General features: G+C 71.2%; 46 protein-coding genes and 1 rRNA gene (1 of these 47 running past the window's edge). 23 read left to right on the plus strand and 24 right to left on the minus strand.

Features of this window, described 5'->3' with window-relative positions; genetic code table 11:
• Positions 1-106, plus strand: a 5S ribosomal RNA gene (rrf, locus tag MBA17_RS00005); the annotation flags it as partial.
• 341 nt (positions 107-447) lie between these two features.
• Here rrf and MBA17_RS00010 read toward each other — a convergent pair.
• The 5 genes from MBA17_RS00010 to MBA17_RS00030 form a co-directional block, all read right to left on the minus strand.
• Positions 448-1,035 (minus strand): TetR/AcrR family transcriptional regulator, encoded by a 588-nt coding sequence (locus tag MBA17_RS00010; RefSeq protein ID WP_238494093.1) that lies wholly within the window; start codon positions 1,033-1,035, stop codon positions 448-450.
• A 379-nt stretch (positions 1,036-1,414) separates the two neighbouring features.
• The gene (locus MBA17_RS00015; protein WP_238494094.1) at positions 1,415-2,884 is read right to left on the minus strand and encodes a phosphodiester glycosidase family protein; all 1,470 of its coding nucleotides are present in this window, start codon (positions 2,882-2,884) and stop codon (positions 1,415-1,417) included.
• 263 nt (positions 2,885-3,147) lie between these two features.
• Positions 3,148-4,758 carry a PucR family transcriptional regulator gene (locus tag MBA17_RS00020; protein ID WP_238494095.1) on the minus strand — a complete coding sequence of 537 codons (1,611 nt, stop codon included), beginning with the start codon at positions 4,756-4,758 and terminating at the stop codon, positions 3,148-3,150.
• 47 nt (positions 4,759-4,805) lie between these two features.
• Positions 4,806-6,452, minus strand: coding sequence for an AMP-binding protein (locus MBA17_RS00025; protein ID WP_238494096.1), 1,647 nt, complete (start codon positions 6,450-6,452; stop codon positions 4,806-4,808).
• 36 nt (positions 6,453-6,488) lie between these two features.
• The gene (locus MBA17_RS00030; protein ID WP_238495001.1) at positions 6,489-7,217 is read right to left on the minus strand and encodes a TetR/AcrR family transcriptional regulator C-terminal domain-containing protein; all 729 of its coding nucleotides are present in this window, start codon (positions 7,215-7,217) and stop codon (positions 6,489-6,491) included.
• Between the two features lie 56 nt (positions 7,218-7,273).
• Between MBA17_RS00030 and MBA17_RS00035 the strand changes: the two genes are divergently transcribed.
• A complete protein-coding gene (locus MBA17_RS00035) occupies positions 7,274-8,803 on the plus strand; it encodes an MFS transporter (protein WP_238494097.1) in 1,530 nt (509 codons plus the stop codon).
• Here MBA17_RS00035 and MBA17_RS00040 read toward each other — a convergent pair.
• Both MBA17_RS00040 and MBA17_RS00045 read right to left on the minus strand, forming a co-directional pair.
• Positions 8,763-9,473, minus strand: coding sequence for an alternative oxidase (locus MBA17_RS00040; protein ID WP_238494098.1), 711 nt, complete (start codon positions 9,471-9,473; stop codon positions 8,763-8,765). The genes MBA17_RS00035 and MBA17_RS00040 overlap by 41 nt on opposite strands.
• 271 nt (positions 9,474-9,744) lie before the next feature.
• A complete protein-coding gene (locus MBA17_RS00045; protein ID WP_238494099.1) occupies positions 9,745-10,113 on the minus strand; it encodes a WGxxGxxG family protein in 369 nt (122 codons plus the stop codon).
• Positions 10,114-10,245: 132 nt separating this feature from the next.
• On the opposite strand from MBA17_RS00045, the gene MBA17_RS00050 reads away from it, so the two are divergent.
• The 3 genes from MBA17_RS00050 to MBA17_RS00060 all read left to right on the plus strand — a co-directional run bounded on the left by MBA17_RS00050 (position 10,246) and on the right by MBA17_RS00060 (position 14,246).
• Complete coding sequence (locus tag MBA17_RS00050) at positions 10,246-11,544, plus strand: aspartate aminotransferase family protein (protein ID WP_238494100.1); 1,299 nt, start codon at positions 10,246-10,248, stop codon at positions 11,542-11,544.
• On the plus strand, positions 11,541-13,025 hold the full coding sequence (locus MBA17_RS00055; protein WP_238494101.1) for a CoA-acylating methylmalonate-semialdehyde dehydrogenase: 1,485 nt from the start codon (positions 11,541-11,543) through the stop codon (positions 13,023-13,025). Before MBA17_RS00050 ends, MBA17_RS00055 begins: the two co-directional genes overlap by 4 nt.
• A gap of 69 nt (positions 13,026-13,094) precedes the next feature.
• The gene (locus MBA17_RS00060; RefSeq protein WP_238494102.1) at positions 13,095-14,246 is read left to right on the plus strand and encodes an extracellular solute-binding protein; all 1,152 of its coding nucleotides are present in this window, start codon (positions 13,095-13,097) and stop codon (positions 14,244-14,246) included.
• Positions 14,247-14,342: 96 nt separating this feature from the next.
• On the opposite strand, the gene MBA17_RS00065 is transcribed toward MBA17_RS00060, so the two are convergent.
• Positions 14,343-14,600 carry a hypothetical protein gene (locus MBA17_RS00065; protein ID WP_238494103.1) on the minus strand — a complete coding sequence of 86 codons (258 nt, stop codon included), beginning with the start codon at positions 14,598-14,600 and terminating at the stop codon, positions 14,343-14,345.
• Between the two features lie 170 nt (positions 14,601-14,770).
• A complete protein-coding gene (gene gabT / locus MBA17_RS00070; RefSeq protein ID WP_238494104.1) occupies positions 14,771-16,123 on the minus strand; it encodes a 4-aminobutyrate--2-oxoglutarate transaminase in 1,353 nt (450 codons plus the stop codon).
• A gap of 109 nt (positions 16,124-16,232) precedes the next feature.
• Here gabT and MBA17_RS00075 point away from each other — a divergent pair, with 109 nt between their 5' ends.
• Complete coding sequence (locus MBA17_RS00075; protein WP_238494105.1) at positions 16,233-17,723, plus strand: PucR family transcriptional regulator; 1,491 nt, start codon at positions 16,233-16,235, stop codon at positions 17,721-17,723.
• Here the strand turns inward: MBA17_RS00075 and MBA17_RS00080 are convergent.
• Positions 17,695-18,321 (minus strand): TetR/AcrR family transcriptional regulator, encoded by a 627-nt coding sequence (locus MBA17_RS00080; protein ID WP_238494106.1) that lies wholly within the window; start codon positions 18,319-18,321, stop codon positions 17,695-17,697. The genes MBA17_RS00075 and MBA17_RS00080 overlap by 29 nt on opposite strands.
• Positions 18,322-18,538: 217 nt before the next feature.
• Between MBA17_RS00080 and MBA17_RS00085 the strand changes: the two genes are divergently transcribed.
• The gene (locus tag MBA17_RS00085; protein WP_238494107.1) at positions 18,539-19,966 is read left to right on the plus strand and encodes an aldehyde dehydrogenase family protein; all 1,428 of its coding nucleotides are present in this window, start codon (positions 18,539-18,541) and stop codon (positions 19,964-19,966) included.
• A 4-nt stretch (positions 19,967-19,970) separates the two neighbouring features.
• Here MBA17_RS00085 and MBA17_RS00090 read toward each other — a convergent pair whose 3' ends face one another.
• A complete protein-coding gene (locus tag MBA17_RS00090; RefSeq protein ID WP_238494108.1) occupies positions 19,971-20,966 on the minus strand; it encodes a trypsin-like serine peptidase in 996 nt (331 codons plus the stop codon).
• A 50-nt stretch (positions 20,967-21,016) separates the two neighbouring features.
• A complete protein-coding gene (locus MBA17_RS00095; RefSeq protein WP_238494109.1) occupies positions 21,017-22,021 on the minus strand; it encodes a trypsin-like serine peptidase in 1,005 nt (334 codons plus the stop codon).
• Between the two features lie 258 nt (positions 22,022-22,279).
• Here MBA17_RS00095 and dxr point away from each other — a divergent pair, with 258 nt between their 5' ends.
• The 4 genes from dxr (at position 22,280) to MBA17_RS00115 (ending at position 27,498) form a co-directional block, all read left to right on the plus strand.
• Entirely contained in the window at positions 22,280-23,461 is a 1,182-nt protein-coding gene (gene dxr, locus MBA17_RS00100) for a 1-deoxy-D-xylulose-5-phosphate reductoisomerase (RefSeq protein WP_238494110.1), read from the plus strand.
• 184 nt (positions 23,462-23,645) lie between these two features.
• Complete coding sequence (gene ispG / locus MBA17_RS00105; protein ID WP_238494111.1) at positions 23,646-24,806, plus strand: flavodoxin-dependent (E)-4-hydroxy-3-methylbut-2-enyl-diphosphate synthase; 1,161 nt, start codon at positions 23,646-23,648, stop codon at positions 24,804-24,806.
• 119 nt (positions 24,807-24,925) lie between these two features.
• The gene (locus MBA17_RS00110; protein ID WP_238494112.1) at positions 24,926-26,593 is read left to right on the plus strand and encodes an alpha/beta hydrolase; all 1,668 of its coding nucleotides are present in this window, start codon (positions 24,926-24,928) and stop codon (positions 26,591-26,593) included.
• A 62-nt stretch (positions 26,594-26,655) separates the two neighbouring features.
• Positions 26,656-27,498, plus strand: a complete 843-nt coding sequence (locus MBA17_RS00115) for a GNAT family N-acetyltransferase (protein ID WP_238495002.1) — start codon at positions 26,656-26,658, stop codon at positions 27,496-27,498.
• A gap of 45 nt (positions 27,499-27,543) precedes the next feature.
• Here MBA17_RS00115 and MBA17_RS00120 read toward each other — a convergent pair whose 3' ends face one another.
• From MBA17_RS00120 to MBA17_RS00140, 5 genes are all read right to left on the minus strand, one after another.
• Complete coding sequence (locus MBA17_RS00120) at positions 27,544-27,930, minus strand: DUF3037 domain-containing protein (protein ID WP_238494113.1); 387 nt, start codon at positions 27,928-27,930, stop codon at positions 27,544-27,546.
• Positions 27,927-28,751 carry a HipA family kinase gene (locus tag MBA17_RS00125; RefSeq protein ID WP_238494114.1) on the minus strand — a complete coding sequence of 275 codons (825 nt, stop codon included), beginning with the start codon at positions 28,749-28,751 and terminating at the stop codon, positions 27,927-27,929. The genes MBA17_RS00120 and MBA17_RS00125 overlap by 4 nt, the downstream gene beginning before the upstream one ends.
• A 286-nt stretch (positions 28,752-29,037) precedes the next feature.
• On the minus strand, positions 29,038-29,919 hold the full coding sequence (locus tag MBA17_RS00130) for a TIGR03619 family F420-dependent LLM class oxidoreductase (protein ID WP_238494115.1): 882 nt from the start codon (positions 29,917-29,919) through the stop codon (positions 29,038-29,040).
• Positions 29,919-31,169 (minus strand): LLM class flavin-dependent oxidoreductase, encoded by a 1,251-nt coding sequence (locus tag MBA17_RS00135; protein ID WP_238494116.1) that lies wholly within the window; start codon positions 31,167-31,169, stop codon positions 29,919-29,921. The genes MBA17_RS00130 and MBA17_RS00135 overlap by 1 nt, the downstream gene beginning before the upstream one ends.
• Positions 31,166-31,960 carry an alpha/beta fold hydrolase gene (locus tag MBA17_RS00140; protein ID WP_238494117.1) on the minus strand — a complete coding sequence of 265 codons (795 nt, stop codon included), beginning with the start codon at positions 31,958-31,960 and terminating at the stop codon, positions 31,166-31,168. Before MBA17_RS00140 ends, MBA17_RS00135 begins: the two co-directional genes overlap by 4 nt.
• A gap of 90 nt (positions 31,961-32,050) precedes the next feature.
• Here MBA17_RS00140 and MBA17_RS00145 point away from each other — a divergent pair, with 90 nt between their 5' ends.
• From MBA17_RS00145 to MBA17_RS00155, 3 genes are all read left to right on the plus strand, one after another.
• On the plus strand, positions 32,051-32,884 hold the full coding sequence (locus tag MBA17_RS00145; protein ID WP_238494118.1) for a TIGR03619 family F420-dependent LLM class oxidoreductase: 834 nt from the start codon (positions 32,051-32,053) through the stop codon (positions 32,882-32,884).
• Positions 32,885-32,966: 82 nt separating this feature from the next.
• Positions 32,967-35,165: a serine/threonine-protein kinase gene (locus MBA17_RS00150; RefSeq protein WP_238494119.1), complete on the plus strand. Its 2,199-nt coding sequence runs from the start codon at positions 32,967-32,969 to the stop codon at positions 35,163-35,165.
• A gap of 220 nt (positions 35,166-35,385) precedes the next feature.
• Positions 35,386-37,623 (plus strand): MMPL family transporter, encoded by a 2,238-nt coding sequence (locus MBA17_RS00155; protein WP_238494120.1) that lies wholly within the window; start codon positions 35,386-35,388, stop codon positions 37,621-37,623.
• Between the two features lie 10 nt (positions 37,624-37,633).
• Here the strand turns inward: MBA17_RS00155 and MBA17_RS00160 are convergent, their stop codons facing one another.
• On the minus strand, positions 37,634-38,737 hold the full coding sequence (locus MBA17_RS00160) for an alcohol dehydrogenase catalytic domain-containing protein (protein WP_238494121.1): 1,104 nt from the start codon (positions 38,735-38,737) through the stop codon (positions 37,634-37,636).
• Between the two features lie 145 nt (positions 38,738-38,882).
• Here MBA17_RS00160 and MBA17_RS00165 point away from each other — a divergent pair, with 145 nt between their 5' ends.
• Genes MBA17_RS00165 through MBA17_RS00175 form a run of 3 tightly spaced genes read left to right on the plus strand, consistent with a single transcriptional unit; the run spans position 38,883 to position 43,602 of the window.
• Positions 38,883-40,118 carry an ABC transporter substrate-binding protein gene (locus MBA17_RS00165; RefSeq protein WP_238494122.1) on the plus strand — a complete coding sequence of 412 codons (1,236 nt, stop codon included), beginning with the start codon at positions 38,883-38,885 and terminating at the stop codon, positions 40,116-40,118.
• 4 nt (positions 40,119-40,122) lie between these two features.
• A complete protein-coding gene (locus MBA17_RS00170) occupies positions 40,123-42,858 on the plus strand; it encodes an ABC transporter permease subunit (RefSeq protein WP_238494123.1) in 2,736 nt (911 codons plus the stop codon).
• A 3-nt stretch (positions 42,859-42,861) separates the two neighbouring features.
• Positions 42,862-43,602 carry an ABC transporter ATP-binding protein gene (locus MBA17_RS00175; protein ID WP_238494124.1) on the plus strand — a complete coding sequence of 247 codons (741 nt, stop codon included), beginning with the start codon at positions 42,862-42,864 and terminating at the stop codon, positions 43,600-43,602.
• Here MBA17_RS00175 and MBA17_RS00180 read toward each other — a convergent pair.
• Complete coding sequence (locus tag MBA17_RS00180; protein ID WP_238494125.1) at positions 43,590-44,207, minus strand: VOC family protein; 618 nt, start codon at positions 44,205-44,207, stop codon at positions 43,590-43,592. The genes MBA17_RS00175 and MBA17_RS00180 overlap by 13 nt on opposite strands.
• Positions 44,208-44,283: 76 nt before the next feature.
• Between MBA17_RS00180 and MBA17_RS00185 the strand changes: the two genes are divergently transcribed.
• From MBA17_RS00185 to MBA17_RS00195, 3 genes are all read left to right on the plus strand, one after another.
• A complete protein-coding gene (locus MBA17_RS00185; RefSeq protein WP_238494126.1) occupies positions 44,284-45,429 on the plus strand; it encodes an acyl-CoA dehydrogenase family protein in 1,146 nt (381 codons plus the stop codon).
• Positions 45,430-45,478: 49 nt separating this feature from the next.
• Positions 45,479-46,468 carry an acyl-CoA dehydrogenase family protein gene (locus MBA17_RS00190; RefSeq protein ID WP_238494127.1) on the plus strand — a complete coding sequence of 330 codons (990 nt, stop codon included), beginning with the start codon at positions 45,479-45,481 and terminating at the stop codon, positions 46,466-46,468.
• 244 nt (positions 46,469-46,712) lie between these two features.
• Complete coding sequence (locus MBA17_RS00195; RefSeq protein WP_238494128.1) at positions 46,713-47,534, plus strand: TIGR03619 family F420-dependent LLM class oxidoreductase; 822 nt, start codon at positions 46,713-46,715, stop codon at positions 47,532-47,534.
• A gap of 30 nt (positions 47,535-47,564) precedes the next feature.
• Here MBA17_RS00195 and MBA17_RS00200 read toward each other — a convergent pair whose 3' ends face one another.
• A complete protein-coding gene (locus tag MBA17_RS00200; protein ID WP_238494129.1) occupies positions 47,565-49,370 on the minus strand; it encodes a CHAP domain-containing protein in 1,806 nt (601 codons plus the stop codon).
• 422 nt (positions 49,371-49,792) lie between these two features.
• Between MBA17_RS00200 and MBA17_RS00205 the strand changes: the two genes are divergently transcribed.
• On the plus strand, positions 49,793-50,431 hold the full coding sequence (locus tag MBA17_RS00205; protein ID WP_238494130.1) for a PaaI family thioesterase: 639 nt from the start codon (positions 49,793-49,795) through the stop codon (positions 50,429-50,431).
• A 210-nt stretch (positions 50,432-50,641) separates the two neighbouring features.
• On the opposite strand, the gene clpX is transcribed toward MBA17_RS00205, so the two are convergent.
• The gene (clpX, locus tag MBA17_RS00210) at positions 50,642-51,940 is read right to left on the minus strand and encodes an ATP-dependent Clp protease ATP-binding subunit ClpX (RefSeq protein ID WP_238494131.1); all 1,299 of its coding nucleotides are present in this window, start codon (positions 51,938-51,940) and stop codon (positions 50,642-50,644) included.
• Between the two features lie 392 nt (positions 51,941-52,332).
• On the opposite strand from clpX, the gene MBA17_RS00215 reads away from it, so the two are divergent.
• Both MBA17_RS00215 and MBA17_RS00220 read left to right on the plus strand, forming a co-directional pair.
• Entirely contained in the window at positions 52,333-53,442 is a 1,110-nt protein-coding gene (locus MBA17_RS00215) for a TetR/AcrR family transcriptional regulator (RefSeq protein WP_238495003.1), read from the plus strand.
• Between the two features lie 67 nt (positions 53,443-53,509).
• Entirely contained in the window at positions 53,510-53,872 is a 363-nt protein-coding gene (locus tag MBA17_RS00220) for a cupin domain-containing protein (RefSeq protein ID WP_238494132.1), read from the plus strand.
• A 59-nt stretch (positions 53,873-53,931) separates the two neighbouring features.
• On the opposite strand, the gene MBA17_RS00225 is transcribed toward MBA17_RS00220, so the two are convergent.
• The 3 genes from MBA17_RS00225 to MBA17_RS00235 form a co-directional block, all read right to left on the minus strand.
• Positions 53,932-54,897, minus strand: coding sequence for an endo alpha-1,4 polygalactosaminidase (locus MBA17_RS00225; protein WP_238494133.1), 966 nt, complete (start codon positions 54,895-54,897; stop codon positions 53,932-53,934).
• 297 nt (positions 54,898-55,194) lie between these two features.
• Entirely contained in the window at positions 55,195-55,962 is a 768-nt protein-coding gene (locus tag MBA17_RS00230; protein WP_238494134.1) for a glucose 1-dehydrogenase, read from the minus strand.
• Positions 55,959-57,671: the 3' portion of an acetate--CoA ligase family protein gene (locus MBA17_RS00235; RefSeq protein ID WP_455432660.1), read on the minus strand. It continues 291 nt past the right edge of the window; 1,713 of the gene's 2,004 nt are visible here — the last part of the coding sequence; its start codon lies beyond the right edge, outside the window — the gene reads right to left on this strand; the stop codon is at positions 55,959-55,961. The genes MBA17_RS00230 and MBA17_RS00235 overlap by 4 nt, the downstream gene beginning before the upstream one ends.

Below are 57,671 nucleotides of genomic sequence, written 5' to 3' on the forward strand. Positions count from 1 at the left end.
TAGCGGTGGGGAAACACCCGGTTACATTCCGAACCCGGAAGTTAAGCCCTCCAGCGCCGATGGTACTGCACCGGGGACGGTGTGGGAGAGTAGGTCACCGCCGGACAAACATTTGATGTTTGTCGTTTAGTAGGAGTAGGCCTGTACGGTTTCCGTGCGGGCCTTCTTCTATTTCTGGGGTCTTTTCTGTTCAGTTTCCCCGGACCTTTCCCATGTTCCGGACTTGTTCCCATCTCGCTGTTCCGTCGGCTGCGCACAGCACCAGCCGCCAGTTGGCCGGCAGGCAAGTGAGCGGCAGACAAAGTGAGCGGATCGGGGCATGCGGGGTAGGCGGGTCGGGGCGTGCGAGGCGTGCGGGGCGTGCGAGGGAGGCGTGCGAGGCATGCGAGGCGTGCGGGGCGGGCACGGGCTGGCTCTTGGGCGAGCCAGAGCTCCTCGGCCGGCAGCTCAGCTGAGGGAATCCAGGTGAGCCGTCAGGACCCGGGTCGCCCAGCCGGTGCCAGCCGATAGAGGTTCGTAGAGGAGATGGGCGGCCAGGCCGTCCAGAAGAGCGTGTAGGCGCTGCGCTTCGAGTTCGGGGTCTCGCCCCGGCATCAGCGAGCCGGCCTGGTGGAGTCGGTCGATCATCCAGCGGCAGGCATCCCTCAGCGCCTGGTGTGCCTCTGCTCGCAGCGGCCTGAGGCATTCTTCGGCGTTGGCGGCGGTCAGCAGGGCCAGGAAGATTTCCATCTCCGCGCGACGTTCGGCGTCGAGCGGGAGCATCTCCCGGGCCACGGCTTCGACCGTCGCCCGGATGGTCGGCAGCGGGGAGAGGGCCGCGACCCGCTTCTGCACCCTGGTGAGCACGAGTTGCATGGCGAAAATCAGCAACTCGGACTGAGTGTTGAACACGTGGCGCAGCGAGCCGGTGGACACGCCCGCCTCCGCGGCGACGGAGCGTACGGACACGTGCCCCACCCCGTCTCGGAGGATGACGCGCCAGGCTGCTTCCGCGAGTTCCTCGCGACGCCGGGTGCGGTCGATGAGCTTGGGCACCACGCTATGTTAGCGCACGCGTACTAGCACAGCGGTCCTTATGGCAGTACGTCCGAACTGCCAAATGCCGGCGGTGCCCGCCTCCACCGGCGGTCTCTGTCCCGCGCTGGCGGTGCCCGCCCCTCCGCGCTGGCGCTGTCTGCCTCCGCCGGCGGTGCCCGCCTCCACTGGCGGTCTCTGTCCCGCGCTGGCGGTGCCCGCCCCGCCCTCGCCAGCGGTGTCTGCCTCCGCCGGTGGCGGCTCGCCGAGTTGGATCGCCCGCGAGCACCGCACCTGCTCGGTCTCTTCAGGGCACTCCGTTGCGCGGGGAAGGGCGAGCGTGCTGAGAACAAACCGGGTGCGGTGGTGGTCTGGCTACCAACCGCCGCGCCCGGCTACGTCAGCGAGTGATGAAGAGGGCGTCGCCCACGGTTCGCTCGCTGCCGTCCGAGGGACGGTTCACGACCTTGTGCTTGACGACCATGGCGCTGGAGCCGCCGCCGTCGAGGTTGATGGCGTTCTTGGCGCCGAGCCAGCGCATCAGCTGGGCGGCTTCGATCATGGAGGCGCCGACCGTGTTGCCCGGGTCGCGGCCGTCCACGGTCGCCATGATCAGACCACCGGACTTGGTGACGCCGACCAGGGTGCGGGGATGGCGGCGCAGGATCATGTTCACCGAGTCGTGTCCGTCAGCCTTTGCGGTGATTTTGACGGTGCCGTTCCTGACCAGGCCGACCGAGCCGCCCATGATGTGGGTGTCCGGCGTGAGGGGGATGGCATCGCCCGTACGGAGGTCGGTCACCTGGGTGTCCAGTGACAGCTTCCAGCCCTCCCAGACGTGTTCCCACATCCAGTCGGCGGCCGCCCCTCGGCCGTGCAGCACCCACGAGTCGCGCGGTACGGCGCCGCCGGCCGTACGGAGTCTGGTGACGGTGCCCGATGCGTCGACGACGGCCTCCGCGCCACCGTCGGCGGGTATCTTCTGGCCGAACTCGCCCGTGTAGGCGATGAGTTCGCCGCCCTTGGCCGCGCGGTTGACGCCCTGCACGGGCTGCTTGGTGCCGTCGCCGCCGGTGATGCTGAGGGTGGTCTCCAGCTCGGTGATGCGTGCCGAGCGGCCCTTGAGGATCAGTGCGCTGCGGCCGCGTACGGCTTCGCTGAGCAGCTTGCCGTTCACGACGGAGATGCCGACGGGGTCGCCCTGGAGGTTCTTGGCGGTGTGGATGTTGAAGAACCCGCCGTTGACGCCGGCGATGGCCTTGACCTGGCGTGACATCGACGAGGTGGTCTCCCGCTTGGCGACGCTCCGGCCGACGCTGGCCTGGAAGGAGCCGCGGAACAGCTTGGGGTCGACCATCAGGACGTTCATGTTCCAGGGGCCGGTGGTGTCCAGCCCGTCATCGCCGAGGTAGTCGGCCTTGGCGCTGATCTTGGCCTTCTTGAGCTTGGCGACCATCTTGTCGGCCTTGGCCCGCTGTTTGAGAGTCCACTCGCCGATCCTGACCGTGTAGTACTCCTCGGCGGGGTCGTCCGAGACGGCGGGCCGTACGAACTTCTCCAGTTTGGGGGTCAGTCCGGCGTCCTCGACTTCGATGGCCTTGATCTGGGCGTCCTCCAGGGTGCCGTGGTCGCGGCCGTTCGGCATGAGCACGGTGACGGTGTAGCCCTGGGTGGACTTGCCCTGCTTGACGCGGTAGAGGTCCACGCCCTGGGCGACGGCGCTGTGCGCGCGGGCCGGAAGTCCCCGGGTGCCGAGGGGGAATTTCGAGGAGGGGAAGGACAGGCTGGCCGGCGCCGCCGAGGCGGCCGGTACGGCGGCGACCACAAGAGTTGTGGCGACCGACAGGCCGACGATTAGTCGACGCGACATGGTGTTAGCTCCCCGCGATGGACCTGATTGTCGATGATCTATCGTGCCGATCATCAGGGCCGGAGGGGAGCGGAACACGCGAAAAACGTTGAGAAAGGTAGATCTGGTGGCGCGGTTGAGAGGAAAGAGGTACTAGCGGTTCTTAGGTGGCGAGGGTTTTCATCCTGTTTGGGTTATTTGTGCTATTTGGCGTAAGCGGGCCGATGAACCGGGCCGACACCTCGCCGCGACTGGTGATGGGACGCGGCTGGTGGTGGGAGAGGTCAGCGGTTGTCTCGCCGGAAGGATTCGAGGGCCAGCAGAGCGACGTGCAGGGAGAGGCAGGACTCCACGTCGTCCAGGTCGGTGTCGAGGACGCGTTCGAGGCGCCTGAGCCGGTCGTAGAAGGCGGGGCGGGAGAGGTGGGCCTTCTGGGCGGCGACCGCCTTGTTCCGGCCGGCGTCGAGATAGATGCGCAGGATTCTGCTGAGGTCGCCGCCGCGCTGGGCGTCGTGGGCGAGCAGGGCGGCCAGTTCGCGTTCGGCGAAGGTCTGCAGGCGGGCGTCGTCGCGGAGCAGGTGGAGCAGGCCGCGCAGCCGGAGATCGGGCAGCCGGTAGAAGACCCGGCCGTCGGGCTGGCGGACGGCCACGTCGGCGACCTGCTCGGCTTCCAGGAAGCTGCGCCGTACGTCCTTGATCGAATCGACCACGGAACCCGCGGCCAGTACGAAGGCGCGGGCGGAGGTCGTGCGGAGGCGGTCGGAGAGGGCGGTGAGGGCGGCTTCCGGGGAGGTGCGCGGGGGGAGGGGGAGCAGGACGGCGACGCGGTTCTGGTCGAGGGCGCCGACGAGGGCGGGCTGGCGGGCATCGCGGCAGGTGGCGGCGGTGGCCTCGGCGAGTTCGCCGAGCTGGGCCTGTCCGTCGAGCGCGGTGTCGACCGGCTCGGTGAGCCGCAGGACCAGGCTGATCAGTTTGCGCCCGGTGAGCGGCACGCCGACGGCCCTGGACCGCGCGGCGGCCTCGTCGGGGTCGGAGTAGGCGTGGGTGAGGATGCCGGTGATGATCGTTCCGTGGGCCTGGCGCTCCAGGCTCTGCTGGTGGCGTTCGAGGAGCCGGCCGAGCGCGAGGGTGGTGCCGGCCCGCTCGGCGAGCACGATCTCACGAGGGCTGGGCGGACCGTCGCAGAGCAAGATCAGTCTGCCCCAGTCCTGGCCCCGTGCGCCGACCATGGCCACCAGCCAGCCGGCCGCGGCGTCGTAGGCGGTGCGCTCGTTCGGGGCCACGGCCCGGGATCTGGTCTCCCAGCTCGCCAGCAGCGCCCCGGTGTCACGGCCCGCGCTCTCGCAGGCCAGCACCTGGTGCGCCAGGTTCTCCAGCAGCACCGGCCGGCCGGAGAGCCGGGCGACCTGGCTGAGCACCTCGGCCGGTGAGGCGCCCTCCACCGACAGCTCGGTGAACACCTCGTGCAGTTGCTCGGAGGCGCGCAACTCCTCCAGTTGGATGTCGATGATCCGCGCGTGCACCGATTCGGTGATCTGCACGAACGGGGTCTCCCTGGCCAGGGTGATCAACGGGAGCCCGTGTTTCTCCGCCGCGACGACCACCGCGGGCGGCAGTTCCGTGATGAACTTGCGGCCGAGCTCGACGATCAGTCCGGAGGCTCCCACGGCGGACAGGGCGCCGACGTAGTCGACCAGTTTGTCTGGCTCGTCGGGCAGTGCGATGCCGGTGGTGAGCACGAGTTCCCCGCCGCGCAACAACTCGGCGATGTCGGTCACCTCGCCGACGTGGACCCAGCGCACTCGGGAGTCGAGCCGGTCGGCGCCCGCCACGACACTGGGACTGCCCCTGCGGACGGCGTCCAGGGCCAGAACGTCGGCGATGGTGGGCAACACGTTGCCGACACTATCTGATCAGAATGTAAATCCGTATTCCGTATCCTTTACATACTGAGGTCGGGAAAATCGTCCTCGCGGAACTCCGCAGCGCCCGGCGCCTGCTCCCTGAGCTCCACCCGGCGGATCTTCCCGGAGATCGTTTTGGGCAGCTCGGCGAACTCCAGCCTTCTGATCCGCTTGTACCCGGCCAGGTTGTGGCGGGCGTGCGCGAGGATCGAGCGCGCGGTGGCCGCGTCGGGCGCGAAGCCGGGCGCCAGGGTCACGTACGCCTTGGGTACGGCGAGACGCAGCGGGTCGGGGGCGGGCACGACGGCCGCCTCGGCCACCGCCTCGTGTTCCAGCAGCACGCTCTCCAGTTCGAACGGTGAGATCCGGTAGTCGCTCGCCTTGAAGACGTCGTCGGTGCGGCCGACGTAGGTGATGTAGCCGTCGGCGTCGCGGGTGGCCATGTCGCCCGTGTGGTAGTAGCCGTCCCGCATGGCATCAGCATTTCCATCGATATATCCGCGCATGAGGCCCAATGGGCGGTTCGCCAGCGGCAGGCAGATCTCCCCGTCGTCGCCCGCCTCACCCGTCGCCGGATCGACCAGAGCCACATCGTAGCCGGGCAGCGGGCGTCCCATCGAGCCGGCCTTCACCGGCTCGCCCGGCGGGTTGCCGATCTGCGCGGTGGTCTCGGTCTGGCCGTAGCCGTCCCTGATCGTGATGCCCCACGCCTTGGCGACCTGGTCGATGATCTCCGGGTTGAGCGGCTCCCCGGCGGCGACGGCCGTACGCAGCGGCAGCGACCAGGCGGCGAGGTCCTCCTGGATCAGCATCCGCCACACGGTGGGCGGCGCGCAGAACGTCGTCACCCCGTGGTCGCGCATCACCCCGAGCAGCGCCGCGGCGGAGAACCGGGCGTAGTCGTAGACCAGCACGTTGGCCCCGGCGTTCCAGGGGGCGAACACGTTGCTCCAGGCGTGCTTGGCCCAGCCGGGGGAGGAGACGTTCAGGTGCACGTCGTCCGGCCCGACGCCGATCCAGAACATCGTCGACAGGTGGCCGATGGGATAGGACGCGTAGGTGTGCTCCACCAGCTTGGGCCTGGCCGTCGTGCCCGAGGTGAAGTAGAGCAGCAGCGTGTCGTCCGAACGGGTCACGCCGTCGGGGACGAAGACCTCGGAACGGTCGTCGGCCCCGGCGTAGGAGAGCCAGCCGGGAGCCTCGCCGCCGACCGTGATCCGGACGTACGCGCCGTCGCCGAACTTGGCGGCCTGCGCGGCCTCGGTGATCACGTGCGTGACGCCGCCCCGCTCGACGCGGTCCTCGATGTCGGACGTGGACAGCAGCGTCGTCGCCGGGATGACCACCGCCCCCAGCTTCATCGCGGCGAGCAGCGTCTCCCAGAGTTCGGCCCGGTTGCCCACCATCAGCAGGATGCGGTCGCCGCGCCGTACTCCCAGTTCGCGGAGCCAGTTGGCGACCTTGGCGGATCGCGCCGACAGGGCGGCGAACGTGTGGGCGGTGGCGTGGCCGGCCGCGTCCACGATCGTCAGCGCGGTGGCGCCGGGTCGTTCCGCGGTGAGCACGCCGTCGAACCAGTCGAGGGCCCAGTTGAACTCGGCCGGTTCCGGCCAGCGGAACTCGCTGAGCGCGGTGCCGTAGTCGGTGTCGAGGAGGAGGTCACGGGCGGCGCGGAAGTCGCTCATACCGGCATCCTCCTGCGTCGGGCGCCGCCGCGTCCATCATCGGGGCAGACGCGCGGCGAGCCCGTCGAGGACACAGCTCAGGCCGAAGGCGAAGCGGTCGATCATGTCGTCGCGAAGATCTCCGCTCTCCCTGGTCCGTTCGTAGAGCGCGTGCAGCGTGGGCCGGCCCGCCATGGACGCGACGACTGCCGACTCGTTCTGCTCCAGCCACTGCTTGGGGGACAGGCCGGTGGCGGCCACCATTTCGTACCAGCCCGATTCGGACGCGGTGACACCCATGACATAGGCCGTCAGCGTGTTCACCGCGTGGTCGATGGCGGGGCCGTGGAAGCCGGCGTCCTCGAACAGGATCATGGCCTTTTCGGCCAGGATCAGCGCGTTCGGGCCCAGGCTGGGCCGGGAGCCGAGCAGCTTGATCGCCCACGGGTGCCGGAGCAGGGCCTGGCGCAGGCTGTGCGCGAAGACGGACGCGGCCTCCTGCCAGTGGAGCCCGCCGCCCACCGGCAGTGCGATTTCGCCGAAGACCTCGTCCATGGCGAGGTCGAGCAGCTCCACTTTGTTCGCGACGTACCAGTAGATCGAGGTGGCGCCCATGCTCAGCTTGGTGCCCAGGCGCCGCATGCTCAGCGCGTCGAGGCCCTCCGCGTCGAGCAGTTCGATGGTGGCGCGCACGATCTGCGCCTGGCTGGTCGACGCGTCCTTCTTCGGCGGGCGGGCCCCTTCGGCGGCCAGCCTGCCCCACACGGAGGTGTACTGCGGCTTCATTACGCTCAAGGATAAATCCTCTCGCACACTGTGCGACGCTCTCGTACAGTGTGCGAATGCAATCGAACACTGTACGAGAAGAACCGGCGGCAGCCCGGAATCCGCGCCGCTGGTGGATTCTGGTGGTGCTGTGCCTGAGTCTGTTGGTGCTGGTCATCGACAACACGGTGCTGAATCTCGCGATCCCCTCGCTGATGAGCGACCTGGGCGCCAGCCCCGGAGACGTCCAGTGGATCATCGATGCCTACGTGCTCGTCTTCGCCGGGCTCCTGCTCACGGCGGGCAGCCTGTCCGACCGGTACGGCAGGCGGCGGTTTCTGATCATCGGGCTGGTGGTCTTCGGCGGGGCCTCGCTGGTGGCCGTCGTCGCCGCCGAGCCCTGGCAGGTGATCGCGGCCAGGGCGCTGATGGGCGTGGGCGGCTCGATCCTGATGCCGAGCACGCTGTCCATCCTGATCACCGTCTTCGACGACGACGAGCGCCGCAAGGCCATCGCCGCCTGGACCGCGGTGGCCATGGTGGGCGTGATCGCCGGTCCGACCCTGGGCGGCTTCCTGCTGGAGAACTACTGGTGGGGCTCGGTCTTCCTGCTCAACGTGCCGGTCGCCATCGTCGCGATCATCGCGGCGCTGCTGCTGATGCCGGAGACGCGCGGCCCGGCGAGGCGGATCGACCCGCCCGGCGTGCTGCTGTCCGTCGTGGGGATGACCGCGCTGGTCTACTTCGTGATCTCCGGGCCGCACGCGGGCTGGACCGCTCCCCTGTCACTGCTCGCCATCACCGTCGCCGTGGTCGCCCTGACCGCCTTCGTGATCTGGGAACTGCGCTGCGACCATCCGATGCTGCCGCTGGAGTTGTTCCGTGACCGGAACTTCAGCGGGTCGTCCTTCTCGATCGTGCTGCTGTCGTTCGGCACCGGTGCCCTGTTGCTGATGCTGACCCAGTATCTCCAGTTCGTGCTGGGATACGGGCCGCTGCAGGCCGGCCTGGCGCTGGTGCCGTACGCGGTCGCCTCGGCGGTGTTCAACGCGGTGGGCGCGGGTCTCGGGCAGCGGGTGAGCAACCGCCTGCTGATCGTCACGGGGCTGGGCACGATGGGGGTGGGCTTCGTCGTGATGACCTTCATCGGGCCGTCGACCGGCTACGGCACGATGATCTCCGGGTTGCTGGTCATGGGGGTCGGGGCCGGTCTCGCCGGGCCGTCGGCCTACGCGACCCTGATGGGAGCCGTGCCGCAGGAGCACGCCGGGGTGGGCTCCGCGCTGAACGACACCGTCCAGCAGGTCGGCATGGCGCTCAGCATCGCGGTGCTGGGCAGCGTGCTCGCCGGGGGATACACCGCGGCCATGCCGGAGGGCGCGCCGCAGGCCGCTCGCGAGTCGATCGGCAACGTGGCCCGGTTCGGCGATCCGGGGCTGCTGGAGGAGGCCCGCGCGGCCTTCGTCTCCGCCATGTCCTTCGGCTCCTGGGTGGGGGTGGGCTGCTGCGTGGCCGCCGCGCTCCTCGCGGGGCTCGTGCTGCGCAGGCCCACCCCGTCAGGAGTGCTCACGGGCGCGGCTGGTGGAACCGCGGAGCGGACAGGTTGACCAGGCTGTCGAGCTTGTGCACGCGCTCGTCGTGGCCGATCTGCCGCAGTAGGTCGGCCACCGACGCGTAGCGCCCGTACTCGGCGGCGTAGGTGCCCGGGTCCGGCTGGAACTCCAGCTCCGGGTGCTGTGCGACGAAGTTCATGTACTCGTGCTCCGCGTGGTCCTCGAACTCGGCGTTCAGCCGGTAGCTCCACTCCGGCTTGACCAGGAACATCAGCCAGGAGACGTGGTAGTAGAAGAACGCGATCAGCCAGGGCGCCGCCTTGTGCAGCAGCCAGTTCTGCCGGTGCCCGTCCCGCTGGACGAGGTCCTGCATGATCAGCAGGTGGAACTGCTCGTTGTCCTGGTCGGACCGGGCCTCGACGATCCGGTCCATCACCCTCCTGGCCAACGCGGACCTGCCGTGGTGGCGGTGCACCGCCCAGTAGCCCATCCGCTCCCACGCCTGGTACGGCACGCGGGCGATGATCTCCAACATGGCGAACTTCGTGTACGAGCCCTGCTTGCCGTAGAAGAGATCGACCGGCAGGAACATCATCTTGGCCAGCAGGCCGTACCTCATCCGCGGCGACGCCAGCGTCTGCTGCTGTGCGATGCGGAGCTGGTGGCTGTCGAGCTTCGGCGGGCCGGCCGGCGCCTCGGGGCGGTCGATCGTGGTGGTCGTCATCTGGAGTTCCCTCTCTCCTCGTCGGATATACCGATCGTGGTGGAGAGGCCCCCATCCCGTCGTCGGCCGTGAGACGGCATTGACCATGCGTCGATCGACGTAGAAAGGGGGTGCGCGGATGCGCCGCCAGGTGGACGGGACATCCCCTAGGGGTCGTGAACCCGGGCAAACGTCGCCGCCCCGCCTCCAGATGGTCTCCTGGGACGCGTGAACGATACGAGGGCCGCCAGGACGTGGTCCTGGCGGCCCTCGACTGATATGCCGTCGTCCGTCAAGGGCGCGGCTGGTGTGTCGTCCTGGTGTGCGCGTCCCCGCGCTCGTGCTGGCGGTTGTTCTTACGCAGGCCCATGAACCCGAGCAGGCCGGCAAGGCCCAGCAGGCCCCAGAGCCCCGCGTTGCCGCCGCCCTCCGCCTTCTCCGGCTGCGGCGCCGGCGTGACCTGGCTCTGCGAGACTGCGGCCACTGGCGCGTCCGCCGTCGCTGCGGCGGCCGGAGCAAGTGTCAGGAAGACAGCCAGCCCCAGTGCACTGAGAGTCTTGCGCATCTGGATCCCCCGATCCGGCAGTCTCACGACTGCGGAGACCGCCTGTAGTGTCCCCAGCACCTGTGCCGGGACCCCGTGAAAGGGCAGAATCTCCATTTCCCCTGCTAGGCGTACCCCTACCATGCAGGTCGTGACTCAAACGCACCCCTACATGTTGTAAGCCGAAATTGCGCTAAGCCGACATATTGCGAGTAGGAGCCTGGCGCCGTATACCGGGATACTCGAACCATGTCGGACCTACTCGCGCGCCACCGGGCGGTCATGCCCAACTGGGTGGCCCTGTACTACAACGAGCCCATCGAGATCGTCGGCGGCAAGGGCAACCGGGTCGTCGACGGCGACGGCAAGAGCTACCTCGACTTCTTCGCCGGCATCCTGACCAACATGATCGGGTACGACGTGCCCGAGGTGCGCGAGGCCGTCGAGCGCCAGCTCGCCACGGGCGTCGTGCACACCTCGACCGCCTACCTGCTGCGCGGCCAGGTCGAGCTCGCCGAGAAGATCGCCCGGCTGTCGGGCATCGAGGACGCCAAGGTGTTCTTCACCAACTCCGGCACCGAGGCGAACGAGACGGCCCTGCTCCTGGCGACGTACGCACGCAAGTCCGACCAGGTGCTCGCCATGCGGCAGAGCTACCACGGGCGATCCTTCGGAGCCGTCTCCGTCACCGGCAACCGCGGGTGGAAGAACAACTCGCTCTCGCCGCTCAACGTGCACTTCCTGCACGGTACGGACCGCCGGCTGGCGCAGTTCCGCGGGCTCGGCGACGCGGACTACATCGCCGCCTGCGTCGATGACCTGCGCCACGTGCTCGCCACCGCGGTCGCCACGGACGTGGCGGCCCTGATCGCCGAGCCGGTGCAGGGCGTCGGCGGCTTCACGATGGCCCCCGACGGGCTGTTCGCGGCCTACAAGGAGGTGCTCGACGAACAGGGCATCCTGTTCATCTCCGACGAGGTCCAGACCGGGTGGGGCCGCACGGGCAGCGCGTTCTTCGGCATCCACAACCACGGCGTGACGCCGGACATGCTGACCTTCGCCAAGGGCCTGGCCAACGGGTTCGCCGTCGGCGGCGTGGTGGCGCGCGGCGACCTGATGGACGCCCTGCACGCGGCGGGGCTGTCCACCTTCGGCGGGAACCCGATCTCGATGGCCGCCGCCAACGCGACCCTCGACTACGTGCTCGACCACGACCTCCAGGCCAACGCGGCCAGGACGGGGGCCCTGATCATCGAAGGGCTCAAGGCGGCGGCGGGCCGGCTCCCGGTGGTCGGCGACGTGCGCGGCAAGGGCCTGATGTTCGCCGTCGAGCTCGTCGACCCGGCCACCGGCGAACCCGCGCCCGCGTGGGCGGCCAGGTTCATGGAGGTGACCAAGAAGGCGGGGCTGCTCGCCGGCAAGGGCGGCCTGCACGGCAACGTCATCCGGATGGCTCCGCCGCTGACGATCACCGCTGACGAGGCGCGCGAGGGACTCGGCATCATCGTGGGCGCCCTGGAGACGGTCGACGCGGAGGCGGCCTCGTGAAGGAGATCACCCACTGGATCGACGGCGCGCCGGTCGCCGGGACCGGCCGTACGGGGGAGATCTTCAACCCGGCGACCGGGCGGGTCGGCGGCCACGTCCGGATGGCCACGGCGGCGGAGGTGGACGGCGCGGTCGCCGCGGCCGAGGCGGCGTACCCGGCGTGGCGCGACACCTCGCTGGTCAAGCGGGCGCAGGTGCTCTTCCGTTTCCGTGACCTGCTCGACCGGCACCGGGACGAGCTGGCCGGGCTGATCAGCGCGGAGCACGGCAAGGTGCACTCCGACGCGCTCGGCGAGGTCGCGCGCGGGCTGGAGGTCGTGGAGTTCGCCTGCGGCATCCCGCAGCTGCTCAAGGGCGGCTTCTCGGAGAACGTCTCGACCAGGGTCGACTCCTACTCCATCCGGCAGCCGCTGGGGGTCGTCGCCGGGATCACGCCGTTCAACTTCCCGGCGATGGTGCCGATGTGGATGTTCCCCGTCGCGATCGCGTGCGGGAACACGTTCATCCTCAAACCATCGGAGAAGGACCCTTCGGCGTCGCTGCTGATGGCCTCGCTGTGGCAGCGGGCGGGGCTGCCCGACGGCGTGTTCAACGTGGTCCAGGGCGACCGGGAGGCCGTCGACGCGCTTCTCGCGCATCCCTCGGTGCGGGCGGTGAGCTTCGTCGGCTCCACCCCGATCGCCCGGTACGTCTACGAGACCGGCACCAGGCACGGCAAGCGCGTCCAGGCGCTCGGCGGCGCGAAGAACCACATGCTCGTGCTGCCGGACGCCGACCTCGACCTGGTCGCCGACGCGGCGGTCTCGGCCGGGTTCGGCTCGGCGGGGGAGCGGTGCATGGCGATCTCCGTCGTGCTCGCCGTCGAGCCGATCGGCGACGAACTGGTCGACAGGATCGTCTCCAGGGTGGCCGCCCTGACCGTCGGCCCCGGCGACGACCCGGCCTCGGAGATGGGCCCGCTGGTCACCCGCGAGCACCGCGACAAGGTGGCCTCCTACCTGGACCTCGGTGCCGCCGAGGGAGCCAAGATCGTCGTGGACGGCCGCAGGACGACGGTCGGCGGCGACGGCTTCTGGCTGGGGCCCTCGGTGCTCGACCACGTGCCGCCGGGTTCGCGCGTGCACCGTGAGGAGATCTTCGGCCCGGTCCTGTCGGTGCTGCGGGTCGCCTCGTACGAGGAGGGCCTGTCGGTCATCAACACCGGCGAGTACGGCAACGGCACCGCGATCTTCACCAACGACGGCGGCGCCGCCCGGCGCTTCCAGAACGAGGTCGAGGTCGGGATGATCGGCATCAACGTCCCGATCCCGGTGCCCATGGCCTTCTACAGCTTCGGCGGCTGGAAGTCCTCGTTGTTCGGGGACACCCACGTGCACGGGACCGAGGGCGTGCACTTCTACACCCGGGGCAAGGTCGTCACCTCCCGCTGGCTCGACCCGAGCCACGGCGGCGTGAACCTGGGTTTCCCCACCAACCTCTGATGCGGGCCTGCCCTCTTGCGGCGGCCGGTAGGCTCCCGCAAGAGGGCAGCGGTCGTTGAGGGGGGCTTCGTGGCGCGTGGCAGACGACTCGTGGCGTTCGTCGTGGCGGGCGGGCTCGGCCTGTCCGCCGGCACGGGCGCGGCCTCCCCGACACCCTCGCCGACCCCTTCGCCCAGCCCGTCGATCGGCGCCGGCGAGGGGATCCTGACGGTCCTGGCCTACCGGGGCCAGGTGGAGTACGGCGGGCTGGACCCGAAGGTCAACTGGGTGGGCCCGTTCGAGCGGAAGACCGGTTGCCGGGTCGCCCTCCTCGACCAGGTCCGCAGGCCAGCCGACCTGGAGACGGCCTACGAGAAGAAGTCCTACGACGTGGTTGCCGCTTCCCCGGAGACAGCCGGGAAGCTGATCGCGGAGCGGAAGGTCAGGCCGCTCGACACCGCGCTCGTCGGCGACTACGACGACATCCCCAAGCGGCTGCGCACCCTCCCCGCCTACCACCGCGACGGCAGGGCCTACGGCGTTCCGTACCTGTGGGAGGCGACCCAGCTCCTCTACGACGACACCGGCGAGGCCAGGCCGACGAGCCGTACGCGCCTCTACACCGGTACGAAGGCCGCGATCGAGGATGACCCGCTCAGCATCGCGCAGGCCGCCCTCGTCCTGCGGAAGTCGGAGCCGGAGCTGAAGGTCGACGATCCCTTCCAGCTCACCGCCGAGCAGCTCGACAAGGCGGTGGAGTTGCTGGAACAGCAGCGGAACGACGAGGGCCGCGTCTACTGGCGTGACCCTCTGGAGGTGATCGAAGGTTTCGCCGGCGGCGACCTCCGCCTCGCCCAGGCTTCGCCGTACGTGCTGGATCTGCTGCGGCGGGCGGATCGTCCCGTCCTCGCGGCCGAGGAGGGGCCGGCGACCGGGCGGGCCGACGCGTGGATGATGTCGGCGAACGCCGCCAATCCCAACTGCGCCTACCGCTGGCTCGACTGGATGGCCTCGGCCGACGTCCAGCGTCAGGCCGCCGCCTGGACCGGCAGCGCCCCCGCCAATCCGGACGCCTGCACGGGCAGGGCCCGCCGGGTCTGCGACGCCTACCATGTCGGCGACTCCGACTGGCTCGACAAAGTGAACTTTGCCGTTCGCCCGGCCAGGGATTGCGGCGGCGGTGGCGGGGAATGCACTGATTACACCGACTGGGTGGCTCGATGGCAGCGGCTTGTGGGCTGAGCGGGAGTTCCGCCGCTCCCGCGTGACCGCGGGCGTCCACCACCGAACGACGCCTGCCAGGGCGCTCCGGGAGTTCCCCCGACCCCGGGGCGCCCGTCAGGGAAGGGCCGCCCGGGAACGGGCGGGCGCGGTCAGCACGCTCGATGACGATGTCGATGTCGGCGCCAGCGCCTCCGCGCAGTCGGGGCACGCGAGCACGGCCCCGTTGTCAGGAAGGCGGCCGACCCGGACCCGGGGGCGCGGCCATTTCTTGTGGCACACCACGCAGGCGTCGCCGTCGCGTTGCGCGCACGTCAGGCCTTCAGGGTCGAACGTCATCATGATCCGTGCCGTTCCGGTCGGATCCCAGCTCATCACTCTCCTTGTGGTGATCGACTGCGTTATATCGGAACCGTTATAACCCTGTCTCTCTCAGTGATCGCCTTGTTGGGCGTCAAGGCACGGTTAAATCACTGGCGTCACGCTTGCCGTATAACTACAAAAGGGACACCAAGCACGAAGCCGGGTGCCCCTTTTGGGTGGATCTAAACCTCGCTGATGGCCTTCTCCAAGATGGTGAGACCCTCTTCCAGCAGGTGGTCGGGCATCACCAGCGGCGGCAGAAAGCGCAGGACGTTGCCCGAGGTTCCGGCGGTGAGCACGAGCAGGCCCGCCGCGTGGCAGCGCTTGGCGATCTCCGCGGTGACGGCGGGGTCCGGCTCCTTGGTGCCCGGCCTGACCAGCTCGATCGCGATCATCGCTCCCCGGCCGCGCACGTCGCCGATGAAGCCGAACTGCTCGGCGAGGCGGCGGAGCCGCGGCAGCATCACCGAGCCGATGTGCCTGGCCCGCTCGACGAGACCGTCCTCCTCGATGGTCTCCAGCACGGCCAGCGCCGCCTCGCACGCCAGCGGGTTGCCGGCGTAGGTGCCGCCCAGACCGCCCGCGTGGACCTTGTCGAGCAACTCGGCCCTGCCGGTCACCGCGGCCAGCGGCAGGCCGCCCGCGATGCCTTTGGCGGTGCAGATGATGTCGGGCACGATGCCCTCGTCCTCGCAGGCGAACAGGTCGCCGGTCCTGGCGAAGCCGGTCTGCACCTCGTCGGCCACGAAGACGATGCCGTTGGCCCGGCAGTACTCCAGGATCCGGGGCAGGAAGCCGCGCGCCGGCTCGACGAACCCGCCCTCGCCGGCGATCGGCTCGATCACCACCGCCGCGACGTTGCCCGCCCCGACCTGCTTGTCGATCAACTCGATGGCCTGCGCGGCGGCCTCCTCCGCACAGTTCTCCCTGCCGGTCGGCCACCGGAACGGGTAGGCCAGCGGAGCCCGGTAGACCTCGGGCGCGAACGGCCCGAATCCCTGCTTGTAGGGCATGTTCTTGGCCGTCAGCGACATCGTGAGCAGCGTGCGGCCGTGGTACCCGTGGTCGAAGACGACGACCCCCTGCCGTCCCGTGGCGAGCCTGGCCACCTTGACCGCGTTCTCCACGGCCTCGGCGCCGGTGCTCACCAGGAACGTGCGCTTGGTGTGGTCGCCCGGCGTGATCTGGTTCAGCCGCTCGCACACCTCGACGTACGACTCGTACGGCGTGACCATGAAACACGTGTGCGTGAACTCGCCCACCTGCCTGCGCACCCGCTCCACCACCCGCGGAGCCGCGTTGCCCACGCTGGTCACCGCGATGCCGGAGCCGAAGTCGATCAGAGAGTTGCCGTCCGCGTCGACGAGGACGCCGCCCCCCGCCCTGGTCACGAAGACGGGCAGGGTGGTGCCGATGCCCTGGGGCACGGCTGACTGCTTGCGCGCGAACATCTCGCGCGACTTGGGACCGGGGATCTCGGTGACGACGCGGCGCTCCTGCGGAAGCGCGGGCCCGCCCTGCGTGCTGGTGCTCATACAGCGAACGTACGGCGGGCGTCGCCCCATGTTGATGTTGCACTATGGCACACTGGAGTGATTCGGATTGTCCATTCCGTACAATCCGGAGATCCGGGGGGATGGGCGCGTGGCACCGACATTGCGGCGGGTCGCGGAGATGACGGCGCTACGCCTGCGGGTGCTCGTCGGCGGTGAGTCTCTCGACCGGCCGGTCCGCTGGGTCGCCGTGAGCGAGCTCGCCGATCCCACTCCCTTCCTCGAAGGCGGCGAGCTGGTGCTCACCACCGGCATGCGGATCGAGGGCGACGACGCCCCGCCGTACGTCGCGCGGCTCGTCGCCCGTGGCGTCGCCGGGCTCGGGTTCGGCGTCGGGGTGGGGCACGCGGAGGTTCCGGGCGCGCTGGTGACGGCGGCACGGGACGCGGGGCTGCCGCTGATCGAGGTGCCGCGTGACACGCCGTTCGTCGCGATCGGCAAGGTCGTCAGCGACCTGCTCGCGGCCGAGCAGTTCGAGGAACTGAGCCGGGCGTTCGCCGCCCAGGGCCGGTTGACCCGCGCGGCGCTCCAGTCCGAGGGAGCGCGCGCGGTCGTCCGCCGGCTGTCCAGGGAGATCCGCGGCTGGGCCGCCCTGCTCGGCGAGGACGGCACGGTGCTCGCCGCCGCCGGTGCCGACGACGAGCACATCGAGGCGTTGCTGCCCGAGCTCGACCGGCTCAAGGGACGGCCGGCCAGCCTGGCGATGTCCACTCCGGGGCGGCACGTGATCGTGCAGCCGCTCGGCGGGGCCAGGAAGGTGCGCGGGTTCTTCGCCGTCGGCACCGAGCGGGCGTTCTCGCCGGTGACGCACACGGTGGTCAACGTCGCCGCCTCGTTGCTCACCCTGGCCCTGGAGCAGGAGGCCGAGCAGCCGGCGGCCGAGCGGCGGGTCCGTTCCGCCGTGCTCCGCCTGCTGTTGTCGGGCGAGATCGAGGGAGCGGGGGCGGCGCTCGCGGCGCTCGGCGGGCGGTTGCCCGACGGTCCGGTCGTGGTGCTGGCCACCCGCGCGGAGCGCGACGAGGTGCTCGAAGCCGCCGGCGAGGTGTTCGCCGCCGGGCTGGACGACCAGACCATCCTGCTGGTGGCCCAGGGTGCGGAGGAGCCGCTGATCGCCACGGTGAGCGGGTTCGGCACGGTCGGGGTCAGCGATCCGGTGTCCTTCGACGCCCTCACCGCCGGCCTCGCCCAGGCCGAACGCGCGCTCGCCGCCGCACGCCGTGCCTCCCGGCCCGTCATGCGCTACGCCGGGCTCCCCGGCCAGGGCCTGCTCAACCTGCTCGACCCGGCCGCCGCCGACGCCTTCGCCGCCGCGCTGCTCGCCCCCCTCCAGGAGTACGGCTCGCGGGCCGACCTGATGGAGTCCCTGCGCGCCTACCTCGCCGCCAACGGCCACTGGGACGCCGCGGCCCAGCGCCTCGGCGTCCACCGGCACACCCTGCGCTACCGGATGCGCAGGGTCGCCCAGCTTCTCGGCCGCGACCTCGACGACGCGGGCACCCGGGCCGAGCTGTGGCTGGCGCTGAGCGTCGAGGGACAGGCAGGGGTCCCCTGCGTCAGGGCCGCTGGACGAGAAAGCACGTGATGGTGGCACTGGTGACGGCGTCGTAGGTGCGCGCGTCACGCAGGTGACCGGCACGTTCCAAGCTGATCGCGCCGTGCGCGGCGGCCCAGAGCGCGTCCGCGATCTTGCGGGGCTGGGTCGGCACGATCGAGCCCGCCGAGATGCAGTCGGCGATGACCCGGTCGAAGATGTTCAGCGCGGCCCTGGCGAGGGTGCGGGCGCGTTCGCTCGGTTCGAAGCCGGGGATGGCCTTCTCGAACATCAGGCCGTAGTAGGCGGGCTCGGCCAGGCACGCCTCGCGGTAGGCCGGGCCGAGGGCGATGAGGTGCTCGAACGGGTCCTTGCGCGAGGGCACCGCCTCCAGCCGGCGCCGGAACTTCTCGAACCCCTCCAGATACAGCGCTTCGGCCAGGCCCTCCTTGCTGCCGAACATGGTGTAGATGATCGTCGTCGAGCAGCCGGCCTCGGTCGCGATCCGGCGCATCGACAGGCTTTCCGGGCCGTGGTCGAGCAGCAGCTGACCGGCCACATCGAGCAGACGGACTCGCATCTCGTCGTGGGAGGCGCGCTCGCCGAGCAGGTAGGCGCCTTGAAGCCCGAGCGGCGCCGACGAGGTCATGAGCTCACGTCCTTCTGCCCAGGGGCCCCGCGCGTGACCCGCACACGATGACTTAACCAGGGTGGCGAAACTTCAAACCGACCACATGAAGAAACATCCGGATATGGGGGAGTAATCGTTACAGGTGACTGAGTTATCCGTAACGGTAGAGCAAGGTGCAAGGATTGTGCGGACTGGAGTAAGGCCCTGGTGGCGAGGGTGGCATAGCGTCGGATTCATGGACGTGCGCCCCTTCTGGCTCGCCGGTCATCCCGCCATGGGAGAGGCCGAGCTGACCGTTACGAACTCACATGACGACCAGATCGTCGGGATCTGCTCGGTGCCGACCGACGAGCAGGTGGAGCAGGCCGTGGCGGCCGCGCACGCGGTGCGGAGACAGGCCGCGGCGCTGCCGGTGCACGTGCGCGCCGAGGCCCTCGCGCACGTCGCGCGCCGTCTCGCCGAGCGCTCCGAGGAGATCGCCCAGCTCATCATGGAGGAGAACGGCAAGCCCCTGCTCTGGGCCAGAGGCGAGGTCGGCCGGGCCGTCTCGACCTTCCGGCTCGCCGCCGAGGAGGCCCGCAGGTTCAGCGGCGACGTGCAGCGCCTGGACACCGAGGCCGCCGCCACCGGCCGGCTCGCCTACATCTCCCGGGTGCCGCACGGGCCGGTGCTCGGGATCACGCCGTTCAACTTCCCGCTCAACCTGGTCGCGCACAAGGTCGCGCCGGCCATCGCGGTCGGCGCGCCCGTCATCGTCAAGCCCGCCCCCGCGACCCCGATCTCCTCGCTGGTGCTCGGTGAGATCCTCGCCGAGACCAACCTGCCCGAGGGCATGTTCTCCGTGCTCCCCGTGCCCAACGACCGCGCCTCGACGCTGGTCGAGGACCCGCGGCTGCCGGTGGTCTCCTTCACGGGCTCGGCCCCCATCGGGTACGCGATCATGGATCGGGTGCCGCGGAAGCACGTCACGCTGGAACTCGGCGGCAACGCCGCGGCCGTCGTGCTCGCCGACGCCGATCTCGACTGGGCGGCGGCCCGGATCGCGGTCTACTCCAACTACCAGGCCGGGCAGAGCTGCATCGCGGTGCAACGGGTGATCGTCGAGGACGCGGTGCACGACGCCTTCGTCGACCGGCTGCTGCCCGCCGTACAGGGACTCGTCACCGGCGACCCCGGGGACGAGAAGACCCAGGTCGGGCCGATGGTGTCGGCCGAGGCGGCGGAGCGGGTCGAGCGGTGGATCGGCGAGGCCGTGGCCGCGGGGGCCAGGGTGCTCGCCGGCGGCACCCGCGAGGGCGCGACGATCGCGCCCACGGTGCTGGCCGACGTGCCCGCCGACGCCAAGGTCAGCCGTGAGGAGGTCTTCGGACCGGTGATGATCGTCCAGCGGGTCGCCGGGCCGGACGAGGCGTTCGCCGCGGTCAACGACTCGAAGTACGGCCTGCAGGCCGGGGTCTTCACCCGCTCGATCGACCTGGCCTTCCGGGCCAACCGGGAACTGGAGGTCGGCGGTGTGATCATCGGCGACGTGCCCTCCTACCGGGCCGACCAGATGCCCTACGGCGGGGTCAAGGAGTCGGGCGTCGGCCGTGAGGGACTGCGCTCGGCGATGGCGGACTTCACCTACGAGAAGGTCATGGTGCTGACCGGGCTGACCCTGTGACCGGTCAGGCCTTCTGGGCGATGGCGTAGAGCTGCTCGGCGGACTCGCCGAAGTAGGGGCCGTACATGGTGCGGCGGTCGTCGGTGTACTTGAAGCTGCTCACCGAGGTGATCGTGCCCGTCCCGGTCTCCGCGTCGAAACCGGTGAACCACGGTCCGCCGCTCGACCCCGCCGTCATGTCGCAGGTCAGCCCTTGGTCGCCGGACTGGCCGTGCGGGTCCTGACGCAGCCGGCCCGCGCAGTAGACCAGCTCCCGGCCGTCGTACGGCGGGTCGGCGGGGAAGCCGAAGCCGTGGGTCCGGCCGCCGCGCCGGCCGCCGAACGCGATCTCCTGGGTGCCCACCGCGTCGGCGACGTGCTTGCCGTCCGAGGTGTTCAGCGCGACCATGCCCAGGTCGTGGTCGTCGCCCCCGCCCCGCGCCCAGGGCTCGGCGACGAACATCCGGCGCGCGGTGTACGACCCGTACGGCTTGCGCCCGTCACGGTAACCGGGGACGAAGGTCCAGTTGTCCGCCCAGGCGCCGGCGCCGTCCTTGACGCAGTGGCCCGCCGTGACGACGACATCCCGGCTGGCACTGCGCACCGTGCTGGCCGAGCACACGAAGTCGACGCCGGCCAGGGTGAGGAAGACCCGCCCCGTCGTGCGGGTCACCGCACCGCGCCAGGTCCACCGCGTGCCGCTGGTGGTGGTGCTGGGCCGGGTCGCCCGGTGCTGCCGCCGGGGCGGGGCGAGGGGCCTGGCGGCCATGCCGAAGACCGGGGGCAGGCCGGTCATCCGGTCGAGCGTTCCCGCCACGCCGAGGGGGACGGCCGCGGCCATGCGCCGCGGCGTCCAGTAGTCGAGCACGCGGCGTTGCTCGGTCGCGCTGCGTGCGGCCACGTGCTCCACGACGTCGGCCCCGGTGCCCGCCTCCGCGACGGCGGTGTGTCCAGGCGGCGGAACGCTCAGCAGACCGGCGATCAGCGAAGCGACCGCGAGAAGCGGTGGGGACGAGCTCATGGGCCCGAGTGTTCACTACCCAGGGTGCCCCTGTGGCTACTTTTGGTGAATCAGGTCGCGCCGTTGCGCTGCGCCGCGTCGTACACGGCCTTCGCCGCCTGGCCGAAGTAGGGGCCGAACATCAAGTGGGGCGCGACGTTGTACTTGAAGCTGTTCACCGAGTTCTGCGTGCCGACGCCGGTCGACTCGTTGAAGGCGAGGAACCAGGGACCACCGCTTGCCCCGCCCGTCATGTCGCACGTCAGGCCGATGGCACGGGACATCCTGGTGTCGTCGAACGCCTGTCCCGAGCAGAAGATCAGTCGTGAGCCGTCATACGGGCCGCTCGCCGGATAGCCGAACGAGTGCATCGGCCTGCGCCGCGCCTGGTTGAACGCGATGCCCTGGCCGCCGACGACGTCGATCAGCCGCCTGCCGTCCAGCGGGGCCACGACGGCCGCCGCGACGTCGTGGTCGGCTTGCTCGTCGGTGTTCCACTGGGGTGTGGTCACCAGCGTGGTCGCCACCCAGGTGCCGTAGGGCCGCCGGCCGTTCGCGTAGCCCGGTACGAACACCCAGTTGCGGTGGAAGGAGTCGCCCAGTTTGACGCAGTGCCCCGCGGTGATCACGACACTCTTGTTCGCGCTGGTCACCGCGCTGCCTGAGCAGGAGGCGTTCCTGCCGTTCGCGGTGGTGAAGAACACCCGCCCGGTGGTCCTGGCGATCGCCCCCGCCCTCGGCCACACCGCTCCGGACGTCTCCCGCGCCGCGGCCTGCCGGACGGACTCCCGCGCGGCGGGCGCGGTGGCGGCGACGGTCAGGGGGGTTCCCGCGGTGGCGGTCGTCGAACCGGGCCGCGCGTTCCCGGCGCCCTGGGCCGGAAGGTCGAGCGGCGGCGCGGCCGCCATTCTCGCGGCGGTCCAGTATTTCGCGACCGTGCGCTGCTCGTTCCTGGAGTCGGCGGCGTCCCTGCTGATCGGTTTCGGTGCCTGCGCGCTGTGCGCCGTGGCCGCTGGGAGCAGCGCGCCTCCCGTGGCGATGGCGAGAACGGGCACCAGCAGTGCCGTGCGGTGCATGCGTACCTCCCGGGGAGCGGATTGCTAAATTCGGAAGGTAGTAGGGGGAGATATCCGATTTCCATGACTTGCAGAGATGGATATATGGATATTTCAACTTCTGTCATAAAACACCCATAGTTGGCAATCTTCATGCTTATATATTCAACTCGCTGGTATTCCGGGTGGATATGTGCCGCAGCTGCCGCGGTGGCCGCCAGGCGGGGCCGGGGCGGGAGTCGCGTCCGGCGGCCCCCGTGAGGAGGTGAGAATAGGGGGGTGGATTCAGACATCACGCGCTCCGTCGTCCTGCTGGGGGCGACCGGGTCGATCGGCACCCAGGCTCTGGACGTCATCGCCAGGAACCCCGAGCGGTTCACGGTCACCGGGCTGGCGGCGGGCGGCGGCAGGGTGGACCTGCTGGCCCGGCAGGCAGCCCGGTTCGAGGTGGAGGTGGTCGCGGTCGCCGATACGGCGGCTGTGGGGGCGGTGCGGGAGGCGCTGGCCGCGCACGGGTCGCGGGCCAGGGTGCTGGCCGGCCCCGAGGGGGTCGCCGAGGTCGCGGCGTGGCCGTGCGACGTGGTGCTGAACGGCATCACCGGCGCCCTGGGCCTGACCTCCACGCTGGCGGCCCTGGAGGCGGGCCGGATGCTCGCGCTGGCCAACAAGGAGTCCCTGATCATGGGCGGGGCCCTGGTCAAGCGGTTGGCGAAGCCCGGCATGCTGGTGCCGGTCGACTCCGAGCACTCGGCGCTGGCGCAGTGCCTGTGGGCGGCGGGCCCGTCGGGCGAGGACGCGCGCGCCGTACGGCGGCTGATCGTGACCGCCAGCGGCGGTCCCTTCCGCGGCCGGACGCGGGCCGACCTCGCGGACGTGACCCCCGAGCAGGCCCTGGCCCATCCCACCTGGTCGATGGGCCCGGTGATCACCATCAACTCGGCCACCCTGGTCAACAAGGGCCTTGAGGTCATCGAGGCCAACCTGTTGTTCGATCTCGGGTTCGACCGGATCCACGTGGTGGTCCATCCGCAGTCGATGATCCACTCCATGGTGGAGTTCGTCGACGGCGCGGTGATCGCGCAGGCGAGCCCGCCGGACATGTGCCTGCCGATCGGGCTGGCCCTGGGCTGGCCGGAGCGGGTGCCCGGGGTGGCGCGGGCGGTCGACTGGAGCGTGGCCCAGTCGTGGACCTTCGAGCCCCTCGACGACGAGGCGTTCCCCTCCGTCGCGCTGGCCAGGCACGTCGGCACCCAGGGCGGCACCGCCCCCGCCGTCTACAACGCCGCCAACGAGGTGTGCGTCGACGCGTTCGTGGCGGGCCGGCTGCCCTTCCTCGGCATCGTCGACACCATCGCCGAGGTCGTCTCCCAGCACACCGGCACGGCCGCCGACACGGTGGCCGAGGTGCTCGACGCCGACGCGTGGGCGAGGGCGCGGGCGCGGGAACTCACCGGGCACTGACGCGAATCATCACCATTGACCCGAATTGCGGTAAATGGGTGACCGATATGGTGTGGCCGCCGGGACCCCCGGCGGCACGGGTGTCGCCGCGGTGGCCCCGTGACTCCCGGCACTACCTACACTGGTGGGGTCGGAATGAGCGACTGTCAGGCCCGTCGCGTCGCCAACCAGTCAAGGTGCTGAGATGTCTGTAGATCTTGGGATTCCCTCCGTGCGGAACCGCCCGATCGCGGAGCGCAGGAGGTCACGGCAGATCATGGTGGGTGCCGTGCCGGTGGGCGGCGACGCTCCCGTGACCGTCCAGTCCATGACCACGACCGTGACCGCCGACATCAACGCGACCCTGCAGCAGATCGCGGAGCTGACGGCCTCCGGGTGCCAGATCGTGCGGGTGGCGGTGCCCTCGCAGGACGACGCCGACGCGCTGCCGATCATCGCGCGCAAGTCGCAGATCCCGGTGATCGCCGACATCCACTTCCAGCCGAAATACGTCTTCGCGGCGATCGAGGCCGGTTGCGCGGCGGTCCGCGTCAACCCGGGGAACATCAAGAAGTTCGACGACAAGATCGGGGAGATCGCCAGGGCGGCCGCCGACCACGGCGTCCCGATCCGGATCGGCGTCAACGCCGGCTCCCTCGACCCCAGGCTGATGGAGAAGTACGGCAAGGCCACGCCCGAGGCGCTGGTCGAGTCGGCGTTGTGGGAGTGCTCGCTGTTCGAGGAGCACGGCTTCCGCGACATCAAGATCTCGGTCAAGCACCACGACCCGGTCGTCATGATCCAGGCGTATCGCCAGCTCGCCGCCCGCTGCGACTACCCGTTGCACCTGGGCGTCACCGAGGCCGGCCCCGCCTTCCAGGGCACGATCAAGTCGGCGGTCGCCTTCGGCGCGCTGCTGGCCGAGGGCATCGGCGACACGATCAGGGTCTCGCTCTCCGCGCCGCCGGTCGAGGAGGTCAAGGTCGGCATCGGCATCCTGGAGTCGCTCAACCTGCGCGAGCGCGGTCTGGAGATCGTCTCCTGCCCCTCGTGCGGCCGGGCCCAGGTCGACGTCTACACGCTCGCCGAGCAGGTGCACGCGGGGCTCGACGGCCTGAAGGTGCCGCTCCGGGTCGCGGTCATGGGATGCGTCGTCAACGGGCCCGGCGAGGCCCGCGAGGCCGACCTGGGCGTGGCGTCGGGCAATGGCAAGGGTCAGATCTTCGTCAAGGGCGAGGTCATCAAGACCGTGCCCGAGTCGCAGATCGTCGAGACCCTGATCGAGGAGGCCCTGCGCCTGGCCGAGGCGATGGGCGTCGACGTGGACCTCGACGACGATTCGGGCCCCGAGGTCATTGTCGGCTGAGCCGATCGCACCCGGCAATCATTTGCTTACCGAATGGTAATCTCTGTAGAGACTCCGAGTAATCGACTCGTCACCTAGGGGAACATTTCTCTGTCCACTGAACAGAGGAGCGCTGTCGGGTGAAGCGGGTCGTCGCAGTTTTCGCGAGCATGTCGATGCTGGCCGCAGGGATGGGAGTCGCCACCGAGGAGGCGGCCGCGGAGGCCGGGGCCAAGGAGGCGGCCGAGGTCGCCTGGGGGCCCTGCCAGGCGGGTAACAGGGCCTCGCCGGGAGCGCCGGCGAGGAAGGGCTCCAGTGCGCCGTCACGGGTGGAGTGCACCTCGGTCCGGGTGCCGCTCGACTACCGCGAGCCGTACGGCCAGACCATCACGCTGGCGCTGAACCGGGTGCGCGGCACGGTCTCCCGGGACCACAACCACCTCGGGGTGCTGCTGGTGAACCCCGGCGGGCCGGGGGCCTCCGGGCGCGCCCTGGCCAAGCACGTCGCCGACACGCTGCCTGACGGGCTGGCGAACAGGTTCGACGTGATCGGGTTCGACCCGCGGGGGGTGGGCGACAGCGTGCCCGCGCTGACCTGCGTAGACGCGGAGAAGCTGTACGCGGCGCCCCGCCTGGACCACGTGCCGCGCACCACCACCGCGGAGCGGACCCTGGCCGACCGGGCCAGGGGGTACGCCACGGCGTGCGGCAACCGCTGGTCCTGGATGCTGCCCCACCTGACGACCGAGAACTCCGCCAGGGACATCGACTCGATCAGGAGGGCCCTGGGCGAGGAGCGTGTGAGCTACCTCGGTTACTCCTACGGCAGCTACCTCGGAGCCGTCTACGCCACCCTGTTCCCCAACCGCGTCAAGCGGCTGGTCCTGGACAGCGTGGTCGACCCGAAGGGCGACTGGTACGCCTCGAACATCGCCCAGAACCACTCCTTCGAGCGGCGGCACCGCGACTTCCTGGCCTGGACGGCCCGCCACAACAACGTCTACCGGCTGGGCAGGGACCAGACCAAGGTCCGGTTCGCCTGGAACTCCATGCGCGACCGGTTGGGCGCACGCCCCGCCGAGGGGACGGTCGGCCCGAGCGAGCTCGACGACACCTTCACCGCCGGCGGATACTCCGACACGATCTGGCCGCAGCTCGCCCAGGCGTTCTCCGACTACGTGCGCAGGGGCCAGACCAAGGGTCTCCTCGCCGCGTACCAGCAGCACGGCAGACTCGGCGCGAGCGACGAGAACGGTTACGCCGTCTACCTGGGCGTCCAGTGCGGCGACTCGCCCTGGCCGCGCGACTGGGCGAGGTGGCACGCCGACATGGCCGCGTCGCACACCAGGTCACCCTTCATGACCTGGCCGAACGCGTGGTACAACGCGCCGTGCGCGTTCTGGCCGCGGCGGGGTGGCACGCCCGTGCGCGTCACCGGTGACCGGCGGCTCCCGCCCATCCTGATGCTCCAGGCCGAACGCGACGCGGCCACGCCGCGGGAGGGGGCGTTGCGGATGCGGCAGGCGCTCGGCAGCGCCAGCCTCGTCGTCGAGCCGGGCGGGAACCACGGAGTGGTCCTGTCGGGCAACGCGTGCGCGGACCGGCGTCTCGCCGCCTACCTGCGCGACGGTTCGGTCCCCGTGCGCCGTCCCGGTTCACGGCCGGACGCGCGGTGCCCGAGCAAGCCGGCGCCCCGGCCGAACCAGCCGGCCCGCACGACTACGGAACCGGCCCGCACGACTACGGAAAAGGTCATCGAGCAGCCGGAGTCGAACCCGCTCCTGGGTGGAATCCTCAGCGGACAGTAAAGAAACGGGGGTCTGGGGCGGTTCCTGCTAAATTCGGGGAGGTCGCGTACGCTTGGCGGGTGATGCTGCGAACATCGGCGTCGCGCGTGCTCGACGACAGCGATCGCGAAGAGGTTCTTGCTCTCCTTGACATCGATCCTGTCGCCAACGTCTTCGTCGCCTCGCGGGTGCGGTCCGTCGGGCTCAACCCGGCCAGGCTCGGCGGACAGATGTGGGGATTCGGCGCGCGCGGAGGTCTGACCTCATTGTGTTATGCGGGCGCCAACCTCGTCCCCGTCAACGCCGGGACCGACGCCGTGCACGCCTTCGCCGACCGTGCGCGCAGGCAGGGCAGGCGCTGCTCGTCGATCGTCGGCCCGGCGCGCGCGGTCGAGCCGCTGTGGGAGCTGCTCCAGCCGCACTGGGGGCCCGCGCGCGCCGTCCGCTGGGCGCAGCCGGCGATGGTGATGTCCTCCCGGTCGCCGGTGCCCGCCGACCCGCTGGTGCGGCGGGTCCGCCCGGAGGAGTTCGAGACGGTGCTGCCCGCGTGCGTGGCGATGTTCACCGAGGAGGTCGGCGTCTCGCCGGACGCGGGCGACGGCGGCGCGCTGTATCGCACGCGGGTCGCCGAGCTGATCCGGATCGGCCGCTCCTACGCGCGCATCGAGGGACGCCAGGTGGTGTTCAAGGCCGAGATCGGCGCGGTCACCCCGCTCGCTTGCCAGATCCAGGGCGTGTGGGTGCACCCGGACCGGCGCGGGCAGGGGCACGCCGCCGCCGGGATGGCCGCCGTGGTCGACTACGCGCTCGGCTGCTTCGCGCCGCTGGTCACCCTGTACGTCAACGACTTCAACGCGCCGGCCCGCGCGGTCTACCGCAAGGTCGGGTTCGAAGAAGTCGACACCTTCATGTCCGTGCTGTTCTGACCAGCCGGTCGAACGGTCGTTCCAGTTCGGTGGCGGGGTCGCCGGTCAGCTCCGCGTGGGTGTTCTGACCAGCCGGTCGAACAGTCGCTCCAGTTCGGTGGCCGGGTCGCCGGTCAGCCCCGCGTGCACCGGGCCCGTCTGCACGATCGTGCTGCGCGGCGCGGTGAGCCAGCGGAACCTGCTGCCCAGTGACTCCGCCGACAGCGGCCCGGCCTGCTCGCCGCACGCCATCTCGTAGGCGTCCAGGGCGTGCCGTACCCCCTCGGCGTCGATCTCGGGGTCGAGGGCGCGCACCCGGACGACGTCGAGTTCGACCTTGGCGCACAGGTAGCCCGCCGGCTGGCAGTAGACGATCACGCCCGCGTTGACCAGCTCGCCGCGCTCCACCCGCGGGATCACGCGAATCGTGGCGTACTCGTAGACGTCGCTCATCGGGCGTCCTTCCAGAACGGTACGCCACGGCCGGCCTCGCGCCTGGACGCGGCGTCAGGCGGCCGTTCCCCCGCACCTGCGGTGTCGGGCAGCCAGGCCCGCGGCCCGCTCGCCCGCGCGAGCAGGTGCTCCACATACGCCTGCCGTACGGCGGGCGGCCCGTCGAAGCCGGGCTCGTCCAGCCACTCGTCGGGCACCGCGGCCGTCACCTCCTCCAGCAGCTCCCTGGTGATCCGCGGGCTGAGGTCGGCGTCGGCCTCGGCCAGGCCGGTGGCGAAGGGGGCGAGGACGTGGTCGCCGCCGTCGAAGGGGCGCTGGGGGTCGGCGGTGCGCCAGTTGTGGTGGAACCAGAGGGCGGCGCCGTGGTCGATCAGCCAGATGTCGCGGTGCCAGACCAGCAGGTTCGGGTTGCGCCAGCTCCGGTCGACGTTGTGGATCAGCGCGTCGAACCAGAGCACGCGGGAGGCGAAGCCCGGTTCCGGGGCCCAGACCAGCGGGTCGAACCCGAGTGCGCCCGGCAGGAAGTCGACGGCGAGGTTGTCGCCCACGCTGGCGTTGAGCAGGTCCTGGATCTCCTCGTCCGGCTCTCTCCTGCCGAGTTGCGGGTCCACATCGATGATCCTCAGCTCGGGGGTCCTGAGCCCGAGCCGCCTGGCGAGCTCGGCGCAGATGATCTCGGCGACGAGGACGCTGACGCCCTGCCCCGCGCCCCGGAACTTCACGGCATAGGTGCCGAGGTCATCCGCCTCGAGGACACCCGGCAGCGACCCGCCCTCGCGGAGCGGCGTCACATATCTGGTCGCAACGATGTGTTCGAGCACGCCACGAAGGCTATCGGCCGCCGCCCACCAACGAGCCACACGCACACCGGCGGCCGCACACGGGCGACCGCGCACGGCCGGGCCCGCGTTCAGGCATGCCCGCGTAGGGGACAGGTCCGTGCGGGTAGGTCCGTGCGGGTAGGCCTGTACGGGCAGGTCCGAATGCGGGCAGGTCCGCGTACGGATCTGCCCGCGTTCAGGCAGGCCCCGCGTTCAGGTAGGCCCGCATGCGGGGAGGTTCGCGTGCGGGGTGGTGGGTGTGCGGCAGGCCCGTGCGCCGGGGCTGTCACATTCTGGCGATGATCTCCTCCGCGAAGCGTTCGAGGGTGGCGATCTTGAGTTCGAGGCTGTCGCCGTGCCGTGCCTTCTCCTCGGGGGTGGCGAGCCACCAGGGGGCGGCCATGGTGGCGGTGACGCCCTTGGCGGCGAAGCGGCGGTAGGTGGCGGGATCGGGCAGGACGGCGAGGGGAGCGATGATCTCCAGGGCGTCCGGCGGCCTGCCGTACTCCTGGAGGTGGTGGCGCAGGGCGGTGAGGATCACGTCGAGCTGGTCCTCGGTGTAGACGCGGTTGCCGATCCAGCCGTCGCCGAGGCGGGCGGCGCGGCGCAGGGCCGGTTCGCTGTCGCCGCCGATGTAGACGGGGACGGGCCGGGCGGGTACGGGGGCGATGGACAGCGGTCCGAAGTCGAAGTGGACGCCGTGGTGCTCGACCTCGCCGCCGGCCCACAGCCTGCGCAGGACCGGGATCATCTCGTCCAGCCTGCGCCCCCGGGTGCGGAAGTCCTGGCCGGTCTGGGCGAACTCGTCCGCGCACCAGCCCACCCCGACCCCGAAGCCGACCCGCTCGCCGGAGAGCACCGCGGCCGTGGAGACCTGCTTGGCCACGGTGAACAGGTCGCGGGCCGGGGCGATGTAGACGTTGGGGGAGAAGCGCAGCGTGCTGGTCACGGCGGCCATCGCACCGATCGTGACCCACGGGTCCGGCCAGTGCGTGGTCGCGTCCCAGCGTGGCCTGCCGGACGTGGAGTAGGGGTACGGCGTGGCGTAGTCGGCGAAGAAGACGTGGTCCGAGAGCGTGAGCGTGTGCATGCCGTACCGTTCGGCGGCCACGGCGAGTTCGGTGAACTCGCCGGTGGCCACGAACGAGGCGCCCAGCCAGAAGTCCATCAGTCTGCGAACTCGGGGATGACCTTGGTGGCGAAGAGCTCCAGGTTGCGCTTGACCGTGTCGAGCGGAAGCACCCCCTGCTGGCCCTGCATGAACAGACCGAACCACTCCAGGTCGGGCATCCGGTCGAGCATCCGCTGAATCCCGCGCTTGACGTCGTCCGGGCCGCCGAGCAGGGCCATCTCGACCTCGTTCATCCGTTTGTAGTCGCCCTTCTGCGGGCTGATCGGCTGGTGCCGGTCGTCCTCCTTCTTGCGCAGCACCTCCAGGTAGCCGAACGGGCCGAAGAAGGCGGCGAAGTCCTTCTGCATGCTCGTGCCGTAGGTGGCGATGGCCTCCTCACGGGTGTCGGCCATGCCGATGATCTTCAGGATGCCGGTGTGCTCGCCCAGCTTGTAGTCGCGGCCGCACTTGGCCGACTCCTCCTGGTAGAGCCGGGCCTTGGCCGCGTGCTCGTCCGGGTTGGGGGTGAACATCCACGGCATGATGTCCTCCTGGGCGGCCCTGATGACCGATCGGTCGGAGATCGTGAACGGCTGCCACAGCTCGGGATGCGGGTTCTGGTACGGCTTGGGGCACACCGAGACGGCCTGGATCCGCCCGTCGTCCGACACCTCGCCCGGTGCGCCGAACGTCTTGGTCCACTCCAGCGCCGGCCAGCCCTCGATCCCCTCGTACGGCGCGGGCACCTCGTAGTCGACGACGTCGGACTTGTAGCGCAGGGTCTCCTGAGTCCAGGCCATCTTCATGATCTTCAACATCTCGCCGAACACGTCGAAGTTGCGGGTGTCGGTGGCCGACCCGTCGGATCTGGCGGCGGCGGTCTTCCAGCGCTGGCCGAGCACGTTCATCCAGCGGTTCTGGTAGCCGCGCGCCACGCCGAGGCGCAGCCGTCCCTTGCAGAACTGGTCGAGCAGCGCCACGTCCTCGGCGGCCCGGATCGGGTCCCAGGCGGGGAGCACGATGCCGAGCGGGGCCAGCAGGATGCGTTCGGTGCGGGCCGCCAGGTCGGTGAGGAACATCAGCGGGTTGACCGAGAACTCGAAGCCTTCGGAGTGGAAGTGGTGCTCGGTCATCATCAGCGCGTCGAAGCCGATCTGGTCGGCGTGCACCGCGATCTCGCGCACCTCGTGCAGCAGCAGCTGGTAGGAGTCGGTGTCACGGCCGATCGGGCGCCTGGCGATCGCGTTCTCCTCCTGGCTGTAGCCCGAGCCGGGGATCTGCGGGTTGAGGAATATCGAGAACTTCACGCAAGGCTCCTTAGCCAGTCGTTGAGAACGAGCACGAACTCCGCCGGGCGCTCCTCGTGCAGCCGGTGCCCGCTGCCCTCCCAGGTGATCGCCCTGGAGCGGGGGTCCTTGAACAGGGCGGCCTCCCAGGCGGCCCGCGCCGGGTCGAACCAGAAGGTGAGCACCGGGCAGTCCCGTCGGGCGAGGTAGGCGTCGGCGGCGGGCCGTACGCCGATCGCGCCGGGTGCGCAGAACATCGCCTCGAACGCCTCCGCCAGCACGTGCGGGGGCGTGGCCAGCAGCCGCCGCCGATGCTGTTCGCGCAGCCACGCGGGGGACGCCGGAGTGTAGGACCAGTCGTCGATCGCGACGGCGACCGCGTTGGCGTCGCCGTCGCGCAGGGACGAGACGATCGACGGGAACGCCTCGGCGACCGTTCCCGCGAAGCCGTACCCGGGCTCGACCGCCACCAGCGCCGGGACCAGGCCGGGATGTTCCACGGCCAGGTGGGAGGCCACCTGGCCGCCCATCGAGTGCCCGACCGGCACGCACGTCTCGACGCCGAGCGACGCGCACAGCTCGGCGAGGTCGGCGGCCATCTTGCGCGGGGTGTTGCCGTGCGGCGGAGCCGAGGAGTAGCCGTGCCCGCGCAGGTCGGCCGCGATCACCCGGTACGTCCCGCGCAGCGCGGGCAGGTGGTGGGCCCAATCGCGCGAGTCGGCCCCCCAGCCGTGGACCAGCAGCAGCGTGGTCTCACCCGACCCGTCGTCGGTATAGAAAAGCCGCACATCGCCGAGATCGGCAAACGACATACCGGTCCTCCCGTGAGCACTGAGCGCAAGCTACCCTAGGAATGCTAGCCGAGCAATCGCTTGGTCGAGGAGGGGTTGAGGGAGGCGGGAATGCGGCTCGGCGTGACGATGTTCGCCACCGATCGGTCGATGCCGGTCACCGATCTGGCCGTGGCCGTGGAGGAACGCGGCTTCTCCTCCCTCTACCTGCCCGAGCACACCCACATCCCGGTCTCCCGCCGCACCCCGCCGGCGGCCGGCCAGGACGAGTTGCCGCAGGAGTACAAACGGACCCTCGACCCGCTCGTCGCCCTCGCCTTCGCCGCCGCCGTCACCCGCCGCATCACCCTCGGCACCGGGATCCTGCTGGCCGCCCAGCGCGAGCCGATCGTCACGGCCAAGGCCATCGCCACGCTCGACCACCTCTCCGGCGGCAGGTTCGCGCTCGGGCTGGGCTTCGGCTGGAACGTGGAGGAGATCGAGAACCACGGCGTGCCGTACGGCACGCGCAGGGACGTCGCGCGTGAGCACGTGCTGGCGATGCGAGCGCTGTGGAACGGGGAGGTGGCCGGGTTCGACGGGCGGCACACCCGGTTCGAGCCGTCGTGGTCGTGGCCCAAACCCGTCGGCGGGCCGCCGATCCATCTAGGCGGCGCGGCCGGTCCCCGGCTGTTCGCCCATGTGGCCGAGTACGCCGACGGGTGGCTGCCGATCGGCGGCGGCGGGATCAAGGCCGCGCTGCCCGCGCTCAGACGGGCGTGCGAGGAGGCGGAACGGCCGATGGCCGCGGTGATCCCCTTCGGCACGCTGCCGAGCGCCGGGAAACTTGAGCACTTCGCCGAGTTGGGGATCGAGGAGGTCGTGCTCAACGTGCCCGGAGACGCCGATGTGCTCGCCGTACTCGATGAGTATGCCCGGTATCTGCCTGTCTTTCGGGTTACATGACATGTGCGGGCGTTGACGGGTGAGGGCGGCACCCCCTTGAGTGGAGGGGGTCGGGGGTCGAGACGCGGCGAGGGGAGACGGCGTGCCGCATGCGCAGCCGCTCAGAACGGGGGATCCCGGGCGGTTAGGCGGATACGAGTTGTCCGGCCGCCTCGGCGAGGGCGGTCAGGGCGCGGTCTACCTCGCCACGCGTCCGGACACCGACGGCGAGAGATACGCCGTCAAGCTCCTCTACGCGCCGGTCGGCGCCGACGAGGCCGCGTTCCTGCGCGAGATCGAGATGGCCAAGCAGGTCGCCAGGTTCTGCACCGCCCAGGTCCTGGACGCGGGGGTGGCCGATGGACGTCCGTACATCGTGAGCGAGTACGTCGACGGGCCCACACTGCAACGTGACGTCGCGCTGGCGGGGCCGCGGTCGGGGGGCGCGCTGGAACGCCTGGCGATCGGCACGGCCACCGCGCTCGCCGCGATCCACCAGGCCGGGATCGTGCACCGCGACTTCAAGCCGCAGAACGTCCTGCTCGGACCCGATGGGCCGCGGGTCATCGACTTCGGCCTGGCCCGCGCCCTCGACGCCGCCGCCACGTTGAGCGGGCGGGGCGCCGGGACACCCGCCTACATGGCGCCCGAGCAGATCTCCGCAGGCGACATCACCGCCGCCGCCGACGTCTTCGCCTGGGGGTCGGCCATCTGCTTCGCCGCCAACGGGCGTCCGCCGTTCGGTCACGACTCCATCGCCGCCGTGATGCACCGCATCCTGACCGCGCGGCCGGTGATCGGGGCGCTCACCGGGCAACTCGGCGCACTGGTCGAGCGGTGCCTGGCCAAGGACCCGGCCCTGCGTCCGGGCAGTCGCGAACTGCTGCTCACCCTGCTGGGCGAACCCACGCCTGTTCCCGTACCCGAGCGGTCGGATTCCTCGGGCCCCGCCTTCTACCTGTCCGCGCCGGAGGCTCCCGCCGTTCAGGGGGAGGCGGACCCCGGCACGGACCTCGACGCGGATTCCTTCGGGGACGCCGCCTCGGACCCGGACGCGGACTTCTTCGGGCACGCCGGCTCGGACCCCGACGCGGACCCCGATGCGGCCTCCGAGGGGAAGGCCGGGGAGGTTCAAGCGGTCCCGGCGGGTCTGGGAATGGCGGCTCGTGTGATCCCGGCCGGGCAGGCCGGGGAAGGGCGGACGGGTTTATCGGCCGGGGAGCCCTACTCGGTCGCGGAGAGCGTGGACGGGGAGGCCCGTTCGCTCCCAGAGGTCCGGGCGGGCGGGGAGGCGCACGAGGTCCGGGCGGGCTGGACGACGGGCTTGGCGCGGGCGGGATCCCGAGGTGGTGGCGGGCGGTCCGGGCCGGAGGATGAGGTCACGCGGACCCATCCGGGCCGGGCGAGCCGGGCCTCGATGGCGGTGTCCGGCTCGCTACTGGTCAGCGCCGCCGTGCTGGTGACGGTATTGGTGCCCGCCCTGACCGGCGACGACTCCGGCGAGCTTCGGCCCGGCGGCGTCCAGGTGTCCGGCCCCACGGCCACCGCCACCGCCGCGGCCCCGGCCGACAGCGGTCCGCCGGACGACGAACCGAGCGCGCCTCCCCGGCTCGCCGGCAGTGCGCCCGCCCCCACCCCGACCGCGGGGACGGCGACCGTGAACGTCCCCGCACTCGTCGGCCTGGACCGCGCCGAGGCGGTGCGTGCGATCAAGCGGGCCGGACTGGCCGCCGGTCCGATCGCCGAGATCGACTCCGCCGAGCGGATCGGCCGGGTGCTCACCGTCGTCCCCGCGGCGGGTTCCGCGGTGGCCGCCGGGACGCGGATCCGGCTGGAGGTGTCGGCGGGCGTGCGGGTGCCGGCACTCGTCGGCCTCCAGTGGCCCGCCGCCCAGTCGGCCCTGACGACCGCGGGTCTCGTGGTCGGCGAGGTGACCAGGGCCTGTTCCGGCCAGTCGACGGGGCAGGTGATCGAGAGCCGGCCGGCGGCGGAGAGCAGGGTCGCCGGAGGGAGCGCCGTCGCGCTGGTGGTCGCCCGCCAGGGCGTCGCCGTGCCGGGAGTCGTGGGACAGGGGCAGGCGGAGGCGGAGCAGGCGGTGCGGGGGGCCGGGCTCGCCGTACGGGTGCGTCCGCGGATCGTCGAGTCTCCCGCCCAGGTCGGCGTGGTGCTCGCGCAGCGGCCGGCGCCGGGTGGCTGCGCCGGTCCCGGACGTGCCGTCGTGATCGCCGTCGGCGTCGAGGGCACGGGCGGGCCGGGTCCGGGGGAGTCGCCCGACCCCTCAGCGGAGCCGACCGCCCCTTGATCGTGCCAGTCGTCCCGGCCCTGTTGTGCGGGTGGGCGCCGGCGAGTCACGTTGATCGTGTCAGTCGTCTCGGCCTGGTCGTGAGGGTGGGTGCCGGGCGGATCTTCTTGATCGTGTGGTGATCGTCTCATTTCCTGATGAAATACGACCTGCCGGATATATCACCCTTACCCTTTGGTTGCGTTCTGCACGGCGGAACGGAACGAGCGTGGGGGCCGCGGTGACGGGATTGCTTGGACGGCTGGGCAGTTGGTGCGCACGCCACGGGAAGACCGTGCTGGCGCTCTGGGTGATCGCCGCGGCGGCGCTGACGGCGGGCCCGATGATCTTCGGGCGGCCGGTGAGCAACAACGTGGAGATCCCCGGCACGGACGCCCAGCGCGCGCACGACCTGATGCGCGAGGGCTTCGGCCCGGGGTACGGCGCGGGCGGCACCGTCCAGCTCGTGCTCTACGCCGAGGACGGTTACCTGACGACGCCCTCCCGGATGCGGGCCGTGGAACGGGCCATGGACCAGGTCGCCGCCGTGCCGCACGTCAAGGAGGTGCAGACCCCCTACCGGATCGGCGGAATGGCGGCGAACCGGCAGATCGCCTACATCACGGTGAAGCTGGAGGGGCACGATCCATCCAAGATCGCAGAGGTCTCCCGGCAGTTGTCGGCGGCGGCGGAACCGGCCAGGAGGCTCGCCATCGAGGTGGTGCCCGCCGACTCCACGACCCCCGCCGACAAGGAGATCAAGACCGGCCCGAGTGAGATCATCGGGGTGGCGTGCGCCCTGCTCGTCCTGCTGCTCGCCTTCGGCACGGTGGTCGCCGCGCTGATCCCGATCTTCGCCGCGCTGATCAGCATCGCGGTGGGGCTGGGCGTGATCGGCATGCTCGGGCACGTCGTGGACGTGCCCTCGCAAGCCTCGATCATGGCCACGATGATCGGCCTCGGGGTCGGCATCGACTACGCGCTCTTCCTGCTCTCGCGGCACCGCAAGCTGCTCGCGGACGGGGTGCCCGTGCTGGTGTCGGTACGCGGGACCGTGGCGAGTTCGGGCGGCGCGGTGGTCTTCGCGGGCGGCACGGTCATCATCGCGCTCACCGCGCTCATGTTCGGCGGGTTCCCGCTGCTCCAAACGCTCGGCTGGATCACCGGCATCTCCGTGGTGTGCGCGGTGCTCACCTCGATCACCCTGGTGCCCGCCCTGCTGGGACTGCTCGGCCACCGGATCAACGCGCTGCGTGTGCCCTTCGCCGGGCCCCGCCGCTCGGGCGCGCACGCGAACTCCGGCTGGGCCGGGCTCGGCACCTGGGTGGCGGCGCGCCCCTGGCGGGTGCTCACCCTCACCGTCGTCGTGCTCGCCGCCCTGGCCGCGCCCGCCCTCGCCCTCCAACTCGGCCCGCTCGACGACGGGTACAGCGACCGCGAGTCCACCCAGCGGCGCTCGTACGAGCTCATGGCGGCGGGCTTCGGGCCGGGGATCAACGGGCCGCTGGTCGTGATGGCCGAACTCGACCGCGCGGTGGCCGACACCGAGCCCGCCGACCCGGTCGTGCAGCTGCTGGAACAGCGGGTCGCCCACATCGACGGGGTGGCACACGTCGCTCCGGGCGAGCTGAACACCGCGGGCGACACCGTGATGCTGCGCGCGGTCCCCGACTACGCCCCGAGCGACCCGCGCGCGTCCGACGTGGTGCGCGCGGTCCGGGCGATCGAGATGCCCGGCGTGGACGTGCACGTCGGCGGTGAGGTCGCCGGGCTGACCGACGCCGGTGACCGGATCGCCGAGCGCACCCCGCTGGTCATCGGCGTGGTCGTGCTGCTCAGCGCGCTGCTCCTGCTGCTCGCCTTCCGCGCCCCGCTGGTGGCGATCAAGGCCGCGCTGATGAACCTGGTCTCGCTGGGGGCCGCGTTCGGCGCGCTGGCCCTCGTCTTCTCCCTCGGCCTCGGCAGCCGGCTCGTCGGCATGGACCCGCCACCCGGCCTGGACTCCTCCTACGTCGGCCTGTTCTTCTTCCCGGTGCCGATCGACGGCTACGTCCCGCTGATGCTCTTCGCCGTCCTCTTCGGCCTGTCCATGGACTACGAGGTGTTCCTGCTGACCTCGGTACGGCAGGCGTATCTCAGGCACGGTGACAACCGGCGGGCGGTCGCCGAGGGGCTGGGCTCGACCGGCCGGGTGATCACATCCGCGGCCCTGATCATGGTCGCCGTCTTCGTCGCCTTCATCGCCTACCCCGATCCCCTGGTCAAGGTCTTCGGCGTCGGGCTCGCGGTCGCCATCGCGGTGGACGCCACGATCATCCGCGGCTTCCTGGTGCCCGCCACCATGGTCCTCCTCGGCAGGCTCAACTGGTGGTGCCCGCGCTGGCTCGACCGGATCCTGCCGCCCCTGTCGATCGCCGCGCACGCCGAGGACGATCCCGTCGAGGAGAAGCGGGAGCTGGTCACGGCCGCGACCCGATGAGCGGTCGCGGTCAGTCGAAGGTGATGACGGTGCGGGCCACGGAGCCTTCCCTGGTGTGCCGGATGGCGTCGTTGACGGCGTCGAGGGGGAGGCGTTCGCTGATCAGGCCGTCGAGGTCGAGCCGGCCGAGGAGGTACTGGCCGGCCAGCATGGGGAGGTCGCGGGCGGGGGAGGCGTCGCCGCCCTGGGTGCCCATGAGCCGGCGGGAGGCGAACAGGAGGCCGGGTTCGATGGTCAGCGGGTCGCCGGGGGGCGGGCTGCCGACCATCACGGTGGTGCCGCCCGGCTGGGTGGCGGCGAAGGCGCGGCCGAGAACCTCCGCCACGCCGGTGGCGTCGAAGGCGTAGTCGACGCCACCCCTGACGATCTCGCCGACCTGGGTGGCGAGGTCTCCGGCGACGATGGCGTGGGTGGCTCCGAACCGGGTGGCCAGCGCCAGTTTCCGCTCGTTGACGTCGGCGGCCACGATGGTGGTGGCTCCGGCCAGCACGGCTCCCTGCACGACGTTGAGCCCCACGCCGCCGCAGCCGACGACGAGCACGCTGGAGCCGGGCCGTACCCGGGCCACGTTGAGCACCGCGCCGACGCCCGTGATGACGCCGCAGGCCAGCAGACACATGCTGGCCTGCGACGGGCCTTTGTCGATCTTGACGCACATCGGCTCGTTGACCACGGCGTACTCCGCGAACGAGCCGATCCCGATCATCGTGCGGGCGCCCTCGCCGTCCACCCGGACGCGGGTGGTGCCGTCGCGCATGGTGCCGGAGACGGCCGCCATCCGTTCGGGCGCCGAGCACAGGTGGAACCGGCCGCCGACGCAGTTGCGGCACCGCCCGCACGGCCCGTTCATCGCGATGATCACGTGGTCGCCCGGCCGTACCCGGGTGACGTCCTCGCCGACGCTCTCCACCACTCCCGCACTCTCGTGCCCGAGGATGTACGGCGGGCGGCGCACGATCGGGCTCTTGCCGTCGAGCGCCTTGATGTCGGACCCGCACACCCCGGACGCCGCGATCCTGACCCGCACCTCGCCGGGTCCCGGGTCGGCGATCTCCACCTCGCGCACCTCCAAGGGGCTCTTGAAGGCGGTGAGTACGGCGGCGCGCATCAGCATCGGCCTGCTCCGTTCGTCAGGAGTGACGCTAGCGACGCCCGGCGTCAGTAGCAAGCAGTTGCTTGGTCGTCCGTTGACACCTCCGAAACCCGAACCTACGCTGACCGCACCAAGCGAGCGCTAGGCCAAGGCTCCAGGGAGTGACATGAGACGACTCATCTGCCTGGCCGCGGCGGTGGCGCTCGCCACCACCGGCTGCGCGGCCGAGCGGGCGGCGGGCGGCGGGGACGCGGTGGCCGGCGTGACCGCGACGACGATCAAGATCGCCGGCATTCTGACCAAGACCAGCGCCAGCGGCTACTCCACCAAGGACGCCGAGATCGGCGCCCGGGCCAGGTTCGAGCGGGCCAACGCCACGGGCGGCGTCAACGGGCGGACGATCGAGTTCGCCGGCGCCGAGGACGACAACCAGGACGCCGCCAAGGGAGACGCGGCGGCGAAGAAGCTGGTCCAGCGGGACAAGGTGTTCGCCCTGGTCCCGGTGCACGCGCCCAACTTCGGCGGGGCCGTCTTCCTGGAGCGGACCCGGGTGCCGTGGTTCGGCTGGGCGACCGGCCCGCAGTGGTGCGGCACCACGACCGGGTTCGGCTACAACGGTTGCCTCGCCCCCGCCCCCGGCGCCGGTTCGCAGACGTGGTGGGGCCATCAGATGGCCGCGCTGCTCGGCGGCGCGCGGGGCCGGACCGTCTACGTCCAGACCAGTGACTCCAGCGGCAGCAAGTACGGCGGCAAGACCATCTCCCAGTCCTTCCAGGCCGCGGGCTTCGAGGTGGTCGGGCTCAACTCCGGCCTGCCCGGAGCGGCGCCCCCGCCCGACTGGCTCCCGTACGTCAACAAGATCATGACCTCGAATGGCGGCAAGCCTCCGGACGTGCTGGTCTCGATCATCGCGGGCACCAAGTTCAACACCGGGCTCTACTCCGCGCTGAAGAAGGCGGGCTACCGGGGCGTGCTCACCGACGCCACCAGCTACGACGCGGCCATCCTGCGGGATCCGGCGACCGCGCAGGCGCTCGAAGGCGTCATCGCCGCGCCGATGTTCGAGCCCTTCGAGTCGGACGCCCCGGAGATCGCCCAGCTCAGAGCCGATGTGGAGAAGACCGCCCCCGGCACCACGCTCACCCAGCACCTCGCGATCGGCTACTGGGCCGCCGACATCTTCCTGAAGATCCTCCAGCAGACGGGCAAGGACGTGACCAGGGAGAAGTTCCTCGCCATCGCCAACGGCGGGTTCAGCTACGCCAATCCCGGCTTCGGCCGGATCACCTACCCGAAGGACCACACCGAGCCGAACGGTTGCGGTGCCCTGGTGAAGCTGGAGGGCGGCGTGTTCAAGGTGGCCAGGAACATGAAGTGCTTCGACAACGTCCCCCTGAAGTGACGGCATGACCGAGCTCTTCGGCTATCTGCTCAGCGGCCTGGTCACCGGGGCCGTCTTCGCGGTCATGGCCTCGGGGCTGACCCTCTCGTACTCGGCGACCGGCGTGTTCAACTTCGCGCACGGCGCCATCGGGTTCCTCGGTGCGCTCGTCTTCTTCGAGTTGAACGTCGGTGTCGGCTGGCCCGCCTGGGCGGCGGGGGCGGTGGCCGTCGCGGTCTTCTCGCCCGCGCTCGGCTATGTCCTGCACCGGGCGATGTTCCGGGGGCTGGCCCGGGCGGGGGAGACGGCGCAGATCGTCGGCACCATCGGGCTCACGATCGCGCTGCCCGCCCTCGGGCTGTTGCTCGTCGACCTGGTCGCGGAACCGCTCGGCCTGCCGCGCGCCGACGCCACCTCGCTGCCGCACGGCCTGGGCCCCTACCCGGCGGAGACGTTCACCTTCGGCGGCATCCGGCTGGACTCCGACCAGCTCATCACCTTCGCCTTCGCGGCGCTGGCCGCGGCCGGGCTGTGGGCGTTCATGCGGCTCACGCCGTACGGCCTGCGGATGCGGGCCTCGGTGGACCGGCGGCGGCTGGCGACGCTGCGCGGCATCGACGCGGACGCCTGCTCGGCCGTGGCCTGGGTGCTCAGTTCGACGCTCGCCGGGCTCGCCGGGGTGCTGGCGGTCGCCACGCTCGGCCTGGACTCGACGGCCTTCACCGTGCTGCTGTTCGTCTCGGCCACGGCGGCGGTCTTCGGGCGGCTCCGGTCGATCCCGTGGACCTTCGCCGCCGGGCTCGCCCTGGGGGTGGTGCAGAACCTGGTGGCGGGCTACGCCGACTTCGCCGAGGACATCACCGGGCTGCGTACGGCGGTGCCGGTGATCCTGCTGTTCGCCGGGCTCGTCCTGCTGAACCGGTCGAAGGAGCGGGTCGCGGGGTCGGTCGCGGAGGACTCGCCGCCGCCCGACCACCTGGCCGGGCTGCCCTCGTGGCGGCGGCGCCTGCCCTGGGCCCTCGCCCTGGCCGTCCTGCTGCTGTGGACCCTGACCCGGCCGGCCGACGACTTCTACGTGGGCGTGGTGGCCCAGGGGCTGGTGCTGGCACTGATCTTCTGCTCGTTCGTGGTGGTCACGGGCATCGGCGGGATGGTCAACCTGGCCCAGGCGTCCTTCGCCGCGATGGCGGCGCTGACCTGCGGCTGGGCCTTCTCCTCAGGATGGCCGTTCGCGCTGGCGATCGGGCTCGGGGTGCTCGGCGCGACGGCGGTGGGGGTGCTGGTCGCGCTGCCCGCGCTGCGTCTGGGCAGGCGTGTTCTGACGCTGGCCACGCTGGCCCTGGCGCTGCTGGCCGATCAGGTGCTGTTCCAGGTGGACGCGTTCAGCAACGGCACGATCGGCTGGCCGCTGCCCGCGATCGGCTTCGGGTTCGCCGACACCACCGATCCCCGGGTGCGCGTGGTCCTGCTGCTGGCGCTGATCGGGCTGGTCGGCCTGCTGGTGCGGAACCTGGAGAGATCGGCGTCGGGGAGGGCGATCCTCGCGGTCCGCTCGGCCCCCGCCGCGGCGACCACGTCGGGCATCTCGGCTCCGCGCACCAAGATCATGCTGTTCGCGCTCGCCTCGGCCACAGCAGGGCTCGGCGGCGTGCTGTACGCGACCTCCAAGGGCTCGGTCACCGCCACCGACCTGCCGGCGTTCGCCGGATTCGTCTGGTTGGCCGTGGTGGTCCTGCAGGGAGTACGGCGGATCGGCGGCGCGGTGCTCGGCGGGCTGATCGCCGCGATCTTTCCCGAGCTGCTGGCGGGCTGGGACGTCTCGGCGCACGTCGGAGCCATCCTGTTCGGCACCGGAGGCATGATCCTGGCCCGGCATCCCGATGGGGTGCTCGCCCAGCTGGCCGAGTTGCGTCACCGCCGCCGTCTCCGCCGCGCACGCGTGGTGGTCGGCGGCACACGCCCGGAGCCGCGGACCACCGCGCCCGCGCGGGACGGCGGCCAGGGGCTCCGGGACGCCGCGCTCGCGGGGAGCCCGGTCGCGGGGAACGGCGGGCCGGAGATCCGGGACGTCGCGCCCGCACGGGGCCTGTTCCGGCTGGAGGGCGTGGTCGCGGGATACGGCGAGGTGGCGGTCCTGCGCGGAGTGGACCTGGTGGTACGGCCGGGCGAGGTCGTCGCCCTGCTCGGCGTCAACGGCGCGGGCAAGTCCACCACCTGCGCCGTCGCGGCAGGGGACGTGCCGGTGACCGCCGGCGGAGTATTCCTCGACGGGACCGACCTGACCACCTGGCCCGCCCACCGCCGAGCCCGCGCCGGGGTGCTGCTCGCTCCGGAGGGCAGGGGCGTCTTCCCCGGCCTCACCGTGGAGGAGAACCTGCGCACCTGGCTGGCCGACCCCGACCCCGTCTACCAGCGGCTGCCGCAGCTCGCCAGGCGGCGCGGGCTCGCGGCGGGCGTGCTGTCCGGTGGCGAGCAGCAACTCCTCACACTGGCCCCCGCGCTGATCCGGCCGCCCCTGGTGCTGATCGCCGACGAGCCCTCGCTCGGGCTCGCGCCGCTCGTCGCCGAGCAGATCTTCGAGGTCTTCGCCGAGCTGCGGGAGCGGGGCGTCGCCCTGCTGCTGGTGGAGGAGAAGGCCACCTCGGTGCTGGAACTGGCCGACACCGTGGCGTTCATGCGTCTCGGCCGGGTCACCTGGACCGGGCCGCGCGCGGACGTCGACGCGGAGCGGCTCACCGCGGCCTATCTGGGGGTGTCCTGAGTCATGCTGGCGGTCGAGGACGTGTCGGTGTCCTTCGGCGGGGTCCGGGCTCTCGCGGGGGTCACCTTCGAGGTGCCCGGCGGCCAGGTCTGCGGGGTGATCGGGCCGAACGGGGCGGGCAAGACGACGCTCTTCGACGTGATCTCCGGCCTCCGCGGGCCGGGCGGCGGCCGGGTGCGGGTGGCGGGCAGGGACGTGACGGGAATGCCTGCCGTACGGCGGGCCAGGCAGGGCGTCCGCCGTACGTTTCAGCGCACGCAGGTCTTCGGGCGGCTGACCGTGGCCGACAACGTGCTGGCGGCGATGGAGTGGCGGGGCGGCGGCGGTGGGCTGCCCGCCGACCTGGCCGGTTGGCCGGGGCGCGCGGTCAGGGAGCGCGCCAGGCGGGAGCGGGTGGCGGAGGTGCTCGGGCTGTGCGGGCTGGAGGACTCGCGCGACTCCTACGCCGCCGCGCTCCCGGTGGGCCGCAGGCGGCTGGTGGAGCTGGCCCGAGCGCTGGCCGACCGGCCGTCCCTGCTCCTGCTCGACGAGCCGACCTCCGGCCTGGACGCCGGCCAGACGGCCAGGCTGAAGGAGATCATCGCCTCCCTCGACACCACCGTGCTGCTCGTGGAGCACGACATGGGCTTCGTGATGGAGACGTGTGACCGTCTCCTGGTGCTCGACCTGGGCAGGGTGATCGCCTCGGGCGCCCCGGCCGAGATTCGCGGCGACCCGGTGGTGCGGGCCGCCTACCTCGGCTGAGTCCCGTCCAGCTCGATGCCCTCGCGCCGCAGGTCCTCGATGATCCCGTCGACCAGCTTCGTGCTCACCGTGTGACCGAGCACGCCGTTCTCGCGCAGCTCGCGCACGGCGGGCACCGGGTCGGCGTCGCCGAACAGCCGCTCGTCACCGTAGTCGACGGGCCTGCCGGTCGGGTCGAGCGGCCACCAGGACGCCTCCAGCGCGATCCCGTTCGGGTCGCTGAAGTAGATCGAGCGCATGGTGCCGTGGTCGATGACGTCGGTGACCTCGCAGTCGTGCGCCTTGAGCCGGTCGCGGAGCCGTAGCAGGGCGTCCTCGTCGGGCAGGTGCAGCGACAGGTGGTCGAACTGGGCCGCCTTCGCGTACGGCACGCCGGCCGGCTTGGCGAAGCTGTCGAGCTCCTGGTCGGTGTACTCGAAGAAGGCGACGGTGTGTCCCGGGCCCACCTCGAAGAAGTAGTGCCGGAACGCGGGGATGCCCAGTGTGGCGACCAGGCGCGCGTCGAGTACGCCGTGCCAGAAGCGCACGGTCGACTCCATGTCATCGGTTACCAGCGCAAGGTGGTGCACGCCTCGCCAGTGCACCGTGTCCTGGGTTGCAGCCATATCCATGACAGTACGCCTTTCAACTATCACGGGCGACCCCTGTTCTCGATTGCCAAGCGTGCGCTAGGTTGGCGAGGTGGATCTCGACTTCACGGCGGCGGAGCAGGAGTTCAGGGCCGAGGTGCGCGAGTGGCTGGCCGGGAACGTGCCACGCGAACGGCTGCCCTCCATGGACACCCGCGCCGGGTTCGAGGCGCACCGGGAATGGGAACGGCAACTCGCCCACGCCCGCCTGTCGGCCGTCTCCTGGCCCCGGGAGTACGGCGGGCGGGCGGCGAGCCTGATCGAATGGCTCGTCTTCGAGGAGGAGTACTGGGCCGCGGGGGCGCCGGGACGAGTGACCCAGAACGGCATCCTCCTGCTGGCCCCCACCCTCTTCTCGTACGGCAGCGCCGCGCAGCGCGACCGGTTCCTGCCCGGAATGGCCAGGGCCGACCACATCTGGGCACAGGCATGGTCGGAACCCGAGGCGGGCAGCGACCTGGCCGCCCTGACCGCACGGGCCGAACCCGCCGGCGGCGGCTGGCGGCTGCACGGCCACAAGACGTGGAGCTCCCGCGCTTCCCACGCCGACTGGGGCTTCGGCCTGTTCCGCACCGGCCCGCCGGGCGAGAGACATCGCGGCCTGACCTACTTCCTGTTCCCGCTCGCCGAGGTCGAGGTGCGTCCCATCACGCAGCTCAACGGCGCCCCCGGCTTCGCCGAACTGCGCTTCGACGGCGTCTTCGTCCCCGGTGACCAGGTCCTGGGCGAACCCGGCCAGGGCTGGCGGATCGCGATGGCCACCGCCTCCTCCGAACGCGGCCTCACCCTCCGCAGCCCCGGAAGGTTCCTGGCCACCGCCGACCGGCTCCTCCGCCTGGCCCGCGCGAACGACGCCGACCCCGTCCTGGCCGACGAGGTCGCCAGGGCCTGGCTCGACGCGGAGGCGTACCGGCTGCACACCTACGCCACCGCCCGCAGGATCGCCGCCGGCCAGGAGATTGGCTCGGCCGCCAGCATGGGCAAGGTCTTCTGGTCCGAGCTGGACGTCCGGATGCACCACCTCGCCCTCCGGCTCCTCGGCGAACGCGGCCCCCTGTCGGCCGCCGCCCCCGACGCCGAGGACGACGGGCGCTGGCTCGACGGCTTCCTGTTCTCCCTGGCGGGCCCCATCTACGCGGGCACCAACGAGATCCAGCGCACGATCATCGCCGAACGCGTCCTGGGGCTGCCCCGATGACCCGTCGCCGGTGCCCGGTCGCGTCGGGACCCGTCGCAGGGCTGCCGCGATGAACTTCGCCTTCTCCGATGACCAGCTCGCCCTCGCGTCCACCGTGCGTGACGTGCTGCGCGACCACTGCCCGCCGTCCGCCGTACGCACCGGCAGGGACCGGCGTCCCGCATGGGCGGAGCTCGCCGGGATCGGCCTCTTCGGGCTGCTGGTGCCCGAGGAGTACGGCGGGCTCGGGCTGGGCCTCGCCGACGCCGTGCTCGCCCTGGAGGAGACCGGCCGGGCCGCGTTGCCCGGCCCGGTCGCCGAGACCGTGGCCGCCGCGCCCGCGCTCCTCGCCGGGGAGGACGACCTGCTGACCGCACTGGCCGCCGGCCGGACCGCGGTGAGCGTGCGGATCGGCGACCAGGTCTACGTGCCCGACGCCGACCTCGCCGACCTGCTCGTCCTCACCGACGGCGGCCGGCCGTACGCCGTGCCCGCGGCCGGCGCGCTGCTCACCCTCCAGGCGGGCGTCGACCCCGTGCGGCGGCTCTACGCGGTCGCCTTCGAACCGCGCGCGGGCAGGCCGGTGGGCGGCGATCCGCTCGCGGCGCTCCGGCGGGTCACCGTCGCGGTGGCCGCCCAGCTGGTCGGCGCCGCTCGCCACCTGCTGGCCACGTCCGTCGGCCACGCGGGCACCCGCAGGCAGTTCGGCGCGCCCGTCGGCTCCTTCCAGGCGGTCAAGCACCAACTCGCCGACGTGGCCATCGCCATCGAGTTCGCCGCCCCGCTCGTCTACCGTGCCGCCCTGTCCGTCGACGCGGATCTCCCCACCGCCGCCCGGGACGTCAGCGCCGCCAAGGCCGCCGCGGGCGAGGCCGCCGAACGCGCCGCCCGTACGGCCCTGCAGGTGCACGGCGCCATCGGGTACACCGCGGAACTCGACCTGCGCCTCTGGCTCGCCCGCGTCTGGTCCCTCTCCGCCGCCTACGGAGGCACCGCCGTGCACCGCTCCCACCTCCGTGAAGCCCTCCTCGCCTCCCCGGCCCCACGAAGATGGCCATGACCCACCCCCTGCCCCTCCCGAGCCGGCGCCTCCCGCGGGGACCTCACCTCCCCGGCCGTCCCCCTGCCCGCGCTGTCCGTGCTGTCCGTGCTGTCCGTGCTGTCCGTGCTGTCCGCGCTGCGCGCGCTGGGCTCGCCGGTCATCGCTTCGCGGGTCCCTTCGTTCACGGTGTTCCAGTCCGCAGCCTTGTCCGCCGTGGCCCGGTGGGCGGTGCGGCCCGGCCCGGCTCGCGAAGGAGGACGAGATGAAACTCGGGGTGCCGCTCGGGCTGTTGCATCCGGCGGTGTGGCGGGATGTGGCGGTCGCCGCGGACGAACTGGGATATGAGTCGCTGTGGATGCCCGAGCACCTGGTGTTCGCCACCGACCTGTCGCTCGCCGTCTATCCCGGCGGCGACGCTCCGGCCATCTCGCCCGCCACCCCGCTGTTCGACGCTCCGGCCTTCCTGTGCTGGCTCGCGGGACTGACCTCGCGGGTCAAGCTGGGCACGGCGGTGCACCTGTTCGCACTGCGGCACCCCTTCGTCTCCGCCAGGGCCTTCGCCACGCTGGACGCCGTCTCCGGCGGTCGTGCCGTCTGCGGCGTGGGGGCGGGCTGGTACGAAGGCGAGTGGGTGGCCGCCGGACTGGACTTCGCGACCCGTGGCCCCCGGCTCGACGAGGCACTCCAGGTGGCCAGACGACTCTGGACCGAACCGGCCGTGGCCCACGAGGGCAGGTTCTACCGGTTCCCCGAGGTCGCCTTCGAACCCAAGCCCGTCCAGCCGCACCTGCCGATCCTGGCCGGCGGCGAGTCCGCCGCGGCCCTGCGCCGCGCCGCCACCCTCTGCGACGGCTGGATCAGCATGCCCCACACCCTCGACACGATCCGATCCCCGCTCGACCGGCTCGCCGCCCTGCGGGACGACCGTCCCTTCTCCGTCACCGTGCACGCCTACGATCTCTCCGGCCCCGGTGAGATCGACCGGTGGGCCGCCCTGGGCGTCGACCGCCTGATCGTCCGCCCCTGGAGGAACAGCCGCGAAGCCGTCCCCCGCCTGACCGCCTTCGCCCGCGCGGTCCTCTGACCGGCGGGCGCGTCGATCGCGGCCCCGGAGTCACACGCGGGAGTGCCTGCCGCCGCGCTCGCCGACTCCCGGTACGGCGGGCGTCAGGTCGAGCACGTCGCCGTGGGAGCGGCGGTGACGGCGTCCGCGCAGGGGGAGGTCGGGGGAGTCGCCGACCGGCTGGAACGGGCTCCAGGGGGTCTCCGCCTCGGGGATGTCCCAGCCGGTCGCGAGGTCGAAGACGTCCCAGGCGGTGCTGGGCGCGGCGACCCGGCGGGACGGGACGGCGGAGCGATGCCGGCGGCCCCGGGGGTGCTGCTCCGGGACGAAGGTCGACGTCTCCTCGACCGGGCACTCCCGGCGGCGTCTGCCCTGGTAGGGGGATTGCTCGGGGGGTACCGGCGGTGGGGTGGTGGACCTGCCGGGCAGATCCCCGGACACGGGCTCCAGGGCGGGGACCCCTGCGACGGCGGACTCGACGGCGGGCAGTTCCTGGAGCGTCGGTCCTGTGGCAGGGGTGGGAGCAGCCGGTTCCGGGGCGGGCCGGGTGCGGAGTGCTGGTCCTGTGGTGGCGGGGCCGGGTGCGGCCGGTTCCGGGGCGGGTCGGGTGTGGAGTGCCGGTTCCATGGTGGTCTGTCCAAGGGTGACCGATTCCGGGGTGATCGACTCCGTGGTGGGCCAGGTCTGGGGTGCCGGTTCGGTCGTGGGGAGGGTCGTGGTGGTGCGGGTGCCCGTGGCGGGAGTCGTGCTGGGAGTCGTGCCTGGGGCCGTGGTGCGGCGGGCCGTACGGCGGGGGGCTCGGCGTTTGCCGGGGGTTCGTCTGCGGGAGGGGCCGGCCGGGACGGCGAGCGCGGTGGCCAGCCGTACGCGGGACTGTTTGGTCTTGGTATGGGCGATCAGGGCGAGGGCGGCGAGCAGGACCGGGGCCAGGATGGCCGGGGTGCCGAGGTTGGGCGGTTCGCTGTGCAGGGGTTGGACGGCGGACAGGGGGATGCCCGTCACATTGGTGGTCTCGCCCGCGGTCGGCTGGTCGTCGGTGGTCCTGCCTCCCTCGGGCGGGGCGGAGAGGCCGGCGCGGGGCGAGGGCTGCGGGGCGGGCTCGGGCTTCGCTTGCTGGTCGGTCTCGGTGCGTGGTTCGCCGGTACTGGGCTTGTCGGCGCGTGGTTTGGCGGTGCCCGGCTCGGCGGACTTCGCGGCCGGCTGGGCGGGTTCGCGGGACTTCCCGGTGAGCTCTCCCTTGGGGGACGCCTCGGGCGGGGGCGGCGGCAGTTCGGCGTCCACGTCGGGGATCAGTGACCGATGGCCGGAGTCCGGTAGGCCGGGGCCGTTCAGCGTGCCGGTGGCCGCCTCGGCCCGGTCGCCGGTGGTGGCGTCCAGCAGTTCCCGCTTCTGCAGCTGTTCTCTGACCTTCTCGGGGTAGCCGTATCCGACGACCTTGCTCTCGTCGCGCACCTTGCGCTTGGCCACGCCGCCGTCGATGTTGCCCTCGATCGTGTGGATCTTCTTGCCGGTGACCTTGGTGACGACGCCGACGTGGTCGATGCCCGTGATGTCGTCGCCGCCGCTCCAGTCGTAGAAGACGAGCGCGCCCGGCTCGGGGGTGTGCCCCCACGCGTCCTGCTTCTCGAACCAGCGGGCGTGGGAGACGGTCCAGGCGAACTGGCCGACCCACTCCTGGTAGCCGAGCTTCTGTGCCGCCCAGGAGATGTACATGTCGCACCAGGGCTGAGAGGAGTAGTCGGAGTCCGACTCGACGCTGTTGTACCACTTGCCGAACTTGGTGTGGCCACTGTTCTTCTCGGCGTAGCCCAGCTCGGATTCGAGCTGGCTGATGAACTTTTCGATCTCTGGGCTCATGGATGTCCGCGGACCGGCTGACAGCCCGTGGGGCATGGTCGCGCCGCCCTCGCGACCGGGCTGTCAGAAGGTGGGCTCGATCCGATGGCACGTTCGCGCGAACCGGTCGAGGGAGAGCGATCGGAACACACGTGGCGGCGCCATAGGTCAGTAATCTCCTGTGACGACGGAGGCTACCTTGCTAAAAGCGCAGGTCAAGTCAATCTAAAGGCAGGGTCAAGTAAGCGTCCGGTAGCAAGGAGAGAGAAACCCCAGGTAGCGGCATGTGGGGCTTTATTCCGACTTGCGTGGAAATGTCGCAAAAGATCTACCTTTAGGGTGCTTTGGCGGTCGGTGTCGGCCCGGTTGGCGGGCGCCGCCGGCGCGAGGTCGGGTCTCGTCGTCCGACCCCGGCTGGTTAGAACGTGTTCTAAAATGGGCGCATGAAGCTCGATCTCGCCCCCACCGAAGACGCGGAAGGACGGCTGGCAGCCCTCGCCGTTCTCGCGCAGCAGACCCGTGACCTCGCGGACGCCGTGGCGCTCACCGATGTCGCCGAGGACGAGCTCACCGCCATCACGGCCGACCTCGCCACCCTCACCGAGCGCCTGAGCGCGGCCAGGAGGCAGACGCCGCAGCCGTTCGAAGTCGCCCCCGACGGCACGCTGAGGCATCTGGGCAACGCGGTCGTCGGCACCTGCAACCCGCACGCGCTGCCGCTGACCGTGGAACTCGACACCGACGGCGGCGTACGGTCGGAGCTGACCTTCCGCCCGCTCCACGAGGGCCCGCCCGGTTCCGTGCACGGCGGCGTCAGCGCGATGATCCTCGATCATCTCCTGGGCCAGGGCGCCGCCGCCGCGGGCTCGGCCGGCATGACCGGCACCCTCACCCTCCGCTACCTGCGCCCGGCGCCCTACAACCACCCGCTGGTCGGCACGGCCCGGATGTCCAGGACGGAGGGCCGAAAGACCTGGGTCGACGGCCGTATCGCCCTCCAGGACGGCACCCCGCTGGTGGAGGCCACCGGCTTGTTCATCACCCCGTCCAAGTGGGTGGACGCGGTCCGGGGGGCCGGCTGACCCGTGTACGGCAGGGCCGGGCCCCGTGCCTGGACGCCGTGCGGAGGACCGGCTGACCCCGGTTCACGAGCGAGCGAGCGAACGACCGACCGAACCGGCCCGTCCGCCAACGGTTCACGAGCGAACGAGCGAGCGAACGAACCGGCCCGTCCGCCGACGCGAAAGCCCGGCTCGGGAAGCCGAGCCGGGCCGAGTTGAAGCCGGGACGCGTCAGGCGGACTTCTCGCGGTGCTCCCGTTCGCGGTCCGCGAGCTCGCGGGGGATCAGGGTCGGGTTGACGTTGTCGAGCACGGTGTCGCGGTTGACCACGACCCGGCCCACGTCGTCCCGGCTCGGCACCTCGTACATCACGTTGAGCAGGACCTCTTCGAGGATCGCGCGGGTCGCCCTGGCGCCGGTGCGGCGGAGCAGCGCCTGCTCGGCGATCGCGCCGACGGCGTCCTCGGCGAACTCCAGCTCGACGCCGTCGATCTCGAACAGCTTCTGGTACTGCTTGATCAGCGCGTTCCGCGGTTCGGTGAGGATGCGCATCAGCGCCGTCCGGTCCAGCGGCCGGAAGGTCGTGACCACCGGGAGCCGGCCGACGAACTCCGGGATCAGCCCGAACTTGAGCAGATCCTCGGGCATGACGTCGGCGAAGGCGTCCTCGTCCTCCCGATCCTCCTTGGATGCGATCACTGCGCCGAACCCGACGCCCTTGCGGCTGGTCCGCTGCTCGATGATCCGCTCCAGGCCGGCGAACGCGCCGCCGACGATGAACAGCACGTTGCTCGTGTCGATCTGGATGAGGTCCTGCTGCGGGTGCTTGCGCCCGCCCTGCGGCGGCACGCTCGCGACCGTGCCCTCCAGGATCTTCAGCAGCGCCTGCTGGACGCCTTCGCCCGAGACGTCGCGGGTGATCGACGGGTTCTCACTCTTTCGAGTGATCTTGTCGATCTCGTCGATGTAGATGATGCCGGTCTCGGCCTTCTTGACGTCGTTGTCGGCGGCCTGGATCAGCTTGAGCAGGATGTTCTCGACGTCCTCGCCGACATAGCCCGCCTCGGTGAGCGCGGTGGCGTCGACGATCGCGAACGGCACGTTGAGCATCCGCGCGAGCGTCTGGGCGAGGTAGGTCTTGCCGCAGCCGGTCGGGCCGATCAGCAGGATGTTGGACTTGCCGAGCTCGATCGGCTCTTCCTTCGCGGAGTGCCGCCCGTTCACGGCGGGTCCCGACCCGATGCGTTTGTAGTGGTTGTAGACCGCCACCGAGAGCGTCTTCTTGGCCCTCTCCTGCCCGACGACGTACTGCCCGAGGAAGTCGTAGATCTCCCGGGGCTTCGGCAGGTCCCGCGGTCCGCCCTCGGGGGCGTCGGTGAGCTCCTCCTCGATGAGCTCGTTGCAGAGCCCGACGCACTCGTCACAGATGCAAATGCGATTCGGGCCCGCGATGAGCCTCTTGACCTGCTTCTGGCTCTTCCCGCAGAACGTGCACTTCAGCAGGTCGCCGCCGTCACCGATGCGTGCCACTCGGAAACGTCTCCTCATCGGTAGTGCGGGCCGGGGGCCCGGAGGGACCAGGACTTGGGGAGTCGGGCTGGTCATCCCGTGCGGCCGGACCCACGCGGGTGAACGTCGGTCCGAGACCGTGTGGGCTCCTGACGCTACCCCGTTCTTTCGGGTTTTGCGTACCGAAAGCGTCAGAGCAGGTCAAACCGGTGTCGGTTACGGGTCGCGCCGGTCCCGTGCCAGGCCTTCCGGGCTGGGGGAGGCCGCCAGGCCGGAGACTCCCGTCACAAAATGCCCGGTGCTGGTCATGAGAGCCTCCCGGTCTCCGAACAGTAAATCAGATGATCATACCATCTAGATCTTCACGGTATCTTGGATCGCAAGGCGCGGCAAACGCCGGAATGAGGGGGATGATGGCCCGGCTCACCAGGGTGGAGATGCGGGAACGCAACCGTGTCAAGGTGATGGACGCCGCCAGGGACGAGTTCGCCGAGCGCGGATTCCGCGACGCGAAGATCGATGACATCGCGGAGCGCGCCGAGCTGACCCGGGGAGCGGTCTACTCCAACTTCCCCGGCAAGCGGGCCCTGTACTTCACGGTTCTGGCCGAGCGGGCCGAGCAGGCGGTCGCCGAGCCGGGGCCCGAGCCGGGGCGTACCGCCGGTGAGGCGCTCGGCGCGTTCGCCCGTGCCTGGGTGGCCCGGCTGCCGCTGGCCGTCGACAACCGGTACGGCCCGGCCCGGCTCGCCGTGGATCTGATGCCCGAGATCATGGCCGAGGAGCGGTTCCGGCTGCCGTTCGCGCAGCTGATGAAGCTGGACGCGATCCTGCTGGGGCTGGCGCTGGAGCGGCTGAGCCCGCCCGCGACGCCCGGCGGCCGGCTGGTACGGGTGGCGGAGGCGGCGCTCACGTTGCTGCACGGGGCGAGCCAGATGGCCGCCGCCGCGCCCGGCTTCGTCGAGCCCTTCAACGTGGTGAGCGCCTGTGAACGGCTGGCGGACCTCGACCTGGGGGACCGGTGGGAGGATACGCCGTGGATCACGCGGGCGCGGGCCGTACGGGAGTCGTGGTCCGCGCCGCCGCTGGTGGACGCGGTGCGGGGCGGGCCGGCGCGGCTCGCCGGTGACGGTGTGGTGGCGGTCTTGGGGCTGCACCGGCTTGAGGCCGTGGAGGAGGCGGTACGCGCCGCGCCCGGGGCCGAGGTCACCGCGGTCCTGGTCACCGGTGATCCGCAGGAGCTGGCGCCGCTGGCCCGGCTGGTCGTCGCCGATCTCTGCGGCTGCCTGCGTCAGGCGTTCCCGCCGTCGGCGTGGCCGGGGGTGCGGGTGGTGTTCGACGAGTGGGGCGTGGCGGCCGCGGCGGCCGGGGTGCCGGCGGTCGGCGACGCGACCGAGGTCGCCGTCCGGATCGAGGAGGGCCGCGTCGTCTCCCGCGCGGAAGGCCGGGGCGCGTGCCACGCGATCGCGTCAGAAGCGGCGGCGGACGGCCGGGGCCGCCCGTCCCCACCGGCCCGCCACCGGTGAACCTGCGGGGTTCTTGTACGGCTTGACCTGCGGTGAAAGACTCGAAATGGGAGCAAAGGGGGACACCATGTTCGAGTCGAAGAACATCGACAAAGCCGATGAGCGCCGGGACTTCATGATGGGTCACCTGGACGTGTTCGAGCTGCCCGGGCTGAGCTTCGGGGTGGCCACGTTCGAGCCCGGATGGCGGTGGTCCGCGTCCGTGAAGCCGATCGCGGGCACCGAGTCGTGCCAGGTCCACCACAACGGTTTCGTGGCCAGGGGCCGCCTGCACTTCAGGATGGACGACGGCACGGAGGGGGAGGCAGGTCCCGGTGACCTCTTCGTCGCCACTCCCGGGCACGACGCCTGGGTGGTCGGCAACGAGCAGACCGTCGTCTACGACTTCGCGGGAGGAGCGGCCGAGTACGCCAAGGCGACCGGCGGCTGACCGGCGGCGACACGTGCGGGGACGCCGGTGACCCGGCGCCCCCCATCGCGTTCGAGGGATCAGCGGCAGGCGACGCGGTAGGCGTCCAGGTTGAGGTTCTTGCGCAGGGAGTTGAAGTTCCGCGCGTTCGCGCGGGCGCAGAACCGCGAGGTCGTCAGCTCGTACTCGACGTTGAAGACGGCCTTGCCCGCGTCGACGAACTGGTCATAGCCGGTGTCGTCGGTCTGCTCCGTGGTGCACTCGTCGTACTGCCAGCACTGCTCGTTGAGCGCCCAGTCGAAGTACGGCAGGAGCCGGGGGATCTGCGAGATGTCGTTCTTCAGTCCGGCCGACAGGCCCCGGGTGTGCGCCTCGTTGGCCAGCCAGGCGTTGTACTGGAGCTGGTGGGCGGCGGTGAGCGGGAAACCGGTGTCGTTGGTGTAGCCGTCGACGTTGTCGAACTCGACGGCGTCGAAGCCCTTCGCCTTGCACATGTCCAGCCGGGCTCGCATGATCGTGCCGAGGGCTCCGCCGTACTGGCGGACGTCGAGCCAGCGCTCGCCCTCCCAGCCGTCGAGCGGGTCGCCGAGCACCGAGGACGGGAACCGCGCGGCGTCGGGGCGCCAGTCCTCGAACGAGCCGCCGCTGATGTAGCAGACGACCTTGCGGCCGGACCTGGTCTCGTGCAGCCGCCGGACGGTGGCCGCGGAGGCGTTGAAGCCGTCGATGTCGTACATGGTGACGTCGAGGAACGGTTCGGCGGGCACCGAGGAGAGCTGCCACTGCCAGGAGGTCTTCAGCGCGGGACGCCAGCAGCCGGAACACGGGACGGGAGCGGGCAGCGCGGCGGCGGTGCTCACAGCGGTGCTCACAGCGGTGCTCACAGCGGTGCTCACAGCGGTGCTCACGGGGGTGCTCACGGGGGTTCTCGCGGCGGTGCCGGGGGGTGCGGTGGTCCGGGCTCGGGCGGTGGACGTCAGGGCGATCGTCACGCAGAAGCTGATGATCACCGTGAGGGTCGTGGTCGCGAGATGGCGGACGCGCATGTCTCTCCTTGCGTGTGTGTCAGCGGCAAGGGCCCATGCGTGCTGTTTCGCACTCTCCGCGTCGTCGGCCTGGCGGCGCGGAGTGGCGCGACCCATTAGTGTCGTGAGGGTTCACGCCAGCACGTGGGAGAGTCTCCTCTCGGGGCGAGATCTTGTTTATAGTTGCTCAAACCTGTGGATTTCGCAACTGGTTCGAGCATCGCCTTCGTGCTGGCGCAGCGTCAGTTCGTCGCGACGATGACCTTCGGCGGGCTGACGGGCTGACCCGCGCCGTGCCGCGCCCGGCCGGGGATCGGCTCAGTAACCCGCGCCGGTGAGCATGCCGCCGTCGACGGTGAACTCGCTGCCCGTGCAGTAGCCGGACAGGTCGGAGGCGAGGAAGGCCACCACATGGGAGACCTCGACGGGTTCGGCGAACCTCTTGATGACCATGGAGCGCATGAACGCCTCGCCGTCGACCTCGGTGAGCAGCTCCGGTGTGATGATCATCGGGGTGTTCACCGCGCCCGGATGGACGGAGTTCACCCGGATCCCGAAACCGGCCAGCTCCCTGGCGGCGGCCTTGGTCACGCCGCGCACGCCGAACTTGGAGGCGGCGTAGGCGGACAGGCCCGCCGCGCCGATGAAGCCCTCCACCGAGAAGATGTTCACGATCGAGCCGCCGCCCGCCGCCTTCATCGGCTCGGTCACCGACTTGACGCCCAGCCAGGTGCCGGTGAGGTTGACGGCGATGACCTGCTGGAACTCGTCGAGCGTCATCTCCTCGATGGTGCGAAATTTCAGTATCCCGGCGTTGTTGACCAGGATGTCGAGCCGGCCGTACGTCTCGACCGTGGTGGCGATGGCGGTCGCCCAGTCGGCCGGGTCGGTCACGTCGTGCCGTACGAACTGGGCGCCGCAGTCGGCGGCCAGGGCCTTGCCCTCCTCCGTCAGCACGTCGCCGAACACCACCCGCGCGCCCTCGGCGACGAAGTGCCGCACATGCGCCTCGCCCATCCCCCGGGCGCCCCCGGTGACGAACGCGACCTTTCCTTCGAGCAGGCCCGGCATGTCTACCTCCATCATGATCGTCGATCCAGGGCGAAACGCCGGACGGCGGCGACGGCCACGGCCGCCGCCTCCACCGACCGGAAGACGGGGATGGCCGCGTCCGCCGCGACGGCTCGCACCGCATCCTCCACCCCGGCGGGAGCGAACCCCGCGTTCCTGGTCACCAGCGTGATCCTGGCACCGGGCAGCAGCCCGGGAACCTCGGCCAGGCAACGAGCGTAGGCGAGCAGCGGCTCGGCCGAGTCGCCATAGGTGAAGAAGCTCTGCACGTTCACATGCGCGATCACATCGGCGTACGGCCGGCGCCCCGCGATCGCCGTGATCGTGTCCCTGACCAGCTCCGGACTGGCCCGCGGGCCGACCGGGATCTCCATCGGATTCAGCCCCGCCACGCCGTCCGGGAGCGGGGCGAGCACCAGCCCCGCCGTGTCGCAGGCGTCGGCGGCCAGCACGCTCGCGCCGCCGCTCGGGCCCACCACCAGCACCCCGTCCCCGGTCGTCGTCAGGCGGGCCCGGTGCGACTGGAGCGCGAGCAGGACGCCGATGAGATCGTCCTGGCTGGTGACGAGGGTCGCGCGGGTCTGCTCGGCGAGAGCCGGCCAGACGCGGGCGTCGCCGGCCAGGCCGCCCGTGTGCGAGGCCGCCGCCCGTCGTCCCTGGCGGGTCCGGCCGCCGGTCAGCAGGACCACCGGCAACTCGCCGCGGATCGCCGTCAACGCCTCGAACAGGGCGCGGCCGTCCCGGGGATCCTCCAGATACATGCCGACGGCCGTGGTGTGCGGATCGGCGGACAGCCAGCGGAGCAGCTCGGCCGGCCCCACGTCCGCCGCGTTCCCCACGGTGACCACCCGGCTGAACGCCAGCCCCCGCCGCTCACCGACCTTGATCACCTCTCCGGCGAGGCCGCCGCTCTGCGAGATCAGCGCGGTGCCGCCCGCCGGACCGGGGCCGCCGCCGACGAAGGTCTGGCCGCCCCGGGGACTGTAGACGCCCATGCAGTTCGGGCCCAGCAGCCGGACGCCCGCCTCCCGGGCGGCGGCCACCAGCCCGTCCTCCAGATCGGCGCGGCCCGTCTCGCCGAACCCGCCGCTCATCACCTGGACGAACCCGGTACGGCCCGCCTGCCGTACGACCTCGGCGCAGCGGTCGGCGGGGACGGCGACCAGGGCGTAGTCGGCCCCGGCGGCGGCCAGGGAGGGCACGCACGGGACGCCGCCGATCTCGCGGGCGCTGGGATGGACGGCGGTCACCGGGACGCCGGTCGCCCGGTAGAAGTCCAGGAACATGTTCCCGAAGCCGGGCCTGGTGGTGGAGGCGCCGACCACGGCCACCCGTCTCGGCTCGAAGAGTCGCGTGAAGTCGGCGGTGGCGGTTGCGCGGGCGAGGCGGCGCGGGGCGGCGGCGGGGAGCAGACGGGCGTCCACGGCGACGCAGCCGGCCGGTCCGGCGATCACCGGGTTCAGCTCGAACTCGCCCAGGTCCAGAGTCGTCCAGAGGCCGCCGGGGCCGCCGACGGCCAGCAGGAGGCGTTCGAGGGAGCCGAGATCGGCGGGCGGGGCGCCGCGGTGGCCGTGCAGGAGAGGGGCGGCTCTGAGCTCGGCCAGCATGGCGCGCACGTCATCGGGGGAGACGGGGCAGAGGCGTATCGCGGTGTCGCGCAGGACCTCCGTCCAGATGCCGCCCAGGCCGGTGAGGAGGATCGGGCCGAACCCCGGGTCGTCGAG

The sequence above is a fragment of the Dolomitihabitans soli genome (genome assembly GCF_022213955.1).
Classification (GTDB): domain Bacteria; phylum Actinomycetota; class Actinomycetes; order Streptosporangiales; family Streptosporangiaceae; genus Streptosporangium_A; species Streptosporangium_A soli.

Bases quoted from the DNA above. Each gene is read 5' to 3' on its own strand.
- MBA17_RS00015 (WP_238494094.1), bottom strand. From the start codon at position 2,884: ATGTCGCGTCGACTAATCGTCGGCCTGTCGGTCGCCACAACTCTTGTG.
- MBA17_RS00025 (WP_238494096.1), bottom strand. From the start codon at position 6,452: ATGAGCGACTTCCGCGCCGCCCGTGACCTCCTCCTCGACACCGACTAC.
- MBA17_RS00030 (WP_238495001.1), bottom strand. From the start codon at position 7,217: ATGAAGCCGCAGTACACCTCCGTGTGGGGCAGGCTGGCCGCCGAAGGG.
- MBA17_RS00035 (WP_238494097.1), top strand. From the start codon at position 7,274: ATGCAATCGAACACTGTACGAGAAGAACCGGCGGCAGCCCGGAATCCG.
- MBA17_RS00040 (WP_238494098.1), bottom strand. From the start codon at position 9,473: ATGACGACCACCACGATCGACCGCCCCGAGGCGCCGGCCGGCCCGCCG.
- MBA17_RS00045 (WP_238494099.1), bottom strand. From the start codon at position 10,113: ATGGAGATTCTGCCCTTTCACGGGGTCCCGGCACAGGTGCTGGGGACA.
- MBA17_RS00050 (WP_238494100.1), top strand. From the start codon at position 10,246: ATGTCGGACCTACTCGCGCGCCACCGGGCGGTCATGCCCAACTGGGTG.
- MBA17_RS00065 (WP_238494103.1), bottom strand. From the start codon at position 14,600: ATGAGCTGGGATCCGACCGGAACGGCACGGATCATGATGACGTTCGAC.
- gabT (WP_238494104.1), bottom strand. From the start codon at position 16,123: ATGAGCACCAGCACGCAGGGCGGGCCCGCGCTTCCGCAGGAGCGCCGC.
- MBA17_RS00080 (WP_238494106.1), bottom strand. From the start codon at position 18,321: ATGACCTCGTCGGCGCCGCTCGGGCTTCAAGGCGCCTACCTGCTCGGC.
- MBA17_RS00085 (WP_238494107.1), top strand. From the start codon at position 18,539: ATGGACGTGCGCCCCTTCTGGCTCGCCGGTCATCCCGCCATGGGAGAG.
- MBA17_RS00090 (WP_238494108.1), bottom strand. From the start codon at position 20,966: ATGAGCTCGTCCCCACCGCTTCTCGCGGTCGCTTCGCTGATCGCCGGT.
- MBA17_RS00095 (WP_238494109.1), bottom strand. From the start codon at position 22,021: ATGCACCGCACGGCACTGCTGGTGCCCGTTCTCGCCATCGCCACGGGA.
- ispG (WP_238494111.1), top strand. From the start codon at position 23,646: ATGTCTGTAGATCTTGGGATTCCCTCCGTGCGGAACCGCCCGATCGCG.
- MBA17_RS00115 (WP_238495002.1), top strand. From the start codon at position 26,656: ATGCTGCGAACATCGGCGTCGCGCGTGCTCGACGACAGCGATCGCGAA.
- MBA17_RS00120 (WP_238494113.1), bottom strand. From the start codon at position 27,930: ATGAGCGACGTCTACGAGTACGCCACGATTCGCGTGATCCCGCGGGTG.
- MBA17_RS00130 (WP_238494115.1), bottom strand. From the start codon at position 29,919: ATGGACTTCTGGCTGGGCGCCTCGTTCGTGGCCACCGGCGAGTTCACC.
- MBA17_RS00140 (WP_238494117.1), bottom strand. From the start codon at position 31,960: ATGTCGTTTGCCGATCTCGGCGATGTGCGGCTTTTCTATACCGACGAC.
- MBA17_RS00145 (WP_238494118.1), top strand. From the start codon at position 32,051: ATGCGGCTCGGCGTGACGATGTTCGCCACCGATCGGTCGATGCCGGTC.
- MBA17_RS00160 (WP_238494121.1), bottom strand. From the start codon at position 38,737: ATGCTGATGCGCGCCGCCGTACTCACCGCCTTCAAGAGCCCCTTGGAG.
- MBA17_RS00165 (WP_238494122.1), top strand. From the start codon at position 38,883: ATGAGACGACTCATCTGCCTGGCCGCGGCGGTGGCGCTCGCCACCACC.
- MBA17_RS00170 (WP_238494123.1), top strand. From the start codon at position 40,123: ATGACCGAGCTCTTCGGCTATCTGCTCAGCGGCCTGGTCACCGGGGCC.
- MBA17_RS00175 (WP_238494124.1), top strand. From the start codon at position 42,862: ATGCTGGCGGTCGAGGACGTGTCGGTGTCCTTCGGCGGGGTCCGGGCT.
- MBA17_RS00180 (WP_238494125.1), bottom strand. From the start codon at position 44,207: ATGGCTGCAACCCAGGACACGGTGCACTGGCGAGGCGTGCACCACCTT.
- MBA17_RS00190 (WP_238494127.1), top strand. From the start codon at position 45,479: ATGAACTTCGCCTTCTCCGATGACCAGCTCGCCCTCGCGTCCACCGTG.
- MBA17_RS00195 (WP_238494128.1), top strand. From the start codon at position 46,713: ATGAAACTCGGGGTGCCGCTCGGGCTGTTGCATCCGGCGGTGTGGCGG.
- MBA17_RS00200 (WP_238494129.1), bottom strand. From the start codon at position 49,370: ATGAGCCCAGAGATCGAAAAGTTCATCAGCCAGCTCGAATCCGAGCTG.
- MBA17_RS00205 (WP_238494130.1), top strand. From the start codon at position 49,793: ATGAAGCTCGATCTCGCCCCCACCGAAGACGCGGAAGGACGGCTGGCA.
- MBA17_RS00215 (WP_238495003.1), top strand. From the start codon at position 52,333: ATGGCCCGGCTCACCAGGGTGGAGATGCGGGAACGCAACCGTGTCAAG.
- MBA17_RS00220 (WP_238494132.1), top strand. From the start codon at position 53,510: ATGTTCGAGTCGAAGAACATCGACAAAGCCGATGAGCGCCGGGACTTC.
- MBA17_RS00225 (WP_238494133.1), bottom strand. From the start codon at position 54,897: ATGCGCGTCCGCCATCTCGCGACCACGACCCTCACGGTGATCATCAGC.
- MBA17_RS00230 (WP_238494134.1), bottom strand. From the start codon at position 55,962: ATGATGGAGGTAGACATGCCGGGCCTGCTCGAAGGAAAGGTCGCGTTC.